The following is a 57,671-nucleotide window of genomic DNA, read 5'->3' on the forward strand; positions in this document are numbered from 1 at the left end:
GATCCGGCCACCAAGGCGCCGATCGACTTCAACGCCCATGCCCAGGTGACCAAGGCGGCCGGTACCGAAGGCATCGTCCTGCTCAAGAACAAGGGTGATCTGCTGCCGCTGGCGGCGCCCATTGGGGGTAAAGGGGGCAAGACCGTGACCGTCATCGGCGGCTTCGCCAATGTCGGTGTCTTGTCCGGCGGCGGCTCCTCCCAGGTGGTGTCGGATGCCGGCCCCGGCGCCAGCATCCCGCTGGGTGGGGACGGTATGATGGGCGCCTTCCGCACCGTGGTCTACCACGCCTCATCCCCGCTCAAGGCCATCCGTGCCAAGGCGGGGGAAAAGCAGGTCCGCTACATCGACGGCTCCTATCCCGCCGAGGCCGCCGCCGTGGCCAAGACGACGGACATCGCCATCGTCTTCGTCACGCAATGGATGACCGAGGGTGCTGACGCCCCGGACCTCAGCCTGCCCAACGGCCAGGACGCCCTGGTGGCGGCGGTGGCGGCCGCCAACCCCAACACCATCGTCGTGCTGGAGACGGGCGGGCCGGTGCACATGCCCTGGCTGGACAAGGTGGCGGGCGTGGTCGAGGCCTGGTACCCCGGCAGCCGGGGCGGCGAGGCCATCGCCGATATCCTCTATGGCGACGCCAACCCGTCCGGCCGCCTGCCCATCACCTTCCCGGCCAGCGACGCGCAACTCCTGCACAAGGACATTCCCGGCGCCGACAAGCCGGAATTCAGCCCGGCGGAGATCACCTATGCCGAGGGCGCCGACGTCGGCTATCGCCACTATGCCAAGGTGGGCTGGAAGCCCCTGTTCCCCTTCGGCTATGGCCTCAGCTACACCCACTTCGCCTACGGCGACGTGAAGGTGACGGGCGGCGACACCCTGACCGTAAGCTTCGAGGTCACCAACACCGGCAAGCGGCCCGGCCAGGATGTGCCGCAGGTCTATCTGACCTCGGCCGCCGGCGCCAAGACCCAGCGCCTGATCGGCTGGTCCAAGGTGGCGCTGGCGCCGGGGGAAAAGCGGCGGGTCAGTGTCACCGCCGACACCCGCCTGTTGGGCAATTTTGACGAGGCCGCGCACGCCTGGCAGGTCAAGGCGGGTGAGTATCAGGTGGGCGTTGGGGCGTCCGCCACCGATCTGGCGCTGAAGGGCGCCGCCGCCGTCACCGCCTCCACCAGGCAGCCATAAGCTCTTTAGGGATAGTCGGCCGCCGCCGGTGCCGGGGTATGCCTGGCACTGGCGACGATCCATCATTCAGGGGAAAATGCGATGTCCAAAATGTTGACGCGGATGGCGGCGGTGGCGCTGCTGTTGGCTGGCGCCGTGCCGGCCTTCGCCGCCGATGGCCCGGTGGCGCAGATCGAACAGGGACGGGTGGCGGGGGTGGTCAGCGACGGTGTCGCCGCCTTCAAGGGCATTCCGTTCGCGGCCCCGCCGGTGGGGCCGCTGCGCTGGCGTCCGCCCCAGCCGGCCGCCGCCTGGACCGGCGTGCGGTCCGGGGCCGACTACGGGGCCGACTGCATGCAGAAGCCCTTGCCGGGCGACGCCGCGCCCCTGGGCGTGGCCCCGGCGGAGGACTGCCTCTACCTCAACGTCTGGGCGCCGGCCGACACCGCGACGAAGCCGGGGGCCAAGCGGCCGGTGATGGTATGGATTTACGGCGGCGGCTTCGTCAACGGCGGCAGTTCGCCCGCCGTCTATGACGGGTCGGCCTTCGCCCGCGACGGCGTGGTCCTGGTCAGCTTCAACTACCGCGTCGGCCGCTTCGGCTTCTTCGCCCACCCCGCCTTGGTGGCGGAGGCGGGCCAAGGTCCGGTGGGCAACTACGGCTATCTGGACCAGCTGGCGGCCCTGCAATGGGTGAAACGCAACATCGCGTCCTTCGGCGGTGATCCGGATAACGTCACCGTGTTCGGCGAGTCCGCCGGCGGCATGTCCGTCCACATGATGCTGACCTCGCCCCTGGCCAAGGGATTGTTCAGCCGCGCCATCATCCAGTCCGGCGCCGGGCGGGACCGCCTGCTGCCCACGCCGCCCGTGCATGCCGATGGCGACGCCCCTTCCGGCGAGAAGGCCGGGGTGGCCTATGCCGCCCAGCATGGCATCAGCGACGCCGGCCCCGCCGGCCTCGCCGCCCTGCGCGCCCTGCCGGCCGAGGCGGTGGTGGACGGCCTGAACATGGCCACCATGAACACGCCCACATATTCCGGCCCCATGGTGGACGGGGCGGTCGTGCGCCGTTCCTCCCCCATCGCCGCCTATGCGGCGGGGGAGGGGGCGGACGTGCCAGTGATGGTGGGGGCCACCGGGGCCGATGGCTTCTTCTTCGGGGGCACCTTGGATGGGGTGCTGGCCCCCTTCGGCGCGGATCGCGACCAGGCGCTGAAACTGCTGGATCCCGATGGCACCGGGGATCTGAAGCTGATCGGCCATCGCGCCGCCGGCGCCTTCATGTTCATCGAGCCGGCACGCGCCGTGGCCCGCCTGCTGACGGCCCGCGCCGCGCCCGTCTATCTGTTCCGCTATTCCTATGTGGCGGAAAGCATGCGCAAGGAATGGTGGGGCACCCCCCATGCCACGGAGATCCCCTTCGTGTTCGATACCGTGAAGGCCCGCTATGGCACGGCGCTGACGGCGGCGGACGCGGCGGCGGCCAAGGCCGCGCACGCCTACTGGGTGGAATTCGCCAAGACCGGCAAGCCGGAACCCAAGGGTTTGCCGGCCTGGGCGCCGTTCAAGGCCGGCCAGGATGAGCGGCTGATGGAATTCGGCGCCAGCGGGCCCGTTCTGGAGGCCGATCCCCTCAAGGCGCGGCTGGATCTGGTGGAAAAGGTCGTCGAGCAGAACGGCAAGACGGCATCGAAGTGATTATTGTGCGTTGCGGAAAATTTCTTTTCGCAACGCAATAAAATAGGAATGTGTCGTAATAGGCATTGATACCGGGCCCGACGGATGTCAAACCCCTCGGGCCCGGACTTATCATCTTCACTGGACGAACGATCGATGTCGACCGCATCCGCCCACAACAAATCCATGACGTCGCTGGCCCCGATCGTCGTCATGCTGTTCTTCGCTTGGGGCTTCGCCACGTCCATCGTGGACGCCGTGATTCCCAAGCTGAAGGAACAGTTCTCGCTGAACTACACCGAGGCGATGCTGGTGCAGTTCGCCTTTTTCCTGGCCTACTTCATCGTCTCCGTCCCGGCGGGCGCCTTGCTGGCGCGGCTGGGCTATCTGCGCGGCATCGTCGCCGGCCTGGTCATCATGACCTTGGGCTGTCTGCTGTTCGTGCCGGCCTCCAGCATGGGCCTGTTCGTCGCCTTCCTGTTGGCGCTGTTCGTCATGGCGGGCGGCATCACCGTGCTGCAGGTGGCGGCCAACCCGCTGATGTCCCTGCTGGGCACGCCCGAGACCGCGTCCAGCCGCCTGAACCTGGCGCAGGCCTTCAACTCCCTGGGCACGACGCTGGGGCCCATCCTGGGATCCGTCTTCATCCTGTCCAAGGCGGATGGCGACAGCGCCCGGGGCGTGCACGTGCCCTTCCTGATGATCGCCGCCCTGCTGGTGGTCCTGTCGGTGCTGTTCTGGTTCCTGCGCGGGCGGGAAGGGGCGGCCACCGATCAACAGGCAGGCGGCGCCCTCAGCCTGAAGGTGCTGCGCCACAGCCAGCTGGCGTTGGGCGTCGTGTCCATCTTCGTCTATGTCGGCGCCGAGGTGTCCATCGGCAGCGCCATGGTCAACTACCTGATCCTGGACCGCACGCGTGACGTGGCGTCGGAGCTTGGCACGTGGTTCGCTGGCCTGGTTCACCTACATGACGTGCTGAACACGCCGGAATCCAAGGCCGCCGTGCTGGTCAGCCTGTACTGGGGCGGCGCCATGATCGGCCGCTTCATCGGCTCCGTCGTGCTGCGCTTCGCCCGTCCGGGCATCGTGCTCATGGCGTGCTCGCTGGCCGCCGCCCTGCTGGTCAGCCTGTCCATGGCCAGCAGCGGCACCATGGCCATGGTGTCCATCCTGTCGGTCGGCCTGTGCAACTCCATCATGTTCCCCACCATCTTCACCATCGCCATCGACGGTCTGGAGGAAGAGACGCCGCAGGGGGCTGGCATGCTGTGCCTGGCCATCTTCGGCGGCGCCGTGGTGCCCATGATCACCGGCAAGGTCGCCGACATGACCAGCCTGGTGCTGGCCCTCATCGTCCCCGTGGCCTGCTATCTGATGATCGCCGGCTACGGCCTGTTGACCGGCCTGCACCTGCTGACGGGCAAGCCCGCGGCCAAGCGTGGCGGCGCCCGCGCCGTGTCCATGCACTGATAGGAACCTGTGGCGTCCTGGTGATGATCGGCGGCGTGGGCCCTCCCACGCCGCCGAAGTCATTTCAGGCCGTCAGCAGGGCCAGGACGATGGGCAGGGTCAGGGCCGCCGCCAGGGTCTGGAAGGTGATGATGCCGGCCATCAGCGGGGCGTCGCCGCCCATCTGCCGGGCCAGGACGTAAGCGCTGACCGAGGTCGGCAGCGCGTTGTAGAGGACGACGGCGACATAGGCGTCGCCCCCCAGGCCCAAGGCCTTGGCCAGCAGCGCTGTCACCAGCGGCAGGATGGCCAGGCGGGCGATGCTGCTAGCCGCCACGGCGACCTTGGCTTGGCGGATGGCGGAAAAGCCCAGGCCCGCGCCCACGGACAGCAGGCCCAGGGGCAGGCTGGCCTGGCCCAGCACGGCCATCACCGGCGACACCACCGGGATCTGGCGGATGCCGGCCAGGTTCAGGGCCGCCCCCACCAGGACGGAACTGACCAGCGGGTTGCTGACGATGCGCCACAGCGTGCGCAGCGGGTGGCGCTTCAGGGTGGCGGGCACGTCGCCGTAGCGCTGCATCACCAGGATGCTCAGCACGTTCACGGTGGGCATGGCGAACAGCACGGCCAGCGCCATGAGCGCCGTGCCGTGCGGGCCGAAAAGGGCCGCCCCCAGCGCCATGGCGACATAGGTGTTGACCCGCACCGCCCCCTGGAAGACCGAGGTGTAGGCGGGGTCGCTGCCCGACAGGCGGCGGCAGGTCAGCCGCAGCAGCAGCGCCAGCAGCAGGATGCCGCCGACCAGGGCGCCCGCCATGGCCCCGATGTCCATGCCCGACAGGTCGGTCTTGGCCGTGCCGTCGATCAGCAGGGCCGGGAACAGCAGGTAATAGATCAGCCGCTCCGCCGCCCCCCAGAAGGCGGGGTCGATCAGCCGGGAGCGCTTCAGCCCGAAGCCGATGGCGATTAGCAGGAAGGTGGGCGCCAGCGCCGTCAGGACCTGGAGCATGCGCTGTCAGTCATCCCCGTCAGGTATCCCAGTCTCAGGTATCCAAGTCTCAGTCATCCAGGTCCGCGTCATCGTCGCCGGCGGCATCCCGCGCGGCCAGCGCCTCGCGCGCGGCCTCGGCCGACAGATAGTCCAAGGCACCTTGGAGGATGTAGGCCGCGGCCATGCGGTCGACCACCTCGTCCCGGCGTTTGCGGGTCATGTCCCACTCGATCATCATGCGGCTGACCGCCGAAGTCGACAGGCGCTCGTCCCAGAAGGCGATCTCCGGCACCTGGCCCAGCAGGTCCGGACGCTCGATCAGGTTCTGGGCGAATTGCCGGGCCGATTGGGCGGCGGGCCCCTCGCTACCGTCCATGTTCATGGGCAGGCCGATGACGAAGCCGGCAACGCCCCGGCCGCGCAGCTCGCGCGCCATGTCCTGCACGTCGGTGGTGAACTTGCGCCGGGTGATGGTGCCCACGGGCGAGGCCACGGCGAGGCCGGGGTCGGAGATGGCCATGCCGATGGTCTTGGAGCCCAAATCCAGCCCCATCAGCCGCCCGCCGCGGGGCAGCTGGGCCTTGAGTTCCCTGAGGTTGCGGATCGCCATACCGGGTGTTACCTTCCGCGCCGCCCGGGGGCCGGCGGCATCCGATACACCGCCTGCCATCGCCCCCGTGGCTCCTTATTCCGAAGGAGAGACTTAGCACCATGTCCCTCGACAAGGCCACCGTGGCGAAGATCGCGCATCTCGCCCGCATCAAGGTCCCGGACTCCGATCTGGAGCAACTGGCCGGCGAACTCAACACCATCATGCATTGGGTGGAGATGTTGGGCGAGGTGGACACCCAAAATGTGGAACCGATGACCAGTGTGGTCGCCGCCAATCTGCGTCGCCGCCCCGATGCCGTGACCGACGGCGGTTATCCGGAAAAGGTGGTCGCCAACGCCACCGACGCCACCGAGAATTTCTTTTCCGTGCCCAAGGTTGTCGAGTGATGACGAAGCTGACCCACCTGACCATGGCCGACGCCTTGGCCGGCCTGGCCGCCAAGGAGTTCACCGCCGTCGAGCTGACGCAGGCGCACCTGGACGCCATGGCGGCGGCCCAGGAACTGAACGCCTTCATCATCGAGACGCCGGACGTGGCGCTGAAGCAGGCGGCGGAATCCGACGCCCGCTACGCCAAGGGCGAGCAGCGCGCGCTTGACGGCCTGCCGCTCGGCATCAAGGACCTGTTCTGCACCGAGGGTGTGCAGACCACGGCCGCCAGCCACATCCTGGACGGCTTCGTCCCGCCCTATGAAAGCACGGTCACCAGCCAGCTGTTCCGCGACGGCGCCGTCATGCTGGGCAAGCTGAACCTGGACGAATTCGCCATGGGCTCGGCCAACATCACCAGCCATTACGGCCCGGTGATCAGCCCGTGGTCGCCCAAGGACGCGGCCGGCAATTTCACGCGCAAGCTGGTTCCCGGCGGCTCCTCGGGTGGCTCCGCCGCCGCCGTGGCGGCACGCCTGGCGCTGGGCGCCACCGGCACCGACACCGGCGGCTCCATCCGCCAGCCGGCCAGCTTCGTCGGCATCGTCGGCATCAAGCCGACCTATGGCCGCTGCTCGCGCTGGGGCATCGTCGCCTTCGCGTCCTCGCTGGACCAGGCGGGCCCCATGACCCGTACCGTGAAGGACGCGGCGCTCATGCTGCGCTCCATGGCCGGCTACGACCCCAAGGACAGCACTTCCATCGATCTGCCGGTGCCGGACTACGCGGCGGCCCTGACCGGCGACATCCGCGGCCTGCGCGTGGGCATTCCCAAGGAATACCGCGTCGACGGCATGCCGGCGGAGATCGAGAAGCTGTGGCAGCAGGGCATTGAATGGCTGAAGGCCGCTGGCGCCACGCCGGTGGAGATCAGCCTGCCGCACACCAAGTACGCCCTGCCGGCCTATTACATCGTCGCCCCGGCGGAGGCCTCCTCCAACCTGGCCCGTTACGACGGCGTGCGCTTCGGCCTGCGCGTCGAGGGCAAGGACCTGAAGGAAATGTACGAGAACACCCGCGCCGAAGGCTTCGGCGCCGAGGTGAAGCGCCGCATCATGATTGGCACCTATGTGCTGTCGGCTGGTTATTACGACGCCTATTACCTGAAGGCGCAGAAGGTGCGGGCCCGCATCGCCGAGGATTTCACCAAGGCGTATGAGCAGTGCGACGTCATCCTGACGCCGACCGCCCCGTCGGCCGCCTTCGGCATCGGCGAGAAGATGGACGACCCCATCGCCATGTACCTGAACGACGTCTTCACCGTCCCGGCCAACCTGGCGGGCCTGCCAGGATTGTCCGTGCCGGCGGGCCTGAGCGGTGAAGGTCTGCCCCTGGGCCTGCAGGTGCTGGGCCGTCCGTTCGATGAGGCGACCGTCCTGAAGGTCGGCCACGTCATCGAACAGGCCGCCGGCCCCCAGCCGCTGCCGCCGCTGGTGTCGTAAAGGCTGTTTTGGAAGCGGAATGAAGAAAGGCGGCGTCCTCGCGGGCGTCGCCTTTCTTGTTAATGCCGATGTGGTGGGCACCGGTTCCGACGGGGGGGCGGAAGAATGGGCGTCCCCCGCCCATTCACGCTCAATGGGTCACAGGTTTGTCCGGCACGACGGAGATCGTCCCCCGGCGGTCGGCGGCGATGGCCAACAGGGCCTTGGCCGCCGACTTTCGCACGTCACCGGTGCACAGGGCCTGGTCGACATGGGCGTCGAAGCCCCGATACACCGTCACGACCTGGCCCTTCTGGGACCATCGGCTCACATATTGCAGATGATCCTCCGCGATGGTGACGTCCGCCGGGAGCTTCGCCAGCGTGTACCCGGCCGGCAGTTCCAGGGATAAGGTTTCCTCCGTATGGCCGGTATAGCAGGGCGTCGGTTCCGTATCCTTCAACCGGGGCATGTCGAACGACCCCGACAGGACATCTCCTGGCGGTGTGGACATCCGCAGCGCGCTGGGCATGACGAAACCGGCGCCGGTCAGGATTTCCGGTTTGGGATCGGCGGCGTATGTGGCGGTGATGCGGTAGGATGGCGCGAGATCCATGGGCGACCCGTCCGGGGCGAAGTTCCCCGTGCCGGACATTCCCCAGGCACCGAGTAAGGCGGATGCCCATTGCTCCATTCCTTGGGTCTGCATGGCGGCGGCCAATACCCGAAGGCTAAAGCCAAACGGGCCATCGCCCGCGCTGACCATCGTTCCCGTGATGGCGCCCTTGGCATCCATTTTCGCGGTCCCCACAGCCTTGGCGGAGAAGCCTGCCGGCAGGACGGGCACCTGGCGCACCGCGTTCCCGGTCGACACCGCGTGCAGGACCGGCTTTCCGTATTCCTCGAAGGGCAGGATGCCAAAGGGGGCGACCCTTGCCGTCGTATCGGCGTACAGGTTGAAATCCGGCAGCCAACTGATCATGTGGTTGAACTGGGCGAAGGTCGGCGCCGATGGCAGGCTGTATCCGTTATTGGCGTTGATCAGCACCAATTCACTGGCGATCCCCTTGGCCTTCAGCAGGGCACCGAAGATCACGGCGTGGTCCTTGCAGTCGCCATAACCATTGGTCAGGATCGTTTCCGCCGCATGGGGGATGATGCCGCCACGCCCGAACGCCAGGGCCACGTAGCGGATATGCTGGCTAACCCAGGCGTATAGCCTCTCGGCTTGTTGCCGCTTGTCCGTGACCCCGGCGGTGATCTCGTCGGCCATGGCCTGGACCTTCGGCGTCACGGTTTCGGCGGGTGCTATCTCGGCAGCGTAGGACCGCGCCAAGCTGTCATAGTCCTTGAAGGTCGATACGAAGAAGCGGGGCACACGGTCATTGGCGGACAGCGCCGCGATGTCCTCCGTCAACGGATCGAGGTTGGCGTACCGCCAGCGATAAAGGATGCGGTCGCCCGCCTTCTCCTCGGTGATGGGGATGCCGTGCGTCTCTATGGTCAGGGGCATGTCCCGGGGTAGAGAGATCGTGGACCGCTCATCCCGAATCAACTGGGTGGGGGAGACGGTGACACTGTCCGTGAACTGGCCCTTGAGGTGCGGCACCTTGATGTGATGTCGCGCCGTATAGGCGACGGTGTCACCAGCGGCCACGTCCGGGAAGATGATGGTCTTCATCCTCTGATCGCTGAACATCGGGACGTTGGTGGCGCCCTGCGGCGCCTGCGTCAGGATCGCGCTCACATCAACAGGCAGTTTCCGGCCATCCGCCTTCAATGTATAGGCGTCGATGATATCGAGGTCTTCCAGACCTTCACTATAGAACTCATTAATTTGCCCAATCGCATGGGCGGCGGCGGTGGTTTTCGCCAGCAGTTCCAGATGGCCGGTCTTGGTGTAGGTGCCGTCGCGCTCCACCACGATTTCCGCGCTTGAGTCCTTATACTCAATGGGATTGTCGGCCGCGTGGGCTGCCATTACCGGTATCCCCAGGGCGGTGACCAGTAGCGCCCATCTCAAATGTGCTGGAGTGCCCATGCCTGTTTTTCCTGATTTGCATTGTAAATGAATAATTAATGGGATCATTTATTGCCGCGCCTGAAATTAAATATCGTAAAAGGGCAACATAAATGCAAATTGATTTTATTATTTCGGGGGAGCCAGAATGTCGCAGCGCCCCAAACGAATAAGCTAAAACGAATAAGACGGGCGGGGAATGGAGCCCACTCGCGGCCATTTTCCCGATACGGGGGACCGTCCACGCCCGTCATGCCGTCCGGACAACGGGGCGGTGGAGGCTGATGGTCCGCACTTTGATTTATCGATCCTGCTCTCAGCGGGCGGCCGCGCTGAAGGCGGGCTTTCTCAATCGCCGCCCTTGTCGTTTGACGTGCGACGCTTGGCCCGTCGCCATAGGGTGAACCCCTGATCGAAGATGAAGGCGGAGATGGCGCCCGCTATGGCCTGCCGCGCCAATGGCCATCCGCGCATGCCGTTCATGGCGTCAAATCCGGTCAATATCGCGGACATGACGGCCATGAAGCCGATGGCGGAAATGATGTCCAGCCGGATGGGCTTGGTCACTTGAACGCCGCCAGCTTCAGTGTCTCGTCCGGGTTGCCCTTGTCACAGCGGCCGGGCTGGTCGGCCGGACTTTCGGCCAGGTGGGCGGCGTCCAAGGCGGTGCTGCCGTCGTCGGCCGCCTTCAGAGTGAAGGTGATCTGGGTGAGGAAGGCGGCCTTGCCGGTGCCCAGCACGGCGGACTGGCGGGCGGCCTCCCCGAAGTCGGCGGCCAGCGCGTCGCACACCGCTTTGCGGGTGACGCCCTTGCCGGTGGCGTTGGCCAGCAGGGCGCCGGCCTTGCCATCGCCCAGCGCCTTCACCATGCCGCCGGCCAGGGAATAGTACTGATCGGCGGGCAGTCCGCTGCAGTAACCGTGCTTCTGCCACTCATGCAGCGCCAGGCCGGAGGCGATGCCAGGCATGACCTGCGCCAGGGTGGTCTGCACCGCCGGCGACAAGGGGGGAAGGACGCGGTCCTTCCAGGTGGGGTCGTTATCCTTGGCGGAGAGGGAGCAGGCGCTGCTCCACTGCGGCCAAAGGCCATGCAAGGTGGGATGGGTGGCGCCGAAACTGGTCGCCCGGTCGCCCGCCGCGCACTCCGGATGGCCATCGCCATGGAGATAGCAGAACTCCGGCTCCCAGCTCAGCACCAGCATGTAGGTATGATGACCGGGCGCCTGCTTGTCGGCCGGCGCCGCCACCTCGGCGGCCAGACTGGTGCCCGTGGCCAGGCAGGCGGCCAGCACAAGGCCAACGGTGGCACTCCAAGAACCCTTGCGCATCGCGTGCATCTCCCCAACCGGTTTGCCCTTATGGAGTGTAGGACGAAGCCGGCGGCGTCAAGGGGGAAATGGGTCCAAAAAGGGAACAGAGGCCGTCCGGTGCCGTCCTACGGCACCCTGCGGAACAGGCTCAGCAGGAACTGCAGCAGGAACAGGAACACGCCGATGCCAACGATGAGGCGCAGCACCTCGGCCAGGACCGGGGGCAACAGCGCCACGGCCAGGTCCACGAGCATGATGATCAGCAACAGGCTGAGGATGGCATAGAGGATATTGCGAAGCGGGGCGTTCATGACACGATCTCTTTCGGCTGGGAGCCGGGATGGGGGCCGGCGTAGGACTTGGGCAGTCGGATGTGCCGGATGGTGCCGGCCAGCGCCTGGCCCAGGAAGGCGAGCAACACCAGGCCCACCAGCAGGGGCGGCAGGGCGCCGACCACCGGGGGCAGCAGCTGCATGGCCAGGTCCGCCAGGGGAACCAGCAACAGCAGAACGACGGTGACGGACAGAAGGTTATTCAGGGTGTTGAACAAGACGGCCTCCCGGCGCCCTCGGATGGCCCCCAGGCGGCGCATCCAGTGATCCATTCGGTGGGGCGGCGGGTGGCCCCTCCCTGGCAACAAATCGTGAGGTAGCGGGGCTGGTCGCGCGGTCAACCGTCAGGGGCGCCAAAGCGCTAGGGCACGTACCGGAAAGCCTATTTCCACGACCGGGCGGTGCCGGGGCCTGGATTAGGCGTCCGCGAAACGGGCATGACCAAAGGCGGCGTGGGGGAAGGGGCGCGCCTCTCCTCGGCCGTTGGTGCTAGATCAGGTCGCCCAAAGGCGGATTCGCCGTTGGGCGTGAAGCTGCTCGCGGACAGGCTCAAGCTGTAGCCGGCTGTGGCTCCTATTGAACGCGACCGACTATGGGACGCTGCGTCAAATGGTCCGTTTCCCGGGTTTGGCCTGGCATCCCGCGTGGATTGTGCGGAGGGGGGAATGGGCCGGCCACCGGCGTCTTCCAAGGAACGCTCCCGCATTTGCGTCGCGGAACGGCATTCGATTGTAATCAAATCTCCATAAAATTGGTTCTCCCACCATGCTTTCCTCGTCCTCTACCAGTAAAAGGAGATGGCGCCTGCGCTGAAATGGCCCATTGCGAGCCATGGGCAAAGGTGCGATCCCCCCTTTCCTTGGTTTTGCGGTGCACAGCATGGGATGCGTCATTGCGACGCGGTGAGTTTGTTTCTCCTTTCCCGGCGCCGGGTATGGTACGGAGTGTTGAAGGGTGCGTATTTTCGGCTTGATCCCCGGCCCCCGTGGCCGTTTGCCCAGTGGCCGTTTGCAATGGCTGGGTGGTGCCCTGCTGTTGGCGGCGGTGGTGGGGATGATCGTGATCCGTGAGAGCGACGCGCCGAAGGCCCCACCGTCGGCCGCGCCTGACACTCCGCCCGGCACCTTCCAGGCGGCGCCCGGTCAGTGGGCGGCGCTGGGCATGGAAACGGTGGCGGCGCACGCCTTTCAGACCCAAATCGACACCGATGGCAGGATAGTGGCCAACGATGAGGCCACGACCGCCGTCTATTCCCCCGTCTCCGGCAGGGTGGCGGTGGTGGCGGCGCATGTCGGGGATCGCGTTTCCAAGGACGCCGTATTGATGACGGTGGATGCCACCGACATGGTCCAGGCGCGCAGCGACCTGGCGGCGGCGGTCGCGTCCGCCGCCGCCGCCGATGCCCAACTGCGCCAAGCGGTGGTCACGGAGCAGCGCCAGCATGCCCTGTACCAGGCTGACGGTGGCGCGCTTAAGGATTGGCAGCAGGCGCAGCTGGATCTGGTGACGGCGGAGACGGCGCAGCGGACCGCCGCCGCGGCGCTGGTGGCGGTGCGGGAGCGCCTGCGGGTGCTGGGTCGCACCCCGCAGGAGATCACGGCCCTCGGTACCGGAGCCGGCATGGCGCCGACGCCGGTGCGGGCGCCCTTCGCCGGAACCGTCCTGCAGCGCCAGGTCGGCCCGGGGCAATATGTCAACGCGGCCGCCAACGGCGGCGCCGTCGCGTTCACCCTGGCGGATCTCTCCTCCGTCTGGTTGCTGGCCAATGTGCGGGAAGCGGACGTCGCCGCTGTGGCCGTGGGGCAGGGGGTGGATGTCCGTGTCGCGGCCTATCCCGACCGTGTCTTCCACGGCCGGGTGGCGGCGGTGGCGCCTGGCCTCGACCCCACCACCCGGCGCTTGCCGGTCCGTGTCGTCCTGGACAATGCCGATGGCGCCCTCAAACCGGAAATGATGGCCAACGTCCGCCTGGTTTCCGGCCCGGTCACGCCCGTGTTGGCCGTGCCTGAGCGCGCCGTGATCCATGAGGGCGAGGCCGCCCGGGTGTGGGTGGCCGATGCCGCCCGCCACGCCTTGGCCCTGCGGCCCGTTCGCTTGGGGCGGGAGGAGGATGGCCTGGTGGAGGTGCTGGATGGCCTCAAGGCCGGGGACAGCGTGGTGACCAAGGGCGCCCTGTTCATTGACCGCGCCGCGCAGGGCGAGTGAACCTCATGAACAAGGTAATCATCTTCGCGCTGCGCCAGCGTGTGCTGATGCTGGCGGCGCTGGCCGCCCTGCTGGTGGTCGGCGTCGGCGCCTTTCTGCGGCTGAACATCGAGGCCTATCCCGACCCGGTCCCGCCCATGGTGGAGATCGTGACCCAGAACGGCGGGCAGTCGGCGGAGGAGATCGAACGCTACATCACCGTGCCCATCGAGGTGCAGATGGCCGGCATCCCCCATGTCACGGCCATCCGCTCCGTCTCCCTGTTCGGGCTGTCGGACATCAAGATCCAGTTCACCTACGACTTCACCTATGACGAGGCGGTGCAGCGGGTCACCAACCAGCTGTCGCAGCTGTCCACCCTGCCCACCGGGGTGCAGCCGGCGATTTCGCCGGAAAGCCCCATTGGCGAAATCCTGCGCTATCAGGTGGTGGGGCCGCCGGGCTATTCCGTCACCGACCTCAAGACCCTGCAGGATTGGGTGCTGCAACGCCGCTTCAAGGCGGTGCCCGGCGTCATCGACGTCTCGGGCTGGGGCGGCAAGACCAAGGCCTATGAGGTGACGGTGGACCAGCGCAAGCTGACCGCCCATGGCCTGACCATCCCTGGCGTCCTACAGGCGCTGAACAACGCCAACATCAACGTCGGCGGCCAGACGGTGAACATCGGCGACCAGGCCATGGTGGTGCGGGGCGTGGGCCTGATCCATTCCCTGGACGACATCCGCGGCACCATGCTGGCATCCAACAACGGGGCGCCCGTGGTGGTGGGCGACGTCGCCACCGTCACCGTCGGCAACCAGCCGCGGCTGGGTATCGCCGGCCGTGATGATCAGGACGACATCGTCCAGGGCATCGTGCTGATGCGCCGGGGGGCGGAGAGCAAGCCCACCATCCTGGCCGCCAAGGCGGAGATGCAGAAGATCAACACGTCCGGCATTCTGCCGCCGGGCGTTTACCTCAAGACCATCTATGACCGGTCGGACCTGATCGACCTCACCACCCACACCGTGCTGCACAACATGGTCATGGGCATTATCCTGATCTTCTTCGTGCAGTGGCTGTTCCTGGGCGATTTGCGCAGCGCCGTCATCGTGGCGGCCACGGTGCCCTTCGCCCTGTTCTTCGCCATCCTGATCATGACCCTGCGCGGGGAGTCGGCCAACCTGCTGTCGGTGGGCGCCATCGATTTCGGCCTGATCGTCGACGCGACGGTGATCATGGTGGAGAACATCTTCCGTCATCTGGCCCAGCCGCCCAAGGAACGCTTCGCCCGTTCCTCCATCCTGCACAGCGTGCGGCAGGAGGTGGTGCTGAAGGGACGTTTCGGCGTCATCGCCAACTCGGCCGTCGAGGTCAACCGGGCGATCTTCTTCTCCGCCGCCATCATCATCGCCGGCTTCGTGCCGCTGTTCACCCTGTCGGGGGTGGAGGGGCACATCTTCGGCCCCATGGCCAAGACCTACGCCTACGCCATCGCCGGCGGCCTGATCGCCACCTTCACCATTTCCCCGGCGCTCAGCGCCATCCTGCTGCCCGAACAGGTGCGGGAGCATGACACGGTGGTCGTGCGCATCCTGCACCGTGTCTATCCGCCCCTGCTGCGCCTGGCGCTGGACAACCGGCGCGTTGTCCTGGCGGTGGCGGGCGCGCTGCTGGCCCTGGCGCTGTTGTGCACTCGCTTCATGGGCATGGAGTTCCTGCCCCACCTGGAGGAAGGCAACCTGTGGATTCGCGCCAACCTGCCCCTGTCCATCTCGCTGGAGGCGGGGACGGAGGCGGTGGACGCCATCCGCCGGACCATCAAGGACTATCCCGAGGTCGACACTGTCATTTCCCAACATGGCCGGCCCGACGACGGCACGGATGCCACCGGCTTCTTCAATGCCGAATTCTTCGTGCCGCTGAAGCCGTTCGACACCTGGCCCAAGGGCTGGGACAAGGACCGCCTGACCCGCGACATCCAGGAGAAGCTGGCGGCGCGCTTCCCCGGCATCGAATTCAATTTCTCCCAGTACATCGAGGACAACGTGGAGGAGGCGGCCAGCGGCGTGAAGGGCGAGAACTCGGTCAAGCTGTTCGGCAATGATCTGGAAACGCTGGAGAAGACGGCCAACAGCATCAGCCGCGTCATGGCCACCGTTCCGGGCGTCACCGATTTGGGGGTCTTCAAGTCCCTGGGCCAGCCCACCATCAAGATCACGGTGGACCGGGCGAAGGCGGCGCGGTACGGCCTGTCGCCCGGCGACGTCAACGCGGTCGTCCAGGCGGCCATCGGCGGCCAGGCCGCCGGCAACCTGTATGAGGACGGCAGCGACCGCAACTTCCCCATCATGGTTCGCCTGTCGCCCGAATATCGGGGCAGCCTGGACGCCATCCGTCGCATCACCGTGGGCACGACGGCCCTGGGCGGCGGCACCGCCCCCATCCCGCTGGCGGACGTGGCGGACATCCGCATGGTTTCCGGCGCATCGTTCATCTATCGCGAGGGGCAGGGCCGCTACATCCCCATCAAGTTCAGCGTGCGCGGCCGCGACCTGGGCAGCGCCGTGCTGGAGGCCCAGCAAAAGGTGGCGGAGCAGGTGCAGCTGCCCGGTGGATACCGCCTGGAATGGGTGGGCGAATTCGGCAACTTGCAGGACGCGGTACGCCGTCTGGCGGTGGCGGTGCCGGTCAGCCTGGCGCTGATCTGCGTGCTGCTTTACCTGAATTTCGCTTCCATGACCGACACGCTGCTGGCGGCCAGCGTCATGCCGATGGCGCTGATCGGCGGCATCTTCATCCTGGCCGTCACCGGCACGCCCTTCTCCATCTCCGCCGCCATCGGCTTCATCGGTTTGTTCGGCATCTCGGTGATGGAAGGCATCATCGTGATCGCCTATTTCAACCAGCTGGTCCACGCGGGGATGGAACGGGCGGTCGCCCTGGTGAGGGCGGCGGAAACGCGGCTCAGGCCCGTGATGATGACCTGCATCGCCGCCTGCGTCGGCCTGCTGCCGGCGGCGCTGTCGCATGGCATCGGGTCCCAGGTGCAGCGACCGCTGGCCATGGTGGTGGTGGGCGGCATCCTGCTGGCCCCTATCCTGATCCTGGTGGTGCTGCCGGTGCTGATCAGCCTGTTCTCCACCCGCACCGCCTTGCCGGTGCCCGCGGCGGAGGCCGAATGATGCGCATCGCGCTTTTGCTTCTTCCCGTTCTCAGCCTCGCGGCCTGCGCGGTCGGGCCGGACTACCAGACGCCCGCCGCCCCGGCACCGGCGGCCTTGCCGTCGCCGCCGCCTTTGCGCGACCAGGCCCTGCTGGCCGGCAGGGACATCCCGGCCGATTGGTGGGCGCTGTTCAAGTCGCCGGCGCTGGACGGATTGGTACGCGAGGCCATGGCGCACAACGCCGACGTGGCGGCGGCGCAGGCGGCCCTGCGTATGGCGCGGGAGAACGCGCTGGCCAACGCCGGCGCCTTCCTGCCCACCATCGACGGCAGCTTCCAGGCCAGCCGGCAGAAGGATCCCACCGGCACGGTGGCGCCCACCGCGGCCAACAACGCCCCGCAGCTGAACCTGTTCACCCCGCAGCTATCGGTATCGTACAGCCCCGACCTGTGGGGTGGCACCCGTCGCGGGCAGGAGGCGCTGGAGGCGACGGTCGAGGCCCAGCGCTTCCAGGTGGAGGCGACCTACCTGACGCTGACGTCCAACGTCGTGGTGGCGGCGGTGGCGGAGGCGTCGCTGCGGGGCCAGATCGCGGCGGCCCAGGCCATTGTCGACGACGCCGGTCGGGCGGTGGCCATCCTGCGCCGTCAGCGCGACCTGGGGCAGGTGTCGGCGGCCGATGTGGCCGCGGGGGAAGCGGCTCTGGCGCAAGCCGAACAGGCCCTGCCGCCCCTGGAAAAGCAGCTGGAGCAGCAGCGCCATCAGCTGAACGCCCTGCTGGGCCGCATGCCCGCCGATCCCACGCCGGAGACCTTCCAGCTGGCCGACCTGACCTTGCCCGTCGAGTTGCCGTACAGCGTGCCCGTCCGTCTGGTGGAGCAGCGGCCGGACATCCGGCTGGCCGCCGCCAACCTGCATGTCGCCAGCGCCGATGTCGGCGTCGCCATCGCCGACCGGCTGCCCAACCTGACGCTCAGCGGAGCGACGGGGTCCAGCGCTTCCGCCTTGAACAGCCTGTTCGCCGCCGGCAACGGCTTCTGGAACTTCGGCGCCACCGTGACCCAGCCGATCTTCGACGGCTTCAGCCTGGCGCATAAGGAAAAGGCGGCGCGGGCGGCGCTGGACCAGGCGGCGGCGCAGTACCGGGGGGCGGTCGTTCTCGCGTTCCAGAATGTGGCCGACACCCTGTCGGCGCTGAAGGCGGACGGCGACGCCCTGGCGGCGGCGGAGCGGGCCGATGCGGCGGCATCCCATGCCCTGGCGTTGGCCCGCCGCCAGCGCGAGCTGGGGTCGGTGGCGGCCAGTGCCGTGTTGGCGGCGCAACAGGCGGCGGCCCAGGCGCGGACGACCCTGGTGCAGGCCCAGGCCGTCCGACTGATGGATACCGCCGCCCTGTTCCAGGCCCTGGGGGGCGGCTGGTGGAACGTCGCGCCGGTGGAGGCGGGGGCGGCGCCCGGGCACGCCGCTCCGCCGGATGGGGGGCTCATCACCCGCTGAGCAGGCCCTGCTCAATCCAATTAACGATTGCGAAACCCATTTCTGGCACCGTGCTGTCGCAGAGACATTTTGTCACAGGCGACACGCGAGGCCGACGGTGGGGAGTTCATCTTTTCGAGCCTTGATGCTGGCTGGTGCGCTGCTGGCAACGGCGGGGCTTCCCGTGGCGCGAGCCGGCGAGGGTGATGCCGGGCGATTGCGGGAATTCACGCCTGATCGGCCGGACAAGACCGACGGACCGTTCACCATTGACCGCGGCCATGTCCAGGTCGAGACGGATATCGTCACCCACAACCGCGATTTCTATAACGACGACGGCACGCGTCGACATGAGTCCGCCTTCATGGCGCCGAACATCCGCATCGGCGTTTGGGATCGTGCGGAAATCGACATCATCGCCCCCGCCTACACCACCATCGGCCTGTCGGAACGGGATGGCGGCCACACCCGGCTGCACGGCTGGTCCGACATGACCGTGCGCTCCAAGATCAACCTTTGGGGCAATGACGGTGAGGGCACCACCGCCCTGGGCCTCATCCCCTTCCTCAAGCTGCCCACGGCCGCCACCGCTTTCGGCAATGGTTCCTTCGAAGGCGGCTTGGGCGTTCCCTTCGCCATCAGGCTGGGGGGCGACTGGGACCTCGGGACACAGACCACCGTGGCCCTGAACCGCAACGCGGTCGGTATTGGCTATGACCCCGATTTCGCCTTTTCCGTCAGCCTCAGCCATCCGGTGATGGATATCTTGAACGCGTATGTCGAGCTGTATGGCGAGCGTCAGACCGGCCCGGACGCGGCGACCATCGCCACCCTGGACCTGGGTATCACCTATCAGGTCACGCCCAACTTCTCGGTCGATGGTGGTGTGAACATCGGCCTGAGCAAGGCCGCGGACGACGTGAACCCCTTCCTGGGCTTCACGGTCCGCTTCTAACCAATTCCATTTTTGAACCGGTGATTGAGCCCGGCGGAGGCCCCCGATGAAACTGGCGCACAAGCTGACCCTGTCGTCGGCCATGACCACGGCCATGATCCTGCTGATCGCCGGCGTGTTCACGGTGACCCTGAACTGGCTGGCGGACAGCAAGGCGACGTTGACCGAGAGCGCGGGCGTGGCCGTCAGGTCGGTGCGCGCGGTCTCCGGTGGCAACGACCTCTACGCCATCGTCGCGGATGCGGAGATCAACCATAATTTGGATGACACCCGTAAGGATTGGGCCGCCAAGAAGGCGGAAATCCAGGGCATGTTCAAGGATTTGCACACCATGGCCGACCTCCCGGCGGAGAAGGCGGCCCTGGATGGCGCCGAGACGGCGTTGAGGGACTACATCGCCATCTTCGAGCAGCAGATGTTGCCGGTGCTGGAGAAAACCGACGTGCTGACCCGGGACATCCGTGACCTGGATGGAAAGGTGGACGAGGCCCGCAACCAGATGAACGAGCATCTGGAAAAGATGGCCGCGCTGAACCTGGCGCAGTCCCAGGATGCGGAACGGGCGTTCGATGCCGCGTCAGCGAAGGGCTATGCCATTGGCCTCGTCTTCTCCGGCGTCGGCATCGCCTTGGCGATGGCGCTGTCCTGGGTCACCGGGCGCTCCATCAGCCGCCCGGTCGACCTGCTGCGCGCGGTGATGGAGACCATGGCTGGCGGGGCGCGGCGGGTGGAGATTCCCGGCATCAAGCGCGCCGATGAGATTGGCGCCATGGCCCGCGCGGTCGAGGTGTTCAAGGAAAGCCTGATCCAGGGCGATGCGCTGGTCGCGGACCAGGCGACGATGAAGGCGGCTGCGGAGGCCCAGCGCAAGGTCGCGATGGGCCAAGCCGCCGACCATTTCGAGGCGACCGTGCGCGCCGTGGTGGACAAGGTGGCCGATGCCGCGGCCGGCATCCAGATGACCGCGCGCGACCTGGGCGTCGCCGCGGAGGAAAGCCTGCGCCAGACCACCGCCGTTTCGGCCGCCGCCGGCCAGTCCGCCGGCAATGTGCGTACCGTGGCCACGGCCAGCGAGGAGCTGTCCTCCTCCATCGGGGAGATCAGCCGCCAGGTGGAGAACTCGGCCGTCATTGCCCGGGAGGCGGTGGCCCAGGTCGAGACCACCCGGGGAACCGTTGACGGCCTGGCCGAAGTGGCCAACCGCATCGGCGTCGTGGTGCAACTGATCAGTGACATCGCCGGGCAGACCAACCTGCTGGCGCTGAACGCCACCATCGAGGCGGCGCGGGCCGGCGACGCCGGCAAGGGCTTCGCCGTCGTGGCCAGCGAGGTCAAGGCGTTGGCCACGCAAACGGCCAAGGCGACGGATGAGATCGCGGCCCATGTCGGCGACATCCAAGGGGCCAGCGGCCAGGCCGTGGCGGCCATCGGGGATATCGGCGGCACCATTCGCCGCATCGATGAGATCGCTTCCATCATCGCCGCCGCCGTGCAGGAACAGGGTGCCGCCACCCAGGCCATCGTCAGCAACGTGGGGGAGACCGCGCGGGCGACGGAGGAGATCACCCAAAACATCTACGGTGTCACGGAACGGGCGGGGGAGACGGCCCGCAAGTCGGCGGAGGTCGAGGCCTCATCCACCCAACTGTCGGCCGATGCCGCGAGTTTGCGCGCCCAGGTGGATGCGTTCCTGACCCAACTGCGGGTGGCGTGACGCTTGAGCCAGGGACGGCGGGCTGATCTTCAGACAAGGACCAGCCTGCCGTTTTCAAGGACCAGGCGCTTTTCACCGCCGGCGGGCACCGACACCGCGACGACCTCTTCCCCCAGCCGCACCCGCCAACGATGGGCTTGTGTGCCGTCGTTGCGCAGGCTGGCCCGGTCCAGCGCCCCGTCGCGCCAGGCCAGATCCAGGCGGCCCTGCCCGCGCACCCGCACGCCCTTCAGGTGACCCGTGGGCCAGGCGCGGGGCAGGGCCGGCAGCAGTTCGATATCGTCGGCCCCACTTTGCACCAGCATTTCCACCATGCCGGCCGTACCACCGAAATTGCCGTCGATCTGGAAGGGCGGATGGGCGTCGAACAGGTTGGGGTAGGTCCGTTCAGGGCTCAGCAGCAGATTCAGGATGCTGTGGGCATGTTCCCCATCCGCCAGCCGCGCCCACAGGTTCAGGCGCCAGCCCAGGCCCCAGCCGGTGGCGTCATCGCCCCGGATTTCCAGCGATTTGCGCGCGGCGGCCATCAGCTCCGGCGTGCCGCGCCGCGTGATCTGGTCACTGGGGTAGACGGCATAGAGATGGGAGACGTGGCGGTGGTGGACCTCCGGCGCCCGCAGGTCCCAATCTTCCAGCCATTCCTGCAATTGGCCGGCGGCGCCAATGCGGTCGGGTGGAAGGCGGTCGCGGGTCGCCTTCACCTTGGCGCGGAAATCGGCATCCCGGCCCAGGATCTCGCCCGCCTTGATGGTGCTGTCGAAAAGGTCGCGGAGGATCTGCCGGTCCATGGCCGGGCCGGCGCACAGGCTGGTACCCAGGGGGTGTTCGTTTTCCGGCGACAGCGACGGATTGGTGACCAGCCAGTTAGTGCCGGGCAGTACCGCCAAGGTATCCAGGAAGAACTGGGTGGCGCCCGTCAGGATGGGATAGACCTCCGCCAGGTAGCCCTTGTCGCGGCCGTAGTCGTAATGGTCCCAAAGATGGCGGCATAGCCAGGCGCCGCCCATGGGCCAAAGGCCCCATTTGGGCCCGTCCGGCGGGCCGGCCACGCGCCAGATGTCGGTATTGTGGTGGGCCATCCAGCCATTGGCGCCGTACATGTCACGCGCCGTCCGGGCACCCGTTTCCGACAGGTCTTTCAGCATGGCGGTCAGTGGTTGGACGCATTCACCGAGATCGACCAGCTCCGCCGGCCAGTAGTTCATCTCGGTATTGATGTTGATGGTCCACTTCGATTCCCAGGGCGGATCCACCTGCTCATTCCAGATGCCTTGCAGGTTGGCGGGCTGGCAGCCGGGGCGCGAACTGCTGATCAGCAGATAGCGGCCGTAGTTGAAATAGAGGGCGGCCAGCGCCGGATCGTCCTGCGCCGCGTTGGCGCGTACACGCTCATCCGTCGGCAAGGTGGCCGCCGGCGTGGATCCCAGGTCGATGGCGACGCGGCGGTACAGCCGCTGGTGTTCCGCCACATGGTCGGCCAGCAGGCGGGCATAGGGATTGGCGGCGGCTAGGGCCAGGGCGGCGGCGGTCAGGGCCGCCGGGTCGGCGCTGATGTCGTCATAGCGCTTGTAGCCGGTGGCGGCGGTGATCAGCACCACCGCTTCGTCCGCATGGTCGATGACGATGCCATCGCTGCCCGCGCGGACCTGGCCGCCCGTGGCCATGACTTTCAGGCGCACGGCGAATGTCAGCCGCCCTTCGATGCCGAAGCGGCTGGGGCCGATGCCGGTCAGCAGCAGGCTGTCGGGACCGTCAGCCACCAGGGTGGCGTTCTGGGGCGTCAGCAGCGACAGGTTGGCGCTGACCAGGCTGGGCTTGTTGGCGGACAGGCGGGCGACGATCACCTGATCGACGGCGCTGGCGAACACCTCGCGGGTGTGGGTGGAGGACCAGGCGCCGCCGCCGGTGACCAGGCGGGTGGTGGTGACGGCGCTGTCCAGGTCCAGCCGGCGATGATAGTCGTGTACCGTGTCCAGGCTCTGGAACAGCAGCACGGCGTCGCCCAGGGGCTGATAGGGCATCTGCTTCAGGGGTGTCGCCATCACCTTGGCGGCGGCCAGCGCCTCCGCTTCGAGGTAGCGGCCCTGGAAGATCAGGTCACGCACCTCGGGCAGGGCGGCCTTGGCTGCGGGATTGACGTCGCTGTAAGGGCCGCCGGCGTAGAACGTGTCCTCGTTCAGCTGCAGGCGTTCCATGGAGATGCCGCCGAAGACCATTGCGCCCAGCCGGCCATTGCCCACGGGCAGTGCCTCCACCCATTGCGCCGCGGGCTGGGTGTACCACAGCGTCTGGATGGGATCGGGCGTGGGTAGGGGCGGCACGGGCACCGCAGGCGGTGGCTCAGCCGCCGACGCAGGGTGCGGGGTCTGCCCGCCCCCCATCATCAGGGCGGCGGCGCTGGCCATCAGGATATCCCGGCGCGACAGGGTGGACATGGGTGAGCCTTCCCAGCAATGGATCAAACATCCTTGTCAGACGGGAAAGCGGTATCCAGCATGCTTGTCAGCGGCCGGTCAATTCCAGGGTCGCCCTTGGGCGCGACCGCCTCCTCCGTGCCGGCGATCGGGGCCGCCGTTGGCCACGATCCTAATGTGACCGGTATCATCCGGCAAGCCGGGCCTTGCTTGCGGGGACAGGATGATAGCGTTATCATAATACAGATCCGCCTCGTCAAATAAGTCGCCCGCCCCCCAGCGCACCGTCAGAACGGACGCGGGTGGAGGAAGCGGCGACCAGGGGGCGGATGGCTTGTCCGGCGCTGGGAGGTCCGGATGGGCGCCATAGTCGGTTCGGGTGCCGTCATGCGCCAGGATCGCCGCCCCATGAAGTAGAGAAGAACAAGGAACACCCATGACGCATCGTATGGCCCTTCTGGCGTCCGTGGCGCCGGCCTTACTCCTTGCCCTGGTGTCGGTGCCGCTTACAACCTTGGCCAATCAAACCGAAGCCCAGCAACTCTTGTCCCCCCCGCAAAAGGCAGCCTCCACCGTGACTGACAGCGCCCGCGGCGTCGCCCACCCCGAGCTGTGGCCGGCCGCCAAGAGCAAGGGCCTGGTGGATGCCAAGACCGAAGCCTTCGTGACCAGCCTGATGACCCACATGAGCCTGGAGGACAAGGTCGGCCAGATGATCCAGGCCGACATCTCCACGGTGACGCCGGCCGATCTGGCGCTCTATCCCTTGGGCTCCATCCTGGCCGGCGGCGACAGCGCCCCCGCCGGCGGCGATGACCGTGCGGGTGCGGACCGGTGGGTTGAAACGGCGAGCGCGTTCCGTACGGCGTCCTTGGCGGAGCGGCCGGGCCATGTGGCCATTCCCATCCTGTTCGGCATCGATGCCGTGCACGGCAACAACAACGTGGTGGGCGCCACGCTGTTTCCCCACAATGTCGGCCTGGGTGCCGCCCATGATCCGGCCCTGGTGCGGCGCATCGGCGTCGCGACGGCGCAGGAGACGGCGGCGGCCGGCATCGACTGGGCCTTCGGTCCCACGCTGGCGGTGCCGCAGGATCACCGCTGGGGCCGGACCTATGAGGGCTATTCCGAGGATCCGGAGATCGTGCGCCAGTACGCGGGCGAAATCGTGCAGGGACTGCAAGGACAACCGGGTGCCGGCCAGGCGCTGCAGCATGGCCACGTCGCGGCGTCGGCCAAGCATTTCCTGGGCGATGGCGGCACCACCGGCGGCATCGACCAGGGTGACACGGATGTCAGTGAGGATGAGCTGATCCACGTCCATGGCGCGGGATACCCCGTGGCCATCAACGCGGGCGTCATGACGGTGATGGCCAGCTTCTCCAGCTGGCAGGGCGCCAAGATGCATGGCAACAAATCGCTGTTGACCGACGTGCTGAAGGGCCGCATGGGTTTTGACGGCTTCGTCGTCGGTGACTGGAACGGCCATGGCCAGGTTCCGGGCTGCACGGCGGAATCCTGCCCCGCCGCCATCCTGGCCGGCGTCGACATGATCATGGTGCCCAATGACTGGAAGGCCCTGTTCACCAACACGGTGGCCCAGGTGAAGTCCGGTGAGATCCCGCTGGCCCGCATCGACGACGCCGTGCGCCGCATCCTGCGGGTGAAGGCCAAGCTGGGCCTGTTCGAAGCCGCGCGCCCCTTCGAGCTGAAGGACGGCGTCATCGGCAACGCCGAGCATCGTGCGCTGGCCCGCGAGGCGGTGCGCAAGTCCCTGGTGCTGTTGAAGAACAACGACCGTGTGCTGCCGCTGAAGGCCAAGTCCCACGTTCTGGTGGTGGGGGAGGCGGCCGGCGACATCGGTCGCCAGGCCGGCGGCTGGACCCTGTCCTGGCAGGGCACCGGCAACAGGAACAGCGATTTCCCGGGCGGCCAGTCCATCTATGACGGCATTCGCCAGGCGGTGACCTCCGCCGGCGGCACCGTGGACCTCAGCGTCGACGGCACATTCATCACCAAGCCGGACGTGGCGGTGGTGGTGTTCGGGGAGACGCCCTACGCTGAATTCCAGGGCGACATCCCCAGCCTGGAATTCCAGGCGGGTGACAAGCAGGATTTGGCGCTGCTGAAGAAGCTGAAGGCCCAAGGCATTCCCGTCGTTTCCGTTTTCCTGTCCGGCCGCCCATTGTGGGTGAATCCGGAAATCAACGCCTCGGACGCTTTCGTCGCCGCCTGGTTCCCGGGCTCGGAAGGTGGGGGCGTCGCCGATGTGCTGGTGGGCGATGCCCAGGGCCATCCCCGCTTCGACTTCACGGGCAAGCTCTCCTACTCCTGGCCCAGGACCGCGGCGCAGGCGACGCTGAATCGCGCCCGTACGCCCTATGATCCGCTGTTCGCCTATGGTTACGGCCTGCGCTATGCCGACGCCAGGGCGACATTGGTGCCGCAATTGTCCGAGGTGTCGGGCGTTGACGCGGCGGCGGCCAATATCGACACCTACTTCGTCAAGGGCCGTACCCCGGCGCCCTGGGGCTTCGTGCTGCGCCAGGGGGCCGCGGCGGTGCCGGTGCTGGGCGACGGCACGGCGGCCGAGATGGCGGGTGCCCTGGCCTTGAGGCCGGTGGATGCCGGCGGGGTGCAGGGGGCCGGCCGCCAGTTGAGCTGGACCGGCAAGGGCGAAGCCGCCATCGCCATCACCGGCAGTACCCTGGATCTGACGCGCCAGGCCAACGGCGCCCTGTCGCTGCAAGTCGACTACCGCGTGGATGAGGCGCCGGCCGGAACGGTGTGGCTGGCGTCCGGCACCGGGCCGGGCACGCCGGGCGCCTTGGACCTGACGTCGGTGCTGAAGGCCGCGCCGGTGGGGCAGTGGCAGACCCTGAAGATCAAGCTGTCCTGCTTCAAGAAGGCCGGCGCCGACCTGTCCCACGTCACCACCCCCTTCGCGCTCAGCACCGGCGGCACCCTGCGGCTGTCGTTGGCCACCGTCCGGCTGTCGGCTGATCCCGCCGGCGCCATCTGCCCCGGCCATTGACGGCCAGAATAAATTAATATGATTTACGAATTGGGTTCGTAGGGAGGAACTGATGAAGAAACACACCATTGCCGCCGCCCTGGTGCTGGCGGGCCTGATCTCCGGCGCCCCGGCGCGGGCTGAGGATCAAAAGCCGCCCAGCGCGGAACAGGTCGCCAAGTGGCACCAGGAGGAGGAGGACCGCCTGCACACCGACTTTGGCTATCTGAATCGCTACGCCGCCGACAATGAGACGCTGAAGGCCACCCCGGGCGCTGTCCGCGTGGTGTTCATGGGCGACAGCATCACCCAGGTCTGGATCGACAAGATGCCGGACTTCTTCACCAACGGGTACGTCGACCGTGGCATCAGTGGCCAGACCACGGCCCAGATGCTGCTGCGCTTCCGCCAGGACGTCATCGACCTCAAGCCCGCGGTCGTGCACATCATGGCCGGCACCAACGACTTGGCCCAGAATTGGGGCCCGGTGTCGCCGGAGCAACTGAAGAACAACATCATGAGCATGGTGGAACTGGCCAAGGCGCATGGCATCAAGGTCGTGCTGGCCGGCATCCCGCCCGCGCTCGACTTCCCTTGGCGCAAGGGCCTGGACCCGGCGCCCAAGGTGGCCGCGCACAATGCCTGGCTCAAGGGCTACGCCGCCAAGGTCGGCGCGCTCTATGTCGACTACAAGGATGTGGTGGGCGACGGCAAGGGCGGCTTCAAGGACGGCTACGCCCTTGACGGCATCCACCCAACCTTGGCCGGCTACCAGGCCATGGCGCCGCTGGCCGACAAGACGGTGAAGGAAGCCCTGGCCAAGGCCAAGTGATGAATAATGAGGCGCCCGGGATTGACGTCGTCCCGGGCGCCTCATTTCACGCCGCGTCCGCCAGCACCGTTCGCGGAGTGTGGCGCAGGGGCAGGGACAGGGTGCGGAAGGTGGCGGCGCGCCATAGCCACTCCAGGGGACCATAACGGTAGTGCCGCAGCCACCAATGGGCCAAGGCGCACTGCAGGACGACGAAGGCGATGCCGCTGGCCACGCTGTAGAAGGGCCCCATGTAGCGATAGAGCCCCAGGCCGTAGCCATAGAACAGGGGCACAAAGACCAGGGCCTGGGTGACATAGCAGGTCAGGCTCATGCGTCCGAAGGACGCGAGCGCCCGTATCGGTGCCAGGGCCTGGATGCGGGGATACAGCAGGACGAAGCCGCTGGCCCAGACGGCCATCTGCGCCAGGGCGCAATAGGCGCTGGCCAGGTTGGTCACCTCATAGGCTGTCATGGCCGGCAGGCTGGCGCCCTCCGCCAGGCGCTTCAGGGGATAAAGCACGGCGAAGGCGAGGGCGCCGCTGGCCAGGATGCCTTGCAGCAGGCGCCGATGCTCGGCGGCGCGCTCCAGGATATGGTTGCGGCCCACCACTAGGCCCACCAGGAACAGGCCCATCATCTGCAGGTAACGGCCGGTTTCGATGGTCCAGAAGGTTCGGGCCAGCACACCTTGCCACAGGTTGGCCTTCACCACGTCCCAGAAGCCGCCGTGGGCGTAGATGGGCATCAGGCCCTCATACACCGACCAGTGAAAGGGAACGGGCGGGGTGGGGGCGCCGCCGCTCAGCAGGCCGGCCACCAACCACAGCGTCGGTGGCTGGATCAGCAGCACCGCCGCCAGCGCCAGCAAGGCCCGATCGCCCAGGCGATGCAGCAGCACCAGGGGCGCCCCCATGACCGCCAGGATGGTCAGGATGTCGCCGCAATAGATCAGGCCGTGCACCCAGCCGATGGCGAACAGCACCGCCAAGCGCCACAGGAAGCGGGCGTGCGGGTTGCCCTCCCGCCGCGACCAGCTGCCGAGGATCAGCGAAAAACTGATGCCGAACATCAGGGCGAAGATGCCGTAGGCCTTGCCGGCGAACAGGAAGAAGGCCGCGTCGTGGGCGACGGTGTCGAAAGGTTTCAGCCAAGCCGGCGGGATGGCCGCGTCGCTCAGGAAATCGAAATGCTCGATGGTGTGCAGCAGGAACAGGCCCACCAGGGCCGTCCCCCGCAAGGCGTCGATGACGGTGATGCGGGTATCCGATCCCGATGTGCTCATACCCAGGCGCCCCGCCGTTGTTCTTTTCAATTGCCGGTCGTCATGCTGCCACCGGGCGGTCGGCCCGGCAATGGCGGTTGATGAAGTCGCGATGGGTGGGCATGCCCTCGGCCATGCGCCGGATGGCCTCGCGGATACGGGCCAGGCGGGCCGTCACCTCAGCGTCCGACAGCACGTCGGCGACGGGGTCGTAGGACTGTGGCCAGACACCTTGGCCCAGGAAAACGGCCAGCCAGCTCGGCTCCACGAACAGTTGATCGTCGAAACGGGCGACGCGGCCGCGGGCCCGGAACAGGTCCATCTTATGGCGCAAGGCCTCGGGGATGGCCATGGTGCGGCAATAGTTCCACAAGGGGGAATCGTCCCGTTCCACCGCATGGTAATGCAGGATCAGGAAGTCGCGGATTTGTTCGTATTCGATATTGGTCAGGCGGTTGTACTCATCCACCGTCGCCTGCTCGAAGCCATCGCGGGGCAGCAGCGACACCATGCGGAACAGGCCGCTTTGCACCAGGTGGATGCTGGTGGATTCCAGCGGCTCCATGAAGCCCGAGGCCAGGCCCAGGGCGACACAGTTCTTGGTCCAGGAGTTCTTGCGGCGGCCGGTGGTGAAGCGCAACGGGCGGGGATCGGCCAGCGGCTTGCCGTCCAGGTTGGCCAGCAGGGTGGCGGCCGCCTCGTCATCGCTGATGAAGCGGCTGCAATAGACGTAGCCGTTGCCGATGCGGTGCTGCAGGGGGATGCGCCACTGCCAGCCCGCCGCCCGCGCGGTGGAGCGGGTATAGGGCGTGATCTCCGCCCCGCCTTCGCAGGGCACGGCCATGGCGCGGTCGCAGGGCAGCCAGTGGGACCAGTCCTCATACTCGGCTTTCAGCGTCTGCCCGATCAGCAGGCCCCGGAAGCCGGAGCAGTCGACGAACAGATCGCCGGCCACGCGGGTGCCGTTGTCCAGCAACAGGCTTTCAATGAAGCCGTCGCCGGCGCGCTGGGCCACCTCCACGATCCTGCCCTCCGTGCGCTTCACGCCATGATGCTCGGCGAAGGTCCGCAGGTACTGGGCATACAGGGCGGCATCGAAATGATAGGCGTAGGCGATGGTCGGACCGCCTGGCCGGGCGTCCGGCGCCGTCGGCTGGAACTTCCCCATCCGCGCCGCCACGGTGGAGGGGGAATAGTCGCCGATGTCCGACGTGTCCCCCTGGCTGCGCAGGCGCATCCAATAATGATGGAAGGAAACGGCGTCGATGGTATGGCCGTGGGGGCCGAAGGGATGGAAATAGCGGTGGTTCAGGCGGGTCCAGTCGACGAATTCGATGCCCAGCTTGAAGGTCGCCTGCGTTTTCCGGACGAAGTCGATCTCATCGATGCCCAGCATGTGGTTCAGGAACTGGATGGGCGGAATGGTGGCTTCGCCCACGCCGACGATACCGATCTCTTCCGATTCCACCAGTTCGATAGCGCCGTAGCGGCCCTTCAGCACCCGGGCCAGGACGGCGGCGGCCATCCAGCCGGCGGTGCCGCCGCCGACGATCACGATCTTGCGTGTGTTGCGCATCGCTTGGGCCATGGCCGTAACTCCCCGACAGCGTAAGGATCGGCGGTCTTGATGCCGCCTGGTCCACCGTCACCATACGGCAGCGGCGACCGGTAAAAAAGAAGGCCCTGCCTTCCCGGCGGTCAGCGGGAAAGACAGGGCCGGACTGCGAGACACCCTGCGGGAAAGCGTTACAGGGAGCCGCGGATGACGAAAGCGTAGCGCCGGTCGGCGTCAACCCAGTTGTGGTAGCTGAGCTTGCCCGGGTAACCGACCAGGATACGGGTCTGCGCGTCGGTCAGGTTCGCCGCCTCCACGCCCACCTTCAGGTAGCTGTTGACGGTGTAGAAGAATGAGGCGTCCAGCTGACCGTAGTCATCCGACCAAGCGGGAATGTTGATGTTCGCCGCTGACGTCGTCAGCAGGTAACGCTGACGCCAGTTGTAGGCCAGGCGGAACTCAAATGGCCCTTTCTGGTAGATGCCGGCCAGGTTGTAGCTCCACTTCGACATGCCCTCCAGCGGCAGGCTGGTGTTGGCCGGCGCGGCGTTCGTGACCTGGGTGGAGTCGTAGGGGTTGGCCGCCGCGTTGCGACCGCCCTCGCTCTGCACGAAGGTGATGTTGCCCTGGAAGCCCAGGCCGCTCAGGAAGCCCGGCAGGAAGTCATAGAATTGGGTGTAGCCGAACTCGAAGCCCTTAACGCTGCCCTGGCCGGCGTTATACGGCTGAACCACCAGCACGTTCTTGGTGACGCCGTTGTTGGTGAATGAGACGTTCTGCGGGGAGGTGGTGATGAAGTTGAACACGTCCTTGTTGAACACCGCCGCCGTGATGCTGCCCGTGGGGGCAAAGTACCATTCGAGGGAGGTGTCGAACTGGTTGGACTGCATGGGCTTCAGGTTCGGATTACCGGCATAGCCCGTCCACTGGTAGACGCAGTTGCCGGTCGCGCCCGACCCCAGGCTCTGGCAGTGGCCGCTGCTGTCCAACAGGCCCGCCGTAGCGCCGATGTTCAGGGATGGCTGCAGCTGCGAGAAGTCCGGACGGACGATGGATTGCGCGAAGGCGAAGCGCCACTGCAGATTGTCTTGCAGCTTCAGGCGCAGGTTCACGCTGGGCAGCACGTCGGTGTAGTTGCGGCCCCCACTGATGACCGTCCGGGCGCCGTTGGCGAACGCGGTATCCGATGTGGGCGCCCCGTTGATGTTGCTCAGGGCCACGAAGTTGGCGTTGCCCGACCCCTGCGCATCGGTGTTGACGACACGGAAGCCGACGTTGCCGTCCAAGGGCTTGTTGCCGCCGAAGAACGGCACGTCATGTTCGAAACGCACCAAGGCATAGCCGGCCGTGGTCTCTTCCGTCTGGGTGTTGATGCCAGCGCCGCCCCCGTTATAGCTGCTGTAGTCGCCGTTGAAGGGGTTCCAGTTGCCGTAGGAGTCCGCCGCAGACAGCGCCTTCAGCTGGGCCGCGACACCGTTGTAGAAGCCCTTGCTCAGCGAGGCGTTGGGGATGATGAACTGCGTCGGGACGGTCACGCCGCCGCGATAGAAGTTCTGCAGCGGCCACACGCTGGCCGACGAGGCGCCGGGCGTGGTCTGGTTCAGCGTCTGGATGCCGTTGGCGCCCCAGCTCTGCACCACACCGCCCCAGTTGTAGTTGGTCTCGCGGGTGATGGACTTGCGGTCGGTGTGACGGACGCCGAAGCGGAAGGACTTCAGCCAGTCACTGTCCTCGAAGGAGTATTCGGCGTCGAGACGCTCGGCCCACTCATGCGCCTCGTTATTGTTATGATAGTCCATCGCCGCGTTGTAATAATAGTTCGCGGGGTTGGAGATGAACGAATTGACCGCCGGAATGCTGATGGTCGGCAGTTCGCTGCCATGCAGGGTCAGCGTGGCGGCGTTCAGCGGATTGGTCAGCGCCTCGAACACGGTGAAGTCCAGCTGCTTGCTGGTGGCATCGATGTATTGAACGTCGCCGCTGATGTTCCAGTTTTTGGTCGGCGTCCACTTCATATGCAAGGAGTAGTCGGACGTGACCGACTCCTTGATGTCATAGCGGCTGTCGATGACGTCAGGGTTGTTCGTGGTGCCGCCCGCCGTATCGGCGATGGTGCCGGAGATGAAGTTGCCGGCGCTGTCATACTTGAAGCTGGTGCCGGCGGCGGGGCCGTTGCCGGTACCGGAATCCAGGCCGATGGCGTTCTCCAGCGACTCTTCCGTGGCTTCCGAGCGGATGTACTGCGCCGTGAATTCCAGATCGCTGCTGGGCGCCCATTGCAGGGCGCCGACGATACCCTTGCGCTCCCGCGTGAATTCGAGGCTGCGGTAGCCGAAGCCGGTGGGAACATAGACGGTCTGGCCAGGGACCAGGTCGGTGCGGGTCTGGAACGGGTTGACCGACACGGTGTCGGTCCGGCTGGCGAACTTGCCGTCGGCCAGGTCGACCAGCACGCCGATGTCGCCGATCCCCGTCTTCCAGCGGTCGCTGTACAGGACTGAGCCGGACGGCTTGCCCTTGCCCACCAGGTCGCCATAGCTGTAGTCGGCGGAGTAGGCGAGGATGCGTTCCTCGCTGTCGAAAGGCAGGCGGGTGCGCAGGTTGATGGTGCCGCCGATGCCGCCTTCGACCAGGTCGGCCGACGGGTTCTTATAGACGTCGACGCCGGCCATCAGTTCGGAGGGGATGTCGGCGAAGCTCAGCGTCCGGCCGCTCTTGGCCGAAAAGCTGTCGCGACCGTTGAACTCACCGCGCACCCAGCTAAGGCCACGCACCTGGACGCCGTCACCTTCCACCGAGATGCGGTCGGCGTCGCGCGGGTCGGGTGTACGCTGGATGGTGATACCGGAAATGCGCTGCAGCGCTTCCGTCACGCTGCGGTCGGGCAGGGCGCCGATGTCCGTGGCGGTGATGGAATCCACCATCTGCTCGGAATTCTGCTTGATGGCCTGCGAGCTTTGAATGCTCTTGCGAAGGCCGGTGACGACGATCTCCTGCAAGTCATCATCGGCCGCAGCGGGTGCTGTTTGTGCATATGCGAAAGAGGTGGCGGTCAGCGTGCCAATGGTCAGCGCGGATGCGCCAACCAGCATGAGATTACGATAGGAGCGTCTGGAGCGACTCATCGCGTTTCCCTTCCCTGATTTATATTATTCCGCCTCAAACCTGCGGCTCTTTTTACCAAGGCGCCGCTCTACCGCGTCAGCCTGTGGTCATATAAATCCATATGAGACTTCTTGCCGACGTGCAACCAAAGAATGTTAGCGCTCCCATCAAAAATGGTAGCGGTCCTTTACACAAAGTTAGGAAATTGCAGGTCTATGCAATAATCAAACGCTCCATTGCGTATCGAATATTAAAAAAATGCATGAGAATCTGAGGCATAGTGACTGTCCGCGGTGCTCTGGGCGAACCGGGGCCAGAGTGTTGCGCGGATGTCGCTATCCGTGACAAAGAGGGGGCATGGAGCGGCGGCGGGCGGTGCGCCGGCCGGATGGTGCGCTACGTCCGTAGGTTGGGACTCGAAGCCCGATTTTTCAGACAAGAGCGTGACCGCCCATGCGGTCACGCGGGGCGGATTATCATATCAGCGGGCAAGCCTCGCCCTGTCAGGGGGGGCGTGGCGTGCGGGCGATCACGGGCGATGGGCCCGGATGTCGGTCCCGGCTCTCGTCCAGTCCATCCGCGAGCGGACATAGGCCCGGATGGGGGGGCCGCCTTAAATCGACAGGCCCGCCATGCCGCTCAGCAGGCCGGCACGGGCCGGGACCGCTTGCCGTGGGCGCAGGCCGTGACGATAGATATGGCGGATCAGGTCGCGGTGGGGGGGCAGGGCCGCCAATGCCTGGTCGGTGTTGGCGCGGATGGCGGCGAACTGTTGCCGGGCCTCGGCCATGTATCGGAAGGCGCTGGCCTTGGCGCCGAGGTCGGTGTGGTACCCCATGCCGTACAGCACGAATTGCCAGCTGGCCTCGCTGAAGGTGTCGAGGTTCAGATCGAAATCCATCCCCTCGGGCGGGCGGTGGCGCCACCGGTCCAGCAGGTCGTGCAGGGTGTCGGGGATGGTGGCGGCGTCGGCATTGTCCCGCCAGAAAGCGGTGTCGGTGCGCCGCGTCAGACAATAGTGCAGTTTCAGGAAATCCAGCGACCGCTCATAGCGCTGGCGCATGATGCGGTTGAACTGCCGCGCCGCCGTGGCCATGTCGCCCGCCCAGGGGAACAGGCTGGTCAGCAGCACCGCCGCCACCTCGATCAGGACGATGCCGGTTGACTCCAAGGGCTCGAAGAAGCCGCTGGACAGGCCGATGGCCACACAGTTGCGCACCCAGGGTTCCGCCCGGTAGCCGGCCTCGAAACGGAAGGTGCGGGCGGTCTTGTCGCCCGCCGCCGGACCGATGTGGTCACGCAGGACCTGCTCGGCCCGCGTGTCGTTGGTGTGGTCGGAGGAATAGACGTGGCCGATGCCGCGCCGGCTCTCCAGCCCGATGTCCCAGGTCCAGCCCGCCTCGTGCGCGGTGGACACGGTATAGCTGGGGATGGGGGCATCCGCCTGGTCATAAGGCACCTGCAGCGCCACCGCCCGATCGCAGAACAGCCATTTGCGGCAGGATTGATAGGGCGACTTCAGCGCCTGGCCGATCAACTGGGCGCGAAAGCCGGTGCAGTCGATATAGAGATCGGCGGTCAACGTGCCGTTTTCCCGCGTGACGACGCCGGCCACGGCGCCCGTCTCATCCAGCGGCACGGCGTCCACCGTGTCCACGATGTGCGTCACCCCCAGATCGACGGCGACGATGCGCAGCAGGCGGGCGAATTTCACGGCATCGAAATGATAGGCGTAGTTCAAAGGGGCGACATAGTCGTCGTCGCCAGCGCGCTTGGGCGCACGTGCCGCGTCCGCCACCCGCTTCTGCACGGTCAGCGCCTCATCCAACGGCGTAGTGCCGCCGGCGGCGCCCAGCAGCCAATAGGGCAGCAAATCCAGGTCCTGGCGGGACACGGCGGACTGGAAGGGATGGAAATAATGGTCGCGGTGGGCCGTGCCGGGCGGGTGCTGCCAATGATCGAAGCGGATGCCCTGCTTGAAGGTAGCTTCGCTCTCGCGCATGAACACCGACTCATCGATGCCGATGCGGCGCAAGGTGCGCTGGATGCTGGGGAAGGTTCCTTCGCCCACGCCCAGGATGCCGATGTCGGCCGATTCCACCAGGGTGATGCGGGCGCCACCCGGCTCGGAGATCGCCAGCGTCCGGGCGAGATAGGCGGCGGCCAGCCAGCCGGCGGTGCCGCCACCGACGATAAGGACGTTCTTGACCGGGGTCCCGTTGGCGGTGTCGGCCATGGACCAGTTCCTTCCCGACAGGCCGCCCCGCCGGCGGCGCGAATTCATCAAGCGTATCAAACAGGAAAACCCCGGCCGATAAAAGGCCGGGGGTCCCGTGCTCGTTCCACCGATCAGCCGGTGGGCCGATCAGTAGTTGAAGCGGACGACCGCGGTGTAGCGGCGGTCGGCCATGAACCAGCTGCGACCGTACTGCTGGTCGCCATAGCCCATCAGCGTCTTGGTGACGCTGTTGGTTAGGTTCTGCCCCTCGACGGTCAGGGTGATGTAGTCGTTGAAGGTGTAGGACACCGACGCGTCCAGCTGACCGAAGCTGTCCGAGAAGATGGGCAGGTTGTACGTGACCGTCTGCCCGGCGGCGTTGGTGTAGGTGCCGTTGGTGCCGTTGGCGGTCGGGGTCAGCAGGTACTTGCTGCGCCAGGTCCAGGCCAGGCGGGCCGAGAACGGACCCTTCTCGTACATGCCGGTGACGTTGTAGTTGTACTTCGACAGCAGGTCCACCGGCAGGCCGGTGATGCGGTTGCCCAGCATGTCGTAGGACAGGTCGCCGGGGCTGCGGCTGTTGATGTAGGTGAAGTTGGCGTCGATGCCCAGCCCATCGAACGGCTGGGGCAGGAAGCTGAAGAACTTCTGCACGCCGATTTCCGCACCCTTCACATAGGCCGGCGAGGCGTTGAAGTAGCCGCTGTAGGCCGCGGTCATCGTCTGGACCACCCCACCCGGCAGGGCGAAGGGCACATCCACCGACGTCACGCCGTAGGAGATGTAGTCCTTGATCTGCTTATAGAAGCCGGCGACGTGGACCTGGCCGTCAGGCATGTACCATTCGGCCGAAACGTCCAGGTTGTTGGCCAGCTGGGGCTTCAGGTTCGGGTTGCCGGAGGTGGAGGTGGCGCCGGTGATCTGGTGGTTGGTGTTGGTGGTCAGGCTCAACGATCCCGAGGCGTTCAGGGCGTTGAAGCTGGGATTGGTCATCGACTGATAGGCCGCGAAGCGCAGATGCACATCGTCCTGCGGCATGAACTGGATGTTGAACGAGGGCAGGGCCATCAGGCTGTTGTGCCCGCCGGCGTTGGCGGAGTAGCCGCCCGGCAGGGTGCCGGTGGAAATCTCGCCGGTGGGCTGCTGAATGTAGCCTTCGCTGCTGTTCTCGTTGTTGACGATACGGACACCGAAGTTGCCGTTCATCTTCATGCCGAAGAGGTCATCGTCCCCGAAGCGGCTCATGATATAAGCCGATTCCGTGCGGGTCTTGGTGTGCGACAGGTTGGCCACGGTGTAGCTCAACGGGCCGGTGGTGTCGCCGGCCAAGCCGTACTTCTGGTGGATGGCCGCCAGATTCTCCGGATATCCTTCGGCCAGCGCCCACGACGGGAACACCGCCATGCCGGGCAAGGCGGTGCCGCCCCGGAAGAAGTTGCTGAAGCCCGATACGGTGACGTCGCCGGCGGCGGCGGTGCTCAGGTACTTGAAGGTGCTCGGGTCGTTAAAGGACGGGGTCAGGCCCGTCCAGTTATAACCCGAGACGTTGTCCTTCTCCGTCCGGTCGGCGAAGCGGGCGCCCACCTTGATCGACCGCAGGAAGCCCGTGTCGGAGACGTGATAGTCCGCATCCCCCGACCAGGCCAACTCGCGCCCGATGTGGTTTTCCAGGTGGTCCATGGTCGCGTACCAGATGTAACGCGACGGATCGGCCAATTGGGCAGGATTGCTGACCGTGATTGCGGGCAGGTCGCCGGCCAGGTTGATGCTGTAGCTGGGCACCGAGGTCTGCGAGAACAGATCGATGCGTTCCTGCTGCGACTGGGAGATCGCATACTGGAAGTCCGTCGTTAGGGTCAGATTGGACGTGGGCGTCCACTTCATGCCCTGGGACAGGTCCGTGGTGACGTTGTGCTGGGTGGTCATTCCCGGGTTGGCAATCGCCGTGCTGCCGCCGGTTTCACCCGGCAGTTGCAGCGGATCCCAACCACTGGAACTCAATTGGCTGGAACTGATCAGGCCGCCGTTGCTGCCGAACACGCTGGTGCTGGTCGGCGAGACGTTGACGGCGCTACCACCCTGGTTGTAGACGCCCGCTTCCTTCGAGGTGCTCCAGTAATCGGAGCGGAAGCCCGTCTGGTAGAAGGTCAGGTCGGCGTTGGGCGCCCATTGCAGGGCCTCATAGGCGCCGAGGCGCTTGCGGTCCAACGTGCCCGAGCGCCAGTCGAACCCGCCGGGGACGTAGACGCTCTTGCCATTGTAGGTCTGCGGGAAGTAGGGCTCGGCCTGAATGGTGTCGTGACGGGTGCTGATGTCGCTGTAGGCGACGTCGACCATGGCGCCGATCTCGCCGATGCCAGTCTGCCAGCGGTTGGCATACAGCAGCGAGCCGCCGGGCTTGGTCTGCCCGATGAAGTCGCCGTAGTTGGCGGAAACGGACGCGCCGAACGATTCATGATTGTAATCGAAGGGCATCTTGGTGCGCAGGTTGACCGACCCGCCGATGCCGCCCTCGATGATGTCGGGCGAACCGCTTTTGAGGACGTCGACGCCGGCCAGCAGTTCCGGCGGCACGTCTTCGAACAGCAGGGCGCGACCGCCGTTGGCGCTGAACGCTTCACGGCCATTCAGGGTGCTGCTGATCTGGCTGAGGCCACGCACGGTGACGCCGCTGCCTTCCACGGAGTAGTGGTCAGGGTCGCCAACGGCGGCGAAATGGGTGATGGAGACGCCCGGCACGCGTTGCAGGACTTCCGTCACGCTGTTGTCCGGCAACTTGCCGGCTTCGTCAGCCGAGATCGAGTCCAGGATCATGTCGGCGTTGGCTTTGCGCTTGGCCGCATCCGAAACGGCGAAGCGCTGCCCGGTGACGACGATTTCCTGCAAATCGTCATCGGCCGCGGCGGCTGCCTGGGCGAGCGAGGCGGCCGTCAGGGCGCCGAGAACCAGCACGGACGCACCGGCCAGCACAAACGAACGATAGGAATTCTGGGGCCAACTCATGGCGTTTCCCTTCCCTGGATTATCTTTTGGGCGCGGGGGAAACCCACGCGCTATTTACCCCGGTACGCTGCCCTTTAAGGCGTCACACCGTAGTCATATAAATGCATATGGAGATTCATGCGGGTCTGCAACGGCAGAATGTTAGCGCTCACATGAAAAATGGTACCGGTCCCTTTCTTATCGGGTTGATTTTGGAAATCTGCCAATAATTTCAATATGTTCAATCAAAGGTATGTGTTGCATATCGGGCACAGGAGGCGCCCCCGGGGTCATCGGGCCCTATCCCAGGCGCCCGTCGTCGGTGACGCGCCAGCCCGTATCCTGATCAAATGGTCAGTCGTGACTTCGTTCGTGATAGGCGGATTCCTTGATGTTTCAGGAGGTCTAGCCACTGGAGTGGGGCGGCCTTTGTGCGAAGGCATTGCGGTGCGGCTCCCACGGTGCGCTGGTGGCTTCCGTGGCTGGTAGAGTGGGCCCCTTTCGTGCGCTCGCACGTAAAAATGGCGAAAAATACTTACCGAATAATCTTGCAACATTGTCCTTTATTGTGAGCGTGCGTCAGAACTTATGGGCATAATTGGATTATTTTAAAGTATTTGCATGGCTGCGCGAACGTATAAGAAATAAAAAATGTGACCGCTACCACAAAAGACTTGCGTCGCTCCCAAATCCCGTAAATATGACAATTGCTACCGACTGCGATATCAACCCCGGCGAAGCGCGGGGACAGCGGAGCCCGTTTTGTTCCGGCTGATTTGTTGTGCCGGACTTAAGGAAACCTGAAGGGAGGTTTAGTCATGGCCAAGAGTGTGGGCCGGCAGTCCTATGGACTGCTGGGTGGGGTTTCTTTGTTCGCGATCCTGGTCACTGCGACCATTGGTCCAGCCTGGGCCCAGCAGGCGGGCCAAGCGGAAAGCCAATCCGGTTCAGCGGATGATGGCCTGCAAGAGATCGTCGTCACCGGTATGCGCAAGTCGGTGGAGGCCGCCGCCGCGCGCAAGGAGAAGGCTGAGCAGATCATCGACAGCGTCGTGGCCGACGACATTGGCAAGCTGCCGGACGCCAGCGTGACCGAGGTGCTGCAGCGCATCTCGGGCGTCACCATCAGCCACTACGCCGCCGCCGGCGACCCCGACCATTATTCGGCCGAGGGCAGCGGCGTCGCCATCCGTGGTCTGAGCCAAGTGAACAGTCTGCTGAACGGCCATGAGAGCTTCAGCGCCAGCAACGGCCGGGCGCTGAGCTTCGAGGACGTGCCGCCGGAACTGATGGCCGCCGTAGACGTCTATAAGAGCCAGTCCGCCAACCTGATCGAGGGCGGCATCGGCGGCACCGTCGATTTGCGCACCCACATGCCCTTCGATTTCGATGGCGAAAAGATCGCCGGCAGCCTCAAGGGCAACTATGGCGACTTCGCCAAGACGGCGAACCCCGAGGGGTCGCTGATGTACAGCAACACGTGGGAAACGCCCTACGGCCGCTTCGGCGCGTTGTTCGACGTCTCCTACTCGCACATCACCACACGGTCCGACACCATCCAGGTCGAGCCCTATTTCCCCCAGACCATCGACGGCGAGAAGGTCTACATCCCCGGCGGCGTGGATTGGCGCAGCACCACCTTCGACCGCAAGCGCACGGGCATGTACGGCGCCCTGCAGTGGGAGCCAACCAGCGACCTGGAGTTCCATGTCCGCGCCTTCCGGTCGCGCTACGACAACCAGTGGACCGAATACGGCGCCCTTGTGCAGAACGGTGCCGACGCCACGCCGGCGTCGGACGCCACCAACATCTACAACAGCAATGGCGCCTTGGTTTATACCTCGGATCTGCGGGCCTATAACTGGGACGCCATCACCCAGAACTATGGCGAAAACCCCATGGTGGCGGTGACCGACACGGCGGTGCAGAAGGGGCACTCCGTCACCGGCGACTATTCCGGTGGGTTCACCTGGACGCCGACCAACGACCTGAAGATCAGCAGCGACCTGCAGTTCGTGGACAGCAACGCCGCAAGCACGCGCTATGATCTGTACCTGTGGTCTTACATTCCGGGCTTCTCGCTGGATACCCGCAGCGGCATTCCGAAAATCTCCTCGACCTCCACCTCCAGCGCGACGAACGCCTCCAACTACGGTTGGTACGCGACCATGGACCATCGCGAGGAGCATGTGGGCCGCGAGTTGGCCTGGAACACCGATGCCGAGTACAAGGTCGGTGAGAGCGGCTGGTTGCGGGCCATCACCGGCGGCGTGCGCCTGACCCGCCGCACCGAGATGGACGCCGACAGCGGCTACAACTGGACGGCCCTGACGCCGTATTGGAACGGCTCCAGCGCCGCCACCTACGCCAGCACCACGCCGTCCAGCTACATCACGCTGAACAACTTCTCCAACTTTTTCCGGGGGATGACGACGCTGCCCAGCGCGCTCTATTTCCCGTCGGTGTCGATGGTCGAGTGCTATCCGGAGTGCCTGAGTTCGCTGCAGAAGGAAATCACCGGCAACACCGTCAGCGCTTCCAGCTTCAAGCCCTACCAGCGCAACAACCAGACCGAGACCACCGAGACGGCTTATGTGATGGCCAAGTTCGCCGACGACACCCATCTGTTCGCGCCCATGAGCGGCAGCATCGGCGTGCGCATGGTTGGCAACCAGCACAAGTACGACGGTTATGTCGACATGCCCGACCAGGAAGTTGTCTGGAACGGCAGCGAAGCCTATCTGGGCGGCGGTTATGAGAAGCGCACGGGCAGCAGCGCCGACTTCAACGTCCTGCCGTCCTTGAATGTGCAGTTCCTGCTGACGCCGCAAATCCACTGGCGCATCGCCCTGGGCCAGGCGCTGAACCGCCCGTCATTCAGCCAGATGAATCCGGGCACCCAGTTGTCGGCCGTCACCGACAGCACCCACAACATCACCGGCTGGGCCGGCGCCTACGGCGGCAACCCCAACCTGAAGGCGGAGAAGTCGGACCAGGCCGACACCTCGCTGGAATGGTACGGCAATGACGGCAGCGAGGCGCACCTGGCCCTATTCTACAAGGCGGTGCACAACTACATCACCACCGGCGTGTTCTCCGAGAACTACAACGTCACCATGCCTGACGGCAGCACCCAGTCGGAGACCTTCCAGGTCACCGAGCCCTTCAACGGCTCGCTCGCCATCGCCAAGGGCTTCGAGATCGGCGGCCAGAAGTTCTTCGACTTCCTGCCCCATCCCTTCGACGGGTTCGGCCTGCAGGCCAACTTCACCTATGTCTACAGCAAGGCGCCCAGCGACATCGCCTACGACATGGACGGCAAGGCCATCACCGGCCTGCCCATGGATGGCATGTCGCGCTACAGCTACAACCTGATCGGCATGTACGAGAAGGGGCCGTATTCGCTGCGCCTGGCCTACAATTGGCGCAGCAAGTACCTGCTGGCGACGACCGCCAACGGCACCACCGGCAGCACCACCATCACGGCACACGGCATCCAGTACGCCTACGCCCTGCCGGTGTTCAACGACGACTACGGCCAGTTGGACGGTTCCATCGAGTACAAGATCGACGACCACTTCACCGTGTCGTTCGAGGCCACGAACCTGACCGACGCCGTGACGCACACCGTCATGGGTGTGGGCAGCCAGGAGGAGGGCCGCAGCTGGTTCGTCAACGACCGGCGCTACATGATGGGCATCCGCTTCGCGTATTGAGCGGCGCCCGTATCCGCCAGGGGAAGGGGTGCCCCTAAAGGGGGGCGCCCCTTCCTATTTGATAAGGGCGACGACCTCGCGAAAACGGGGATGGTCCGCCGTTCCCAACCATTCGAACAACGCCATCTCGGTGGTGATGATGTCCGCGCCATGCCGTTCCATGCGGCGCAGGCCCGCTGCCTTGTTGTCATGGGTGCGGGAGCCCACGGCGTCCGCCACCACGTGGACCCGTCGCCCACGATCCAGCAGGCCCAGCGCCGTCTGCAGTACGCAGACATGGGTTTCGCACCCCGCCAGCACGACCGCGTGATCCGGGGGCAGGCGCTCCAGCAACCCGGGTGCACGAGTGGCGTCGAAGGTCATCTTCGCGATCACGGCGGCGGGATCGGGGGCGAGGTCCGGCACGGTGGCGCCCAGACCACGCGGGTTCTGTTCGGTGTACACGGCGGGTACGCCCAGCAGACCGGCGGCCGTCAGCAGCCGGCGGGTGTTGGCGACCACGCCGGGCCCATCCTGGATCGCGGGGATCAACCGGGCCTGAAGGTCGATCACCACCAATGTGGCGGCGCTGGGGTTGATAGGGGGCACGGCTAGGCTTTTCGGCAGGTTTCGGGGGCGGCGGAACACTATGCGGTTGGCTGTCGAGTGGGGCAAGGCTGGCGGCTTTCCTGGATCCGCCGCGATTGGCTAGGCCAAAAGTAAGGGGCCCACGCTTCGGTGGATTTGTTAGCGGTATCATTCATCCACGATTGATTTGATACCGCTAACGCGTATGATCACGCCCGCGCCGCCGTGATCATATAAATGCGGTCCCGCCATGGTTGCTTGGGAACCTTGTGGTCGGTTCCCCGAAAAAATCTGATATGGGCTTGGGAGGGCCTGCCGATGACAAGCGTTCTGGACACGTGCGTTCCGGACGGGGGCCTGATGAAGGTTGGCCGTTCCCTGATGTTGGCCGCCACCCTGCTGGCTGGCCTGACCCCGATGGCGCGGGCCGCCGAGGGGCGGAGCACCGAGATGCCGCGCATCGTGCGCGAGGATGGCCGTTACGCCCTGATGGTGGACGGCGCCCCCTATCTGGTGCTGGGCGCCCAGGCCAACAATTCCAGCAACTGGCCCTCGGTGCTGCCGCAGGTGTGGCCGGCGGTGGAGCAGGTGCAGGCCAACACACTGTTGATGCCCATCGCCTGGCAGCAGATCGAGCCCAAGGAAGGCCAGTTCGACTTCAGCTTCCTCGACACCTTGCTGGCGCAAGCCCGCGAGCATGACAAGCATCTGGTGCTGCTGTGGTTCGGCACCTGGAAGAACAACAGCCCCGCCTATGCGCCGGACTGGGTGAAGCTGAACAACGACCGTTTTCCCCGCGTGGTCAACGCCAAGGGGGTGATGCGGGGTTCCCTTTCGCCGCTGGCCCCCGCCACGCTGGAGGCTGACAGACGAGCCTTCGTCGCCTTCATGCGCCACCTGAAACAGGTGGACGGTCAGCAGCACACGGTGCTGATGGTGCAGGTGGAGAATGAGACCGGCACTTATGGCGCCGTCCGCGACTTCACCCCGCTGGCGCAGAAGGTGTTCGACGGCAAGGTGCCCGACGATTTGGTCAAGGCGCTGAAGAAGAAGCCCGGGACCTGGGCGGACGTGTTCGGCAAGGACGCGGACGAGTTCTTCCATGCCTACTACACCGCCCGGTTCGTGGACCAGGTGGCGGCGGCCGGCAAGGCGGAATACCCCATTCCCATGTATGTGAACGCCGCCCTGCGCGATCCGTTCAAGGACCAGGACCCGGCCACCTACTCCGCCGGCGGCCCGACCTGGAACGTGCTGGACATCTGGAAGGCGGCGGCCCCCGCCATCGACCTGATCGGCCCCGACATCTATGATCGCGGCTACGAGTTCTATACCAAGACGCTGGAGCAGTATAAGCGGCCAGACAATGCCCTGTTCGTGGCGGAGACGGGCAACGACGCCGTCTACGCCCGCTATGTCTTCGCCACGCTGGGGCACCAGGGCATCGGCTTCGCGCCCTTCGGCATCGACTACACCGGCTATGTGAATTACCCGCTGGGGGCGACCAAGATCAATGCGGAGACGCTGGAACCCTTCACCGTGAGCTTCAAGCTGCTGGGCGCGATGAATCGCGAACTGGCGGCCCTGAGTCTGAAGGGTAAGGTCTGGGGTGCCTCGGAACCCACGGCGGACCACAGCAACGTCCTGGATCTGGGCCCCTACAAGGCCACCGTAAGCTATGGCCTGCCGCAGTTCGGGGATGCCAAGCCCACCGGCAATGAGAAGCCGAGCGGCGGTGTCGTCATCGCGGAACTGGCGCCCAACGAATACCTGGTGGCCGGCTATCGCGCCCGGGTGGATTTCGCGCAGGCGATCAAGGCCGGCAAGAACGGCTACATGATCGCCAGCGTGGAGGAGGGGCACTTCGAGAACGGCAAGTGGGTGTTCGAGCGCCTGTGGAACGGTGACCAGACCGACTACGGCCTGAACTTCACCACGGTCCCGCAGATCCTGAAGGTCCGCTTCGCCACCTTCTGATGTCGCCGCCGCCCGTCTTGCATCTTCTCCAATGGAGAACTCCTATGAACGTTCGTTCCTGGGCCTTGGCCTCGGCTGCCGTGCTTCCCGCCCTGCTGCTTGCCGCGTGTGAGACCAAGGCCCCGCCGGTCGCCGCCGCTGCCGTACCTGTCCCGGCCTTCCAGCAGACCGCCGACGGGGTGGTGGTCACGGTCACGGGTGCCGGCGTGCGCAAGGTGCGGCTGCAGGTCATCAACGACCACATCGTCCGTGTGACAGCGGTGCCGGGCGACGCCTTGGACCTGCCGGCCAGCCTGATGGCCATCGCCAAGCCGGCCGGCGGCGGCTTCAAGGTGGCGGAGCAGGGTGGCCAGGTGGTGCTGACCACCGCTCAGTTGCGTGCCGAGGTGACGGTCGCCACCGGTGCCGTCAGCGTCTTCGACGCCAAGGGCCAGCCCCTGCTGACGGCGGTGGATGGCGGCAGCTTCAAGGCAGCCTCCCTGCCCACGGGCGAGACCGGCTTCTTCCAGGTGCGACAGCGGTTCAACCGGGGCACGGACGAGGGCTTTTACGGCCTGGGTCAGCACCAGAACGCCCAGATGAACTACAATGGCGAGGATGTCGAACTCGCCCAGCACAACATGGACATCGGCATCCCCTTCGTGGTGTCGACGCGCAATTATGGCGTGCTGTGGGACAATAACGGCATCACCCGCTTCGGCGACGCCCGCGAGTACCCGCTGCTGTCCAAGGAGCTGAAGCTCACCGACGCCGATGGCAAGGAAGGCGGCCTGACGGCCCGCTATTACGACGGCGGCAAGTTGAAGCTGACCCGCACGGAAGCCGACATCAACTACCAGTACATCAAGGACCTGGCCGCCTGGCCGGAGGAGATGGGCGGTAGTCGCGTCAACGCCAAGGTCCGCGGCACCCAGGACAAGTCGGTGGTGTGGGAAGGCAAGATCGAGTCCCCGGTGGACGGCATCCATCGCTTCCAGGTCTATGCCAGCGGCTATTTCAAGGTGACCCTGGACGGCAAGGTGGTCATGGACCGCTGGCGCCAGGACTGGAACCCCTGGTACCACAATTTCGACCTACCCATGAGGGCCGGCGAGGCCCAGACGCTGAAGGTCGAATGGGTGCCGGAGGGGGGCTTCATCGCCCTGATGCACCAGAACCCCCTGCCGGACGCGGAGCGGCATGAACTGTCGCTGACCTCCGACGTCGCCCGCGCCATCGACTATTACGTCGTGGCCGGCAAGGACATGGATGACGTCATCGCCGGCTACCGCCAGCTGACGGGCAAGGCGGTGATGATGCCGCGCTGGGCCTATGGCCTGTGGCAGAGCCGTCAGCGCTACAAGACGGCCGATGAGCTGACCGACACCGTGGCCCAGTTCCGCAAGCGCAAGCTGCCGCTGGATAACATCGTCGAGGACTGGTTCTACTGGCGGGAGGATGACTGGGGCAGCCATAAGTTCGACCCCTCCCGCTTCCCCGACCCCCAGGGCCTGGTGGATAGCCTGCACGGCATGAACGCGCATTTCATGATTTCGGTGTGGCCCAAATTCTATCCCACCACCGACAACTACAAGGAATTGGACGCCAAGGGACACATCTACCGCCGCAATGTCGAGGTCAAGGAACATGACTGGGTGGGCAAGGATGGTTATGAGAACGCCTTCTACGATCCCTATTCGCCCGAGGCGCGGCAGATCTACTGGCGCCAGATCAATGAGAACCTGAACAAGCTGGGCATCGACGCCTGGTGGCTGGACGCGTCGGAGCCGGACACCCACTCCAACCTCGATATCCCGGAGCGCATGCTGCGCATGGGGCCAACCGCCATGGGGCCGTCGGCCGCCCTGTTCAATTCCTACCCCCTGATGCACACCAAGGCGGTGTATGAGGGCAACCGCGCCGCCAACCCGGACAAGCGCGCCTTCATCCTGACCCGTTCGGGCTTCGCCGGGCAGCAGCGCAACGCGGCGGCCAGTTGGAGCGGCGACGTCGCCTCACGCTGGACCGACCTGCGCAACCAGATCTCGGCGGGCGTGAACTTCTCGCTGTCCGGCGTGCCCAACTGGACGACGGACATTGGCGGCTTCGCTTTGGAGAAGCGCTATTCCGTCAAGAACCCCAAGGCGTCCGACGTGGCGGAGTGGCGGGAGCTGAACCTGCGCTGGTTCCAGTTCGGTGCCTTCTCCCCCCTGTTCCGTTCCCACGGCGAATTCCCCTATCGTGAGATTTACAATCTCGCGCCCAAGGGGTCGGAGGTTTACGACAGCCTGGTCTGGTATGACGAGCTGCGCTATCGCCTGATGCCCTATATCTACACCCTGGCGGCGGACACCTATCACCGCGATGGCACCATCATGCGCGGCCTGGTGATGGATTTCCCGGCGGATCGCGAGGTGTGGGACGTCGACGACCAGTACCTGTTCGGCCATGCCTTCCTGGTGGCGCCGGTGACGGACTACAAGGTGCGCAGCCGGGCCGTGTACCTGCCGTCGGGCGCCCAGTGGTATGATTTCCAGACCGGCGCCCTGTATGACGGCGGCCAGCGTATCGCCGCCGACGCGCCCCTGAAGCGCCTGCCCCTGTTCGTGCGTGCCGGTTCCATCGTGCCAACGGGCCCGGTGACCCAGTACACGGGTGAAAAGCCGGACGCGCCGCTGACGGTCGTCGTCTACACCGGCGCCGATGGCACCTTCGACCTCTATGAGGACGAGGGCACCACTTATGGGTATGAGCATGGAGCCTTCAGCCGCATCCCGCTCCGCTACGATCAGGCGTCGGGCACGCTGACCATAGGCGCCCGTGCCGGCAGCTTCCCCGGCATGGTGGGGGAGCGGGTGATCAATGTCCGCTTCATCGGGCCTGAAACCAAGGTGGCGCCGGCCGATTTCGCCGCCAAGCCTGATCAGACGGTGCGCTATACCGGCCAGGCGGTGATGGTGGCGCGGGCGAAGGCTTGAACGTTCGCCAAGTTCTTGCGCGCTGAGCGTCCCGCCGCTTTCCAGGTTTGGCACGGTGGCGGCGCTCTTGTTCCGACTCGCGGGACGCGCGCGAGGGCAAGTCGCCAGGGGCCTTGCGCTGTATTGCCGCCGTTTTAACCCGGGCGGCCCATGTCAAAGTCCTTGAAAACACCGGAGGGTGCTCATTGCGCACCCGGTTTTTACACGAGACGGTCAGCGGGAGATTGCCTAAGTCCCGATGGTACTGCTATCACCGGAGCAAACCGGCAGTGTATGCGCGGATCCGATAACGGAGCAGGAAGCGTATGGAAAAGCGGCGTGGGCGGAGTTCGCAGGGAGTCACCATTCGTGAGGTGGCGGCGCGCGCCGGTGTTTCCCCGATGACGGTGTCCCGAGTCATCAATAATGAGAACAACGTCACGCCGGCCACGTCCGCCGCCGTGATGGCCGCCATCCAGGAACTGAAATACACGCCCAACCCGGCGGCGCGGCGTTTGGCGGGGTCGGAGACTTTCCGTATCGGCCTGCTGTACAGCAACCCAAGCGTCGCCTTCTTGAGCGAATTCCTGCTGGGCGCCCTGGACGAAAGCAGCAAGACCGGCCACCAGCTGGTGGTGGAGAAGTGCGGCGTCACCGCCGCGACGGAAAAGGCGGCGCTGCAGAAATTGCTGCAAAGCGGGGTGGATGGCATCGTCCTGCCGCCGCCGCTGTGCGAGGCCAAGAGCATCCTGGCGGAGATCGCCAAGTCCGGCGTCGCCGCCGTGGCCGTGGCCGCCGGCCAGCCGGGGCCCGATGTCGCCACCGTGCGCATCGACAATTACAAGGCGGCCCACCGCATGACGCAGCACCTGCTGTCGCTGGGGCACCGCAATATCGGTTTCATCAAGGGCCATCCCAATCAGACCGTCAGTGACCAGCGGCTGCACGGTTTCCTGGATGCGCTGAGCGAAGCTGGGCTGGACCCTAAGGCAGCACCGGTGGAGCAGGGCTATTTCAACTATCGGTCCGGCCTGGCGGCGGCCGACAAGCTGTTGGCGCTGAAGGACAGGCCCACCGCCATTTTCGCCGCCAACGACGACATGGCGGCCGCGGTGCTGGCGACGGCCCACCGCCTGGGGCTGAGCGTGCCGGTCGATCTGTCCATCGCCGGCTTTGACGATACATTGATCGCCGGCACCATCTGGCCGGCCCTGACCACCATCCGCCAGCCCATCGCCGCCATGGGCCGCGCTGCCGTCAGCATGCTGCTGGATGAGGTGAAGCGCCGCCGCGGTGGCGGTGGCAGCCCGGCGCAGCAGTTGCTGCGCCACACCTTGGTGGAGCGTGAGTCGACCGCCGCGCCGCCGAGTGCGTGACTTTTTTCAACGATGCGGGAATAAGCCGCCGCCATCGCCGGTCTTGCCCCCTGGAACCTTCGTTTCCAGGGGAGCGGCGGAATGGACAACCATACTTCACCACACGTGGATCGGTCTGCGGACCAGATTGACCCAGGGCGCCGCAGCGCGCTCAGGTGCATGGCCTGGGCCGGGACAGGCCTGGTGTGGACCGTGGCGGGCGGTGTCCCCTTCGCCGCCGGGCTGGTTGGCGGTGGCGCCCAGGCGGCGCCAGCGGCGGGCCTGACCTTCGTCCAGATCAGCGACAGTCACGTCGGCTTCGACAAGCCGGCCAACCCCGATGCCCTGGCCACCTTGCGCGAGGCGGTGGCCGGAATCCGGGACCTGCCCACCAAGCCCGCCTTCATCCTTCACACCGGCGACATCAGCCACCTGTCCCGGGATGAGCAGTTCGACGCCGCCGACCAGACGCTCAAGGATCTGGGCCTGCCCGTCTTCTTCGTGCCGGGTGAACATGACGTGCTGGATGACGGCGGCGGGGCCGCCTATCTGGCGCGCTATGGCAAAGGACCGAACGGCAAGGCCTTGGGGGCGGGTTGGTACAGCTTTGACCACGGCGGCGTGCATTTTGTGGCCCTGGTCAATGTGGTGAACCTGAGAGGCGGTGGCTTGGGTACCTTGGGTGAGGATCAACTGGCTTGGCTGGCGGGCGACCTCAAGTCCCAGGTGGACAGCACGCCGGTGGTGGTCTTCGCACACATCCCGCTATGGACCATCTATCCGGAATGGGGCTGGGGCACGGATGACGGCGCCCGGGCCCTGAGCCTGCTGCGCCGCTTCGGTAGCGTCACTGTACTGAACGGCCACATCCACCAAATCCTGCAGAAGATCGAAGGGAATGTGGCCTTCCATACCGCCCGGTCCACCGCCTTTCCCCAGCCAGCCCCGGGTAGCGCGCCCTCGCCGGGGCCTGTGAAGCTGCCTGCCGAAAAGCTGCGCGGCGCGCTGGGCGTCACCACCGTCACCTACCGCCCCAAGGCCAGCCCGTTGGCCATCGTCGACGCCACGCTGGGCTGAGGGAGAGAGTCATGAAGCGCTTTCTTGTCGCCATGCTGCTCGCGGCCCTCGCCACCGTCGCGAAGGCCGAAACCGTGGAGATCCGTATCGACAACTTCACCTTCAGCCCGGCGGAGGTGCATGTGGCGCCGGGCACCACTGTCGTGTGGGTCAACGCCGACGACATCCCCCACGCCGTGGCCGCCAATGACAAGTCCTTCAAGTCCAAGGTACTGGACACGGAGGAGCGCTACAGCCGCACCGTGGCGGGGCCGGGTGTGATCGAGTACTTTTGCTCCCTGCATCCGCACATGACCGGTCGCATCGTCGTGGATGGCGGGACAGGCGGACCGGCGGGGCGGTAGGAGGCGGGGGCCTTGAGGGGTGATGAGACGGCGGACAGAACCCGCCGCTTCCAGGACCAAGTGCTGATCCACCTCGACGCCGCCTATGGCCTGGCGCGATACATGACGCGCGACCCGGTGGCGGCGGAGGACATCGTCCAGGATGCCTTCCTGCGGGCCCATCGCGCCTTCGACGGTTTTCGCGGCGGCGATGCCCGGGCTTGGCTGCTGACCATTGTGCGCAACAATGTCCGCAGCTGGGCCGCCGCCCGCCGCGACCGGGCGGAGCAGGCGCTGGAGTCGCTGCCTGGGCAGGGGGCGGAGATCGCCGATGAGGCGGCTCCGACCCCGGAAGCCTGGTTGGCGGCGCAGGAGGACGCGGCTGACCTGCGGGCCTTGATCGAGGTCCTGCCGCCTGCCTTTCGCGAAGCCCTGCTGCTGCGGGAGATGGAGGAGATGTCCTATCGCGACATCGCCGCCGTGACGGGGGCGCCGGTGGGCACCGTCATGTCGCGCTTGGCCCGGGCGCGCGACCTGCTGGCCACCGCTTGGCGCCGCCGAAATTCTGGAGAAGCGAAATGACGGCATGCCCGGACAAGGCGGACCTGCTGCAAGGCCTGTTGGATGATGAATTGGACGCGGCCCACGTCCGCGCGTTGGAGGCGCACATCGCCACCTGTCCCGCCTGTGCCGAAGCCTGGGCGGAGATGAAGGCGCTGCGCGCCCTGCTGGGCGACCCGGCCCTGCGCCCCGAGGCGCCAGCGGCATTGCGTGCCCGCATCCTGATGGACATCGGCGCCGTTCCGCCGCTGCACGCTGTGTCATCCAGATCCTGGCGTGCCGCGCCCGGGTTGCGGCGCTGGTGGGGGGCGGGGGTGGGGGCGGGGGTGGCCATCGCTGCCAGCCTGTTGCTGATGGTGGGGCCGTTCGGTGGCGACAGTGCGCTGGAGGGGGAGGTGGTGGCGGGACATGTCCGCTCCCTCCAGGCGCAGCACCTGCTGGACGTGCCCACCAGCGACCACCACTCGGTGAAGCCCTGGTTCGCCGGCAAGCTGGACTATTCCCCGCCGGTGCCGGAACTGGCGGCGGCGGGTTTCCCCCTGCAGGGCGGCCGCCTGGACTATATGGCTGGCCGGCCAGTGGCGGCCTTGGTCTACCGTCACGGCGCCCACGTGCTGAACCTCTATATCTGGCCGGGCGATGGCCCCCGCCAGCCGGACTTCGAGGTCCGCGACGGCTACACCCTCATGCACTGGCGGGATGGGGACATGGCCTATTGGGCGGTAAGCGACGTGATGGCGGAGGAGATGCACGCTTTCGCCACAGCGCTGACCCAGGCGGTCATGGCGCAAAACACTCATAAACCCTGAGGCGAAATCTTAATGCGTCCGGCGTGGAATTCCAGACTGGTATGGTAACGTCGCCTTGACAGCGCTTCTGCCTGGCCTCTAATGTTAGCGTTAACAAGGGCCGCCTGGCGATAACGCACCTTGGGAGGAGTTCAAGAGATGGGGTACCCGGTCGACACGCCGGTGCAGACTGCGCACGACAGCATTTTTCCCGAGGACAGCGCCGACGCGGTGTTGCTGGGCCGTATCGATTCAGGTGAGGGGCCGACGCCCATCCTGATCCGCGGCGGGCGGATTTTCGACCTGTCGGGTGTCGCCCCGACCGTGTCCGACCTGATGAATCGTCTGGCGCCTGGCGAAATCCCCGAGGGCAAGGAAATCGGTCGTGTGGCCGACTGGCATCTGAACCCGACGTGGTCCGGCGGCACCAAAGGCGCCAAGCTGCTGACCCCCATCGACCTGCAGTGCATCAAGGCCGCCGGCGTGACCTTCGCGGTCTCGGCGTTGGAGCGTGTGATCGAGGAACGGGCGCGCGGCGATTCCGGCAAGGCTCTGGAAATCCGGCAGGCCCTGTCGAGCCGCGTCGGCACCGACCTGCGCCTGGTGAAGCCCGGTTCCGAACAGGCCGCCCGCCTGAAGGAGGCGTTGATCGCCGACGGCTTGTGGTCGCAATACCTGGAAGTGGCCATCGGTCCGGACGCCGAGGTCTTCACCAAGGGGCCGACCCTGTCCGCCATGGGCTGGGGCGTGGAGATCGGTGTGCGCGCCGACAGCCACTGGAACAATCCGGAGCCCGAGGTGGTGATCCTGTGCGATGGCCACGGCCGTGCGCGCGGCGCCACCCTGGGCAACGATGTGAACCTGCGCGACTTCGAAGGCCGCAGCGCCCTGCTGCTGTCCAAGGCCAAGGACAACAACGCGTCCTGCGCCATCGGCCCCTTCGTCCGTCTGTTCGACGACAAGTTCACCATGGACCACGTGCGTGAGGCCGTGGTGCGCCTGAACGTCACCGGCGAGGACGGCTTCGTCCTGGACGGCAAGAGCACCATGTCCGAGATCAGCCGCGATCCCCTGGATCTGGTGGGGCAGACGCTGAACAAGAACCACCAGTATCCCGACGGCTTCGCGCTGTTCCTGGGCACCTTGTTCGCGCCGGTGGAAGACCGCGACGCGCCGGGCCGGGGCTTCACCCACAAGACCGGTGACATCGTCCGCGTTTCCAGCCCCCGGCTGGGCACCTTGGTCAACAAGGTGGTGCCCTGCCATGAGGCGGCGCCCTGGACCTTTGGCCTGACCGACCTGATGCGCAATCTCGCCCGCCGTGGCCTGCTGAACGGGTGACGCCCCGCGCGTCATCCCCCTGAACCATTTCTTTTGGGCCTAAAATCAATATGACGCATGCGATCTATCCTAGCCTGCGGGGCAAGCGGGTCATTGTCACCGGCGGCGGCTCCGGCATCGGCGCCTCCATCACCGAGGCGTTTGTCCGTCAGGGGGCCCAAGTGTCCTTCCTGGACATCGCCGAGGCCGACTCCCGCGCCTTGGAAACGTCGCTTGCCGACGCGGACTTCGCGCCCAAGTTCTATAAGTGCGATCTGACCAATCTGGATCAGCTGAAGGCCACACTGGCCGAGATCCAGACGGCCGGCCCGGTCGATGTGCTCGTGAACAACGCCGCCAATGACGACCGCCACACGATCGAACAGATCACGCCGGAATACTGGGACAACCGCATGGCGGTGAACCTGCGGCACCTGTTCTTCGCATCCCAGGCCGTGGTCGGCGGCATGAAGGAACAGCGTCGCGGCGCCATCATCAACTTCGGCTCCATCTCCTGGCACGTGGCCCTGCCGGACCTGCTGATGTACCAGACCGCCAAGGCCGGCATCGAAGGGCTGACCCGTTCGCTGGCCCGTGACCTGGGCGAATACAACATCCGGGTCACCTGCGTGATCCCGGGTGGCGTGCGCACCGAGCGGCAGATGCGCCTGTGGCACAACCCGGAGGAAGAGGCCCGTATCCTGGGCGCCCAGTGCCTGAAGGAACGCGTGGACCCGCCGCACGTGGCCGCCATGGTGCTGTTCCTGGCGTCCGACGATGGCCGCATGTGCACCAGCCATGAATACTTCGTCGACGCCGGCTGGCGCTAAGGGGTTAGCTCCTGTGACTGTAGAGCCGCGTTGCATCTGGCCCGTGGCGGCCACGTTGGGGGAGGGGCCCGTTTGGTCCCCCCGTGATCAGGCTTTGTGGTTCGTGGACATCAAGAAGCGGAAGATACATCGCTTCCGCCCTGCGGACGGGGCCACGGCCAGTTTCGACGCGCCGGATCAGCCCGGCTTCGCCCTCCCGCGGGCCGGCGGTGGCCTGGTGGTGGGGTTGCCCGGCAAGCTGGCTCATTTCGATAGCGCAACGGGTATCTTCGAGCCGCTGGCGACCCTGGAACAGGACCGGCCGGGCAACCGGCTGAACGACGGCTTCGTCGACGCCCAGGGGCGGCTGTGGTTCGGATCCATGGATGACGCGGAAGAGGCGCCCACCGGTGCGCTTTATTCCTGGGACGGTGCGTTGCACCGGCACGTGGATGGCATCGTCATCACCAATGGCCCCTGCGCCAGCCCGGATGGCCGTACCTTCTACCACACCGACACCTTGGCCCGGACCATCCACGCTTACGACCTGTCGGCCGAGGGCGCGCTGTCCAATGCCCGGCTGCTGATCACCATCGAGGACGGCGCCGGGTGGCCCGATGGCACCGTGGTGGATGCCGAGGGATGCCTGTGGGTGGGGCTCTTCGCCGGCTGGGCCGCGCGGCGTTACTCCTCCGCCGGGGAATTGTTGGAAGTGGTGCGTTTCCCCTGCGCCAACATCACCAAGCTTGCCTTCGGTGGCGACGACCGCTTGGATCTCTACGCCACCACCGCCGCCAAGGGCCTGAGCGACGACGAGCGTGCCGCCCAGCCGCTGGCCGGCGGTCTGTTCCATTTCAAGGCCACCGTGCCGGGCCTGCCCCCGGCGGAGATCGCGTATGGTTGACCGTCCTAATGTGCGTTTCCGTTCCCGCGACTGGTTTGACGCGCCGGACCGGATCGACATGACCGCGCTCTATCTGGAGCGCTTCATGAATTACGGCATCACGCCGCAGGAACTGCGCTCCGGCAAGCCCATCATCGGCATCGCCCAGACGGGCAGCGACATTTCCCCCTGCAATCGTATTCACCTGGAATTGGCCAAGCGCGTCCGCGACGGTATCCGCGACGCCGGTGGCATTCCCATGGAATTCCCGGTTCATCCCATCTTCGAGAACTGTCGTCGCCCGACGGCGGCCATGGACCGGAATTTGGCTTACATGGGCCTGGTGGAGATCCTGTACGGCTATCCCATCGACGCCGTGGTGCTGACCACCGGCTGCGACAAGACCACGCCGGCCGGCATCATGGCGGCCAGCACGGTCGACATCCCGGCCATCGTCCTGTCGGGTGGTCCCATGCTGGACGGCTGGCATGAGGGCGACCTGGTGGGCTCCGGCACCGTCATCTGGCGGTCGCGCCGCAAGCTGGCCGCCGGCCTGATCGATGAGGATGAGTTCCTGGACGCGGCCGCCTCGTCGGCGCCATCGGCCGGTCATTGCAACACCATGGGCACGGCCAGCACCATGAACGCCGTGGCGGAGGGCCTGGGCCTGTCGCTCACCGGCTGCTCCGCCATTCCGGCACCCTATCGCGAGCGGGGGCAGATGGCGTATGAGACCGGCCGCCGCATCGTCGACATGGCGTATGAGGATCTGCGCCCGTCCAAGATCCTGTCGCGAGACAGCTTCCTGAACGCCATCAAGCTGGTGGGCGCGCTCGGCGGCTCCAGCAACGCGCAGCCGCACATCAACGCCATGGCCCGCCATGCCGGCGTGGAACTGACGGCGGACGACTGGCGCATCCATGGCTATGACGTGCCCCTGCTGGTTAACATGCAGCCGGCCGGCAAATATTTGGGCGAACGGTTCCACCGCGCCGGCGGCGTGCCGGCGGTGATGTGGGAATTGCAGCAGGCGGGCCAGTTGCTGGACAAGGCCATGTCGGTGACCGGCCGCCCCATCGGGGAAAACCTGGCGGGCCGGGAAAGCCCGGATCGCGAGATGATCACCCCCTACCACGCCCCCTTGAAGGAGCGCGCGGGCTTCCTGGTGCTGAAGGGCAACCTGTTCGACTTCGCCATCATGAAGACCAGCGTGATCTCCGAGGAGTTCCGCCAGCGCTACCTGAGCGAACCGGGCAGCGAGGGGGTGTACCAGGGCCGAGCCATCGTCTTCGACGGGCCGGACGACTACCATGAGCGCATTAATGACCCGGCGCTCAACATCGATGAACGCTGCATCCTGGTGGTGCGCGGCGCCGGCCCCATGGGCTTCCCCGGCTCGGCCGAGGTGGTGAACATGCAGCCGCCGGACGCGCTGCTGAAGGCCGGTATCACCAGCCTGCCCACCATTGGCGACGGCCGGCAGTCCGGCACGTCGGACAGCCCGTCCATCCTGAACGCCTCGCCGGAGAGCGCGGTGGGCGGCGGATTGGCCTGGCTGCGTACGGGCGACGTCATCCGCATCGATCTGAACCAGGGCACCTGCGACATGCTGGTGGATGACGCCGAGATCCAGCGGCGCAAGGCCGACGGCATCCCGGCCACCCCGCCCAGCCGCACGCCGTGGCAGGAGATGTATCGCCAGACGGTGGGGCAGCTGGACAGCGGCGGCTGCATGGAACCGGCGCTGAAGTACCGGGGTGTCGTGGCCCATCCGCCACGGCACAACCACTGATCGGGCGGCGCCACTGGTCACAGCTTATGCGCGGGGCCGGCGGCGCCGGGGATGATTTGATGCGGAAGGGGCGTCCCCGTGCTCTCCGGGACACGGGTGCCTGGTTTTAGGAAAAAGCGGCGGGCCATCACGGCCCGCCTGGGGAGGAATGAATGGGCAGCAAGCAAGGCGTCCTGTCGCTGACGACAGGCCTGACACTGATCGCCACCTTGGGCGGTCTGTTGTTCGGTTACGACACCGCCGTCATTTCCGGCGCGATGGACAGCATCGACGTCAATTTCATCAAGCCGCTGAACCTGGCGGAAACGGCGCATGACAGCCTGATGGGCTTGACCATCTCCAGCGCGCTGGCCGGCTGCGTGGTCGGCGGGCTGGTGGCGGGTAAGCTGGCCGACCGCTTCGGCCGCAAGCCGACGCTGATTTTCGCCGCCCTGATGTTCCTCATCTGCTCCCTGGGCTCGGCGGTGCCGGAATTCGGCCTGGGAGTCATCGGCCAGATGGGCCCGGACGCGCTGACGCCCTTCAACATCTACCGCATCATCGGCGGTGTCGGCGTGGGCATCGCCTCGCTGGTTTCTCCCCTCTACATCGCGGAGATCGCGCCGGCCGAGTCCCGCGGGCGTCTGATCTCCTTCAACCAGATCGCCATCGTCGGCGGCATCGTCGGGGTGTACTTCGTGAACTGGGCCATCGCCGGCCTGGGTGACGAGACTTGGCTGCACACTGTCGGCTGGCGCTGGATGTTCGCCTCCGAAGGCCTGCCGTCGCTGCTGTTCGCGGTGCTGCTGCTGCTGGCGCCGGACACCCCGCGTTACCTGGTCATGCGCCGTCGTGACAGCGAGGCCCTGGCCGTGCTGAAGCGCCTGGGCGGCGCCACCGACCCCAAGACCACCTTGGTCGAGATCGAGGAAAGCCTGGTCGTCACCAATGAGCGGCTGTTCGCCTTCGGCACCCTGGTGGTGGTGGTCGGCATCCTGCTCTCGGTCTTCCAGCAGTTCGTGGGCATCAACGCCGTGCTCTACTACGCGCCGCAGATGTTCAAGAACATGGGCATGAGCAATGACAGCGCCCTGTGGCAGACGGTCATTGTCGGCATCGCCAACGTCGGCTTCACCCTGGTCGCCACCTTCACGGTGGACCGCCTGGGGCGCAAGCCGCTGCTGATCGCCGGCGGCGTGGTCATGGGTGTGTCCATGATGGTGCTGGGCGGCCTGTTCTCCAGCAACCAGCTGGGACTGGGGGCGCTGCTGGCCATGCTGGCCTATGTCGCGGGCTTCGCCTTCTCCTGGGGCC

39 protein-coding genes (2 of these 39 cut by a window edge) are annotated in these 57,671 nt (G+C 66.0%); 25 read left to right on the forward strand and 14 right to left on the reverse strand.

All coding sequences use genetic code 11. The features are described 5' to 3' along the window. The 3 genes from FHS74_RS25835 to FHS74_RS25845 form a co-directional block, all read left to right on the forward strand. Positions 1-1,191, forward strand: partial view of a beta-glucosidase gene (locus FHS74_RS25835; protein ID WP_184807138.1) — the 3' portion only. 1,056 nt of this gene lie to the left of the window's left edge; 1,191 of the gene's 2,247 nt are visible here — the last part of the coding sequence; its start codon lies off the left edge, out of view; it ends in the stop codon at positions 1,189-1,191. 81 nt (positions 1,192-1,272) lie between these two features. Next, complete coding sequence (locus FHS74_RS25840) at positions 1,273-2,871, forward strand: carboxylesterase/lipase family protein (protein WP_246463363.1); 1,599 nt, start codon at positions 1,273-1,275, stop codon at positions 2,869-2,871. Between the two features lie 135 nt (positions 2,872-3,006). Beyond that, entirely contained in the window at positions 3,007-4,320 is a 1,314-nt protein-coding gene (locus FHS74_RS25845; protein ID WP_211106557.1) for a sugar MFS transporter, read from the forward strand. Between the two features lie 64 nt (positions 4,321-4,384). On the opposite strand, the gene FHS74_RS25850 is transcribed toward FHS74_RS25845, so the two are convergent. Together FHS74_RS25850 and ruvX are read right to left on the reverse strand one after the other, a co-directional pair. Beyond that, on the reverse strand, positions 4,385-5,311 hold the full coding sequence (locus FHS74_RS25850; RefSeq protein ID WP_184807140.1) for an AEC family transporter: 927 nt from the start codon (positions 5,309-5,311) through the stop codon (positions 4,385-4,387). 49 nt (positions 5,312-5,360) lie between these two features. After that, a complete protein-coding gene (gene ruvX / locus FHS74_RS25855) occupies positions 5,361-5,903 on the reverse strand; it encodes a Holliday junction resolvase RuvX (protein WP_184807141.1) in 543 nt (180 codons plus the stop codon). Between the two features lie 101 nt (positions 5,904-6,004). Here ruvX and gatC point away from each other — a divergent pair, with 101 nt between their 5' ends. Then, positions 6,005-6,292: an Asp-tRNA(Asn)/Glu-tRNA(Gln) amidotransferase subunit GatC gene (gene gatC, locus FHS74_RS25860; protein ID WP_040845375.1), complete on the forward strand. Its 288-nt coding sequence runs from the start codon at positions 6,005-6,007 to the stop codon at positions 6,290-6,292. Further along, positions 6,292-7,776: an Asp-tRNA(Asn)/Glu-tRNA(Gln) amidotransferase subunit GatA gene (gene gatA / locus FHS74_RS25865; RefSeq protein ID WP_184807142.1), complete on the forward strand. Its 1,485-nt coding sequence runs from the start codon at positions 6,292-6,294 to the stop codon at positions 7,774-7,776. The genes gatC and gatA overlap by 1 nt, the downstream gene beginning before the upstream one ends. Positions 7,777-7,906: 130 nt before the next feature. Here the strand turns inward: gatA and FHS74_RS25870 are convergent, their stop codons facing one another. The 5 genes from FHS74_RS25870 to FHS74_RS25890 all read right to left on the reverse strand — a co-directional run bounded on the left by FHS74_RS25870 (position 7,907) and on the right by FHS74_RS25890 (position 11,677). Next, positions 7,907-9,736 carry a DUF3857 domain-containing transglutaminase family protein gene (locus FHS74_RS25870; protein ID WP_184807143.1) on the reverse strand — a complete coding sequence of 610 codons (1,830 nt, stop codon included), beginning with the start codon at positions 9,734-9,736 and terminating at the stop codon, positions 7,907-7,909. A gap of 387 nt (positions 9,737-10,123) precedes the next feature. After that, positions 10,124-10,342, reverse strand: coding sequence for a hypothetical protein (locus FHS74_RS25875; protein ID WP_184807144.1), 219 nt, complete (start codon positions 10,340-10,342; stop codon positions 10,124-10,126). Continuing rightward, positions 10,339-11,103, reverse strand: coding sequence for a ribonuclease T2 family protein (locus FHS74_RS25880; RefSeq protein WP_184807145.1), 765 nt, complete (start codon positions 11,101-11,103; stop codon positions 10,339-10,341). The genes FHS74_RS25875 and FHS74_RS25880 overlap by 4 nt, the downstream gene beginning before the upstream one ends. 107 nt (positions 11,104-11,210) lie before the next feature. Then, the gene (locus FHS74_RS25885) at positions 11,211-11,396 is read right to left on the reverse strand and encodes a hypothetical protein (RefSeq protein WP_184807146.1); all 186 of its coding nucleotides are present in this window, start codon (positions 11,394-11,396) and stop codon (positions 11,211-11,213) included. After that, positions 11,393-11,677 (reverse strand): hypothetical protein, encoded by a 285-nt coding sequence (locus FHS74_RS25890; protein WP_184807147.1) that lies wholly within the window; start codon positions 11,675-11,677, stop codon positions 11,393-11,395. The genes FHS74_RS25885 and FHS74_RS25890 overlap by 4 nt, the downstream gene beginning before the upstream one ends. A gap of 694 nt (positions 11,678-12,371) precedes the next feature. On the opposite strand from FHS74_RS25890, the gene FHS74_RS25895 reads away from it, so the two are divergent. From FHS74_RS25895 to FHS74_RS25915, 5 genes are all read left to right on the forward strand, one after another. Further along, positions 12,372-13,622, forward strand: coding sequence for an efflux RND transporter periplasmic adaptor subunit (locus FHS74_RS25895; RefSeq protein ID WP_184807148.1), 1,251 nt, complete (start codon positions 12,372-12,374; stop codon positions 13,620-13,622). 5 nt (positions 13,623-13,627) lie between these two features. Continuing rightward, complete coding sequence (locus FHS74_RS25900) at positions 13,628-16,786, forward strand: efflux RND transporter permease subunit (protein ID WP_184807149.1); 3,159 nt, start codon at positions 13,628-13,630, stop codon at positions 16,784-16,786. Next, a complete protein-coding gene (locus FHS74_RS25905; protein WP_184807150.1) occupies positions 16,783-18,264 on the forward strand; it encodes an efflux transporter outer membrane subunit in 1,482 nt (493 codons plus the stop codon). The genes FHS74_RS25900 and FHS74_RS25905 overlap by 4 nt, the downstream gene beginning before the upstream one ends. A 124-nt stretch (positions 18,265-18,388) precedes the next feature. Beyond that, positions 18,389-19,198 (forward strand): transporter, encoded by an 810-nt coding sequence (locus FHS74_RS25910; RefSeq protein WP_184807151.1) that lies wholly within the window; start codon positions 18,389-18,391, stop codon positions 19,196-19,198. A gap of 46 nt (positions 19,199-19,244) precedes the next feature. Beyond that, entirely contained in the window at positions 19,245-20,912 is a 1,668-nt protein-coding gene (locus FHS74_RS25915) for a methyl-accepting chemotaxis protein (protein ID WP_184807152.1), read from the forward strand. Between the two features lie 29 nt (positions 20,913-20,941). Here the strand turns inward: FHS74_RS25915 and FHS74_RS25920 are convergent, their stop codons facing one another. Further along, positions 20,942-23,347, reverse strand: coding sequence for a glycoside hydrolase family 95 protein (locus FHS74_RS25920; protein WP_184807153.1), 2,406 nt, complete (start codon positions 23,345-23,347; stop codon positions 20,942-20,944). A gap of 415 nt (positions 23,348-23,762) precedes the next feature. Here FHS74_RS25920 and FHS74_RS25925 point away from each other — a divergent pair, with 415 nt between their 5' ends. Continuing rightward, positions 23,763-26,360 (forward strand): glycoside hydrolase family 3 protein, encoded by a 2,598-nt coding sequence (locus FHS74_RS25925; protein ID WP_246463364.1) that lies wholly within the window; start codon positions 23,763-23,765, stop codon positions 26,358-26,360. Between the two features lie 52 nt (positions 26,361-26,412). After that, a complete protein-coding gene (locus FHS74_RS25930; RefSeq protein ID WP_184807154.1) occupies positions 26,413-27,171 on the forward strand; it encodes an SGNH/GDSL hydrolase family protein in 759 nt (252 codons plus the stop codon). Between the two features lie 46 nt (positions 27,172-27,217). Here FHS74_RS25930 and FHS74_RS25935 read toward each other — a convergent pair whose 3' ends face one another. The 5 genes from FHS74_RS25935 to FHS74_RS25955 all read right to left on the reverse strand — a co-directional run bounded on the left by FHS74_RS25935 (position 27,218) and on the right by FHS74_RS25955 (position 38,295). After that, the gene (locus FHS74_RS25935) at positions 27,218-28,435 is read right to left on the reverse strand and encodes a DUF418 domain-containing protein (protein ID WP_184807155.1); all 1,218 of its coding nucleotides are present in this window, start codon (positions 28,433-28,435) and stop codon (positions 27,218-27,220) included. 40 nt (positions 28,436-28,475) lie between these two features. Continuing rightward, positions 28,476-30,002 (reverse strand): tryptophan halogenase family protein, encoded by a 1,527-nt coding sequence (locus FHS74_RS25940; RefSeq protein WP_246463365.1) that lies wholly within the window; start codon positions 30,000-30,002, stop codon positions 28,476-28,478. 158 nt (positions 30,003-30,160) lie between these two features. Further along, a complete protein-coding gene (locus tag FHS74_RS25945) occupies positions 30,161-33,094 on the reverse strand; it encodes a TonB-dependent receptor (protein WP_184807156.1) in 2,934 nt (977 codons plus the stop codon). A 593-nt stretch (positions 33,095-33,687) separates the two neighbouring features. Then, positions 33,688-35,310, reverse strand: a complete 1,623-nt coding sequence (locus FHS74_RS25950) for a tryptophan halogenase family protein (protein ID WP_211106558.1) — start codon at positions 35,308-35,310, stop codon at positions 33,688-33,690. Positions 35,311-35,439: 129 nt separating this feature from the next. Then, positions 35,440-38,295 (reverse strand): TonB-dependent receptor, encoded by a 2,856-nt coding sequence (locus tag FHS74_RS25955; protein WP_184807158.1) that lies wholly within the window; start codon positions 38,293-38,295, stop codon positions 35,440-35,442. Between the two features lie 797 nt (positions 38,296-39,092). On the opposite strand from FHS74_RS25955, the gene FHS74_RS25960 reads away from it, so the two are divergent. Next, positions 39,093-41,990 (forward strand): TonB-dependent receptor, encoded by a 2,898-nt coding sequence (locus FHS74_RS25960; RefSeq protein WP_184807159.1) that lies wholly within the window; start codon positions 39,093-39,095, stop codon positions 41,988-41,990. A gap of 54 nt (positions 41,991-42,044) precedes the next feature. On the opposite strand, the gene FHS74_RS25965 is transcribed toward FHS74_RS25960, so the two are convergent. Then, the gene (locus FHS74_RS25965) at positions 42,045-42,578 is read right to left on the reverse strand and encodes an isochorismatase family protein (protein WP_184807160.1); all 534 of its coding nucleotides are present in this window, start codon (positions 42,576-42,578) and stop codon (positions 42,045-42,047) included. A 297-nt stretch (positions 42,579-42,875) separates the two neighbouring features. Here FHS74_RS25965 and FHS74_RS25970 point away from each other — a divergent pair, with 297 nt between their 5' ends. The 12 genes from FHS74_RS25970 to xylE all read left to right on the forward strand — a co-directional run. Further along, positions 42,876-44,534 (forward strand): GH35 family beta-galactosidase, encoded by a 1,659-nt coding sequence (locus FHS74_RS25970; protein ID WP_246463366.1) that lies wholly within the window; start codon positions 42,876-42,878, stop codon positions 44,532-44,534. 44 nt (positions 44,535-44,578) lie between these two features. Next, entirely contained in the window at positions 44,579-47,491 is a 2,913-nt protein-coding gene (locus tag FHS74_RS25975) for a TIM-barrel domain-containing protein (protein WP_184807161.1), read from the forward strand. 305 nt (positions 47,492-47,796) lie between these two features. After that, positions 47,797-48,846 (forward strand): LacI family DNA-binding transcriptional regulator, encoded by a 1,050-nt coding sequence (locus FHS74_RS25980; protein WP_184807162.1) that lies wholly within the window; start codon positions 47,797-47,799, stop codon positions 48,844-48,846. Between the two features lie 183 nt (positions 48,847-49,029). Continuing rightward, the gene (locus FHS74_RS25985) at positions 49,030-49,902 is read left to right on the forward strand and encodes a metallophosphoesterase (RefSeq protein WP_211106559.1); all 873 of its coding nucleotides are present in this window, start codon (positions 49,030-49,032) and stop codon (positions 49,900-49,902) included. Positions 49,903-49,913: 11 nt separating this feature from the next. Continuing rightward, the gene (locus tag FHS74_RS25990) at positions 49,914-50,246 is read left to right on the forward strand and encodes a cupredoxin domain-containing protein (protein WP_184807164.1); all 333 of its coding nucleotides are present in this window, start codon (positions 49,914-49,916) and stop codon (positions 50,244-50,246) included. 12 nt (positions 50,247-50,258) lie between these two features. After that, the gene (locus tag FHS74_RS25995) at positions 50,259-50,807 is read left to right on the forward strand and encodes a sigma-70 family RNA polymerase sigma factor (RefSeq protein WP_184807165.1); all 549 of its coding nucleotides are present in this window, start codon (positions 50,259-50,261) and stop codon (positions 50,805-50,807) included. Further along, positions 50,804-51,595 (forward strand): anti-sigma factor family protein, encoded by a 792-nt coding sequence (locus tag FHS74_RS26000; protein WP_184807166.1) that lies wholly within the window; start codon positions 50,804-50,806, stop codon positions 51,593-51,595. Before FHS74_RS25995 ends, FHS74_RS26000 begins: the two co-directional genes overlap by 4 nt. Positions 51,596-51,733: 138 nt before the next feature. Then, entirely contained in the window at positions 51,734-52,915 is a 1,182-nt protein-coding gene (locus FHS74_RS26005; RefSeq protein WP_184807167.1) for a fumarylacetoacetate hydrolase family protein, read from the forward strand. A 50-nt stretch (positions 52,916-52,965) separates the two neighbouring features. Further along, positions 52,966-53,724, forward strand: a complete 759-nt coding sequence (xylB, locus tag FHS74_RS26010) for a D-xylose 1-dehydrogenase (RefSeq protein WP_184807168.1) — start codon at positions 52,966-52,968, stop codon at positions 53,722-53,724. Continuing rightward, positions 53,693-54,607: an SMP-30/gluconolactonase/LRE family protein gene (locus FHS74_RS26015; protein WP_184807169.1), complete on the forward strand. Its 915-nt coding sequence runs from the start codon at positions 53,693-53,695 to the stop codon at positions 54,605-54,607. The genes xylB and FHS74_RS26015 overlap by 32 nt, the downstream gene beginning before the upstream one ends. Continuing rightward, positions 54,600-56,378 carry an IlvD/Edd family dehydratase gene (locus FHS74_RS26020; RefSeq protein ID WP_184807170.1) on the forward strand — a complete coding sequence of 593 codons (1,779 nt, stop codon included), beginning with the start codon at positions 54,600-54,602 and terminating at the stop codon, positions 56,376-56,378. Before FHS74_RS26015 ends, FHS74_RS26020 begins: the two co-directional genes overlap by 8 nt. Before the next feature lie 152 nt (positions 56,379-56,530). Then, positions 56,531-57,671, forward strand: the 5' portion of a protein-coding gene (xylE, locus tag FHS74_RS26025; RefSeq protein WP_184807171.1) for a D-xylose transporter XylE. Its footprint extends 320 nt past the window's final position; 1,141 of the gene's 1,461 nt are visible here — the first part of the coding sequence; the start codon lies at positions 56,531-56,533; the stop codon falls past the right edge of the window.

It is taken from the genome of Nitrospirillum iridis, from assembly GCF_014205765.1.
GTDB lineage: Bacteria > Pseudomonadota > Alphaproteobacteria > Azospirillales > Azospirillaceae > Nitrospirillum > Nitrospirillum iridis.

Bases quoted from the DNA above. Each gene is read 5' to 3' on its own strand.
- FHS74_RS25840 (WP_246463363.1), top strand. From the start codon at position 1,273: ATGTCCAAAATGTTGACGCGGATGGCGGCGGTGGCGCTGCTGTTGGCT.
- FHS74_RS25845 (WP_211106557.1), top strand. From the start codon at position 3,007: ATGTCGACCGCATCCGCCCACAACAAATCCATGACGTCGCTGGCCCCG.
- FHS74_RS25850 (WP_184807140.1), bottom strand. From the start codon at position 5,311: ATGCTCCAGGTCCTGACGGCGCTGGCGCCCACCTTCCTGCTAATCGCC.
- ruvX (WP_184807141.1), bottom strand. From the start codon at position 5,903: ATGGCGATCCGCAACCTCAGGGAACTCAAGGCCCAGCTGCCCCGCGGC.
- gatC (WP_040845375.1), top strand. From the start codon at position 6,005: ATGTCCCTCGACAAGGCCACCGTGGCGAAGATCGCGCATCTCGCCCGC.
- gatA (WP_184807142.1), top strand. From the start codon at position 6,292: ATGACGAAGCTGACCCACCTGACCATGGCCGACGCCTTGGCCGGCCTG.
- FHS74_RS25870 (WP_184807143.1), bottom strand. From the start codon at position 9,736: ATGGCAGCCCACGCGGCCGACAATCCCATTGAGTATAAGGACTCAAGC.
- FHS74_RS25880 (WP_184807145.1), bottom strand. From the start codon at position 11,103: ATGCGCAAGGGTTCTTGGAGTGCCACCGTTGGCCTTGTGCTGGCCGCC.
- FHS74_RS25885 (WP_184807146.1), bottom strand. From the start codon at position 11,396: ATGAACGCCCCGCTTCGCAATATCCTCTATGCCATCCTCAGCCTGTTG.
- FHS74_RS25890 (WP_184807147.1), bottom strand. From the start codon at position 11,677: ATGCGCCGCCTGGGGGCCATCCGAGGGCGCCGGGAGGCCGTCTTGTTC.
- FHS74_RS25900 (WP_184807149.1), top strand. From the start codon at position 13,628: ATGAACAAGGTAATCATCTTCGCGCTGCGCCAGCGTGTGCTGATGCTG.
- FHS74_RS25905 (WP_184807150.1), top strand. From the start codon at position 16,783: ATGATGCGCATCGCGCTTTTGCTTCTTCCCGTTCTCAGCCTCGCGGCC.
- FHS74_RS25910 (WP_184807151.1), top strand. From the start codon at position 18,389: ATGCTGGCTGGTGCGCTGCTGGCAACGGCGGGGCTTCCCGTGGCGCGA.
- FHS74_RS25915 (WP_184807152.1), top strand. From the start codon at position 19,245: ATGAAACTGGCGCACAAGCTGACCCTGTCGTCGGCCATGACCACGGCC.
- FHS74_RS25920 (WP_184807153.1), bottom strand. From the start codon at position 23,347: ATGTCCACCCTGTCGCGCCGGGATATCCTGATGGCCAGCGCCGCCGCC.
- FHS74_RS25925 (WP_246463364.1), top strand. From the start codon at position 23,763: ATGACGCATCGTATGGCCCTTCTGGCGTCCGTGGCGCCGGCCTTACTC.
- FHS74_RS25930 (WP_184807154.1), top strand. From the start codon at position 26,413: ATGAAGAAACACACCATTGCCGCCGCCCTGGTGCTGGCGGGCCTGATC.
- FHS74_RS25935 (WP_184807155.1), bottom strand. From the start codon at position 28,435: ATGAGCACATCGGGATCGGATACCCGCATCACCGTCATCGACGCCTTG.
- FHS74_RS25940 (WP_246463365.1), bottom strand. From the start codon at position 30,002: ATGGCCCAAGCGATGCGCAACACACGCAAGATCGTGATCGTCGGCGGC.
- FHS74_RS25945 (WP_184807156.1), bottom strand. From the start codon at position 33,094: ATGAGTCGCTCCAGACGCTCCTATCGTAATCTCATGCTGGTTGGCGCA.
- FHS74_RS25950 (WP_211106558.1), bottom strand. From the start codon at position 35,310: ATGGCCGACACCGCCAACGGGACCCCGGTCAAGAACGTCCTTATCGTC.
- FHS74_RS25955 (WP_184807158.1), bottom strand. From the start codon at position 38,295: ATGAGTTGGCCCCAGAATTCCTATCGTTCGTTTGTGCTGGCCGGTGCG.
- FHS74_RS25960 (WP_184807159.1), top strand. From the start codon at position 39,093: ATGGCCAAGAGTGTGGGCCGGCAGTCCTATGGACTGCTGGGTGGGGTT.
- FHS74_RS25970 (WP_246463366.1), top strand. From the start codon at position 42,876: ATGACAAGCGTTCTGGACACGTGCGTTCCGGACGGGGGCCTGATGAAG.
- FHS74_RS25975 (WP_184807161.1), top strand. From the start codon at position 44,579: ATGAACGTTCGTTCCTGGGCCTTGGCCTCGGCTGCCGTGCTTCCCGCC.
- FHS74_RS25980 (WP_184807162.1), top strand. From the start codon at position 47,797: ATGGAAAAGCGGCGTGGGCGGAGTTCGCAGGGAGTCACCATTCGTGAG.
- FHS74_RS25990 (WP_184807164.1), top strand. From the start codon at position 49,914: ATGAAGCGCTTTCTTGTCGCCATGCTGCTCGCGGCCCTCGCCACCGTC.
- FHS74_RS26000 (WP_184807166.1), top strand. From the start codon at position 50,804: ATGACGGCATGCCCGGACAAGGCGGACCTGCTGCAAGGCCTGTTGGAT.
- FHS74_RS26005 (WP_184807167.1), top strand. From the start codon at position 51,734: ATGGGGTACCCGGTCGACACGCCGGTGCAGACTGCGCACGACAGCATT.
- xylB (WP_184807168.1), top strand. From the start codon at position 52,966: ATGACGCATGCGATCTATCCTAGCCTGCGGGGCAAGCGGGTCATTGTC.
- FHS74_RS26015 (WP_184807169.1), top strand. From the start codon at position 53,693: ATGAATACTTCGTCGACGCCGGCTGGCGCTAAGGGGTTAGCTCCTGTG.
- FHS74_RS26020 (WP_184807170.1), top strand. From the start codon at position 54,600: ATGGTTGACCGTCCTAATGTGCGTTTCCGTTCCCGCGACTGGTTTGAC.